Origin of the sequence: Bradyrhizobium sp. CCBAU 45384, from assembly GCF_028128665.1 — a bacterium.
GTDB lineage: Bacteria > Pseudomonadota > Alphaproteobacteria > Rhizobiales > Xanthobacteraceae > Bradyrhizobium > Bradyrhizobium manausense.
Genome location: NZ_LBIZ01000117.1, coordinates 228,671 through 285,884 on the forward strand (window position 1 = coordinate 228,671; position 57,214 = coordinate 285,884).

General features: G+C 64.1%; 52 protein-coding genes (1 of these 52 only partly in view). 10 read left to right on the plus strand and 42 right to left on the minus strand.

Translation table 11 applies throughout. The annotated features are described in order from the left end of the window. Positions 1-2,381: the 3' portion of a hybrid sensor histidine kinase/response regulator gene (locus tag XH80_RS32580; protein ID WP_271602143.1), read on the plus strand. It extends 316 nt beyond the left edge of the window; the window shows 2,381 of its 2,697 coding nt (coding positions 317-2,697); its start codon lies off the left edge, out of view; the stop codon is at positions 2,379-2,381. On the opposite strand, the gene XH80_RS32585 is transcribed toward XH80_RS32580, so the two are convergent. After that, a complete protein-coding gene (locus XH80_RS32585) occupies positions 2,347-3,231 on the minus strand; it encodes a LysR family transcriptional regulator (RefSeq protein ID WP_271602144.1) in 885 nt (294 codons plus the stop codon). The genes XH80_RS32580 and XH80_RS32585 overlap by 35 nt on opposite strands. 123 nt (positions 3,232-3,354) lie before the next feature. Here XH80_RS32585 and XH80_RS32590 point away from each other — a divergent pair, with 123 nt between their 5' ends. Together XH80_RS32590 and XH80_RS32595 are read left to right on the plus strand one after the other, a co-directional pair. Then, positions 3,355-4,293, plus strand: a complete 939-nt coding sequence (locus XH80_RS32590) for a ring-cleaving dioxygenase (RefSeq protein WP_271602145.1) — start codon at positions 3,355-3,357, stop codon at positions 4,291-4,293. Further along, complete coding sequence (locus XH80_RS32595; RefSeq protein ID WP_271602146.1) at positions 4,290-4,910, plus strand: alpha/beta hydrolase; 621 nt, start codon at positions 4,290-4,292, stop codon at positions 4,908-4,910. The genes XH80_RS32590 and XH80_RS32595 overlap by 4 nt, the downstream gene beginning before the upstream one ends. A gap of 60 nt (positions 4,911-4,970) precedes the next feature. Here XH80_RS32595 and XH80_RS32600 read toward each other — a convergent pair whose 3' ends face one another. Continuing rightward, entirely contained in the window at positions 4,971-5,720 is a 750-nt protein-coding gene (locus XH80_RS32600; protein ID WP_271602147.1) for a phytanoyl-CoA dioxygenase family protein, read from the minus strand. 277 nt (positions 5,721-5,997) lie between these two features. Further along, a complete protein-coding gene (locus XH80_RS32605; RefSeq protein WP_271602148.1) occupies positions 5,998-7,455 on the minus strand; it encodes a tetratricopeptide repeat protein in 1,458 nt (485 codons plus the stop codon). Positions 7,456-7,645: 190 nt separating this feature from the next. On the opposite strand from XH80_RS32605, the gene XH80_RS32610 reads away from it, so the two are divergent. After that, positions 7,646-8,851 carry a hypothetical protein gene (locus tag XH80_RS32610; RefSeq protein WP_271602149.1) on the plus strand — a complete coding sequence of 402 codons (1,206 nt, stop codon included), beginning with the start codon at positions 7,646-7,648 and terminating at the stop codon, positions 8,849-8,851. A gap of 108 nt (positions 8,852-8,959) precedes the next feature. On the opposite strand, the gene XH80_RS32615 is transcribed toward XH80_RS32610, so the two are convergent. From XH80_RS32615 to XH80_RS32665, 11 genes are all read right to left on the minus strand, one after another. Further along, positions 8,960-9,586 carry a hypothetical protein gene (locus XH80_RS32615; RefSeq protein ID WP_271602150.1) on the minus strand — a complete coding sequence of 209 codons (627 nt, stop codon included), beginning with the start codon at positions 9,584-9,586 and terminating at the stop codon, positions 8,960-8,962. A 12-nt stretch (positions 9,587-9,598) separates the two neighbouring features. Next, positions 9,599-9,919 (minus strand): hypothetical protein, encoded by a 321-nt coding sequence (locus tag XH80_RS32620; RefSeq protein ID WP_057758909.1) that lies wholly within the window; start codon positions 9,917-9,919, stop codon positions 9,599-9,601. 653 nt (positions 9,920-10,572) lie between these two features. Beyond that, positions 10,573-12,231, minus strand: coding sequence for a methyl-accepting chemotaxis protein (locus XH80_RS32625; protein WP_271602151.1), 1,659 nt, complete (start codon positions 12,229-12,231; stop codon positions 10,573-10,575). Between the two features lie 85 nt (positions 12,232-12,316). Continuing rightward, entirely contained in the window at positions 12,317-12,637 is a 321-nt protein-coding gene (locus XH80_RS32630) for a plastocyanin/azurin family copper-binding protein (protein ID WP_057758913.1), read from the minus strand. Between the two features lie 18 nt (positions 12,638-12,655). Then, complete coding sequence (locus tag XH80_RS32635) at positions 12,656-13,741, minus strand: cytochrome-c peroxidase (protein WP_271602152.1); 1,086 nt, start codon at positions 13,739-13,741, stop codon at positions 12,656-12,658. A 468-nt stretch (positions 13,742-14,209) separates the two neighbouring features. After that, the gene (locus XH80_RS32640; RefSeq protein ID WP_271602153.1) at positions 14,210-15,703 is read right to left on the minus strand and encodes an ABC transporter substrate-binding protein; all 1,494 of its coding nucleotides are present in this window, start codon (positions 15,701-15,703) and stop codon (positions 14,210-14,212) included. Positions 15,704-15,761: 58 nt separating this feature from the next. Continuing rightward, the gene (locus XH80_RS32645) at positions 15,762-16,766 is read right to left on the minus strand and encodes an ABC transporter ATP-binding protein (RefSeq protein WP_271602154.1); all 1,005 of its coding nucleotides are present in this window, start codon (positions 16,764-16,766) and stop codon (positions 15,762-15,764) included. Continuing rightward, positions 16,763-17,770 (minus strand): ABC transporter ATP-binding protein, encoded by a 1,008-nt coding sequence (locus XH80_RS32650; RefSeq protein WP_271602155.1) that lies wholly within the window; start codon positions 17,768-17,770, stop codon positions 16,763-16,765. Before XH80_RS32650 ends, XH80_RS32645 begins: the two co-directional genes overlap by 4 nt. A 2-nt stretch (positions 17,771-17,772) precedes the next feature. Next, complete coding sequence (locus XH80_RS32655) at positions 17,773-18,666, minus strand: ABC transporter permease (protein ID WP_271602156.1); 894 nt, start codon at positions 18,664-18,666, stop codon at positions 17,773-17,775. After that, positions 18,663-19,613: an ABC transporter permease gene (locus tag XH80_RS32660; protein WP_271602157.1), complete on the minus strand. Its 951-nt coding sequence runs from the start codon at positions 19,611-19,613 to the stop codon at positions 18,663-18,665. The genes XH80_RS32655 and XH80_RS32660 overlap by 4 nt, the downstream gene beginning before the upstream one ends. A gap of 84 nt (positions 19,614-19,697) precedes the next feature. After that, complete coding sequence (locus tag XH80_RS32665) at positions 19,698-21,119, minus strand: amidase (protein WP_271602345.1); 1,422 nt, start codon at positions 21,117-21,119, stop codon at positions 19,698-19,700. 123 nt (positions 21,120-21,242) lie between these two features. Between XH80_RS32665 and XH80_RS32670 the strand changes: the two genes are divergently transcribed. Next, positions 21,243-22,130 (plus strand): LysR family transcriptional regulator, encoded by an 888-nt coding sequence (locus XH80_RS32670; protein WP_220002740.1) that lies wholly within the window; start codon positions 21,243-21,245, stop codon positions 22,128-22,130. Positions 22,131-22,136: 6 nt separating this feature from the next. Here XH80_RS32670 and XH80_RS32675 read toward each other — a convergent pair whose 3' ends face one another. From XH80_RS32675 to XH80_RS32805, 27 genes are all read right to left on the minus strand, one after another. Then, entirely contained in the window at positions 22,137-23,072 is a 936-nt protein-coding gene (locus XH80_RS32675; protein WP_271602158.1) for a carbohydrate kinase family protein, read from the minus strand. Between the two features lie 18 nt (positions 23,073-23,090). Beyond that, positions 23,091-24,737 (minus strand): FGGY-family carbohydrate kinase, encoded by a 1,647-nt coding sequence (locus tag XH80_RS32680; RefSeq protein ID WP_271602159.1) that lies wholly within the window; start codon positions 24,735-24,737, stop codon positions 23,091-23,093. 39 nt (positions 24,738-24,776) lie between these two features. Further along, on the minus strand, positions 24,777-25,550 hold the full coding sequence (locus tag XH80_RS32685) for an SDR family NAD(P)-dependent oxidoreductase (protein WP_271602160.1): 774 nt from the start codon (positions 25,548-25,550) through the stop codon (positions 24,777-24,779). A 20-nt stretch (positions 25,551-25,570) separates the two neighbouring features. Then, positions 25,571-26,578: an ABC transporter ATP-binding protein gene (locus XH80_RS32690; protein ID WP_220002736.1), complete on the minus strand. Its 1,008-nt coding sequence runs from the start codon at positions 26,576-26,578 to the stop codon at positions 25,571-25,573. A gap of 15 nt (positions 26,579-26,593) precedes the next feature. Continuing rightward, positions 26,594-27,424 (minus strand): carbohydrate ABC transporter permease, encoded by an 831-nt coding sequence (locus XH80_RS32695; RefSeq protein ID WP_220002735.1) that lies wholly within the window; start codon positions 27,422-27,424, stop codon positions 26,594-26,596. 4 nt (positions 27,425-27,428) lie between these two features. Beyond that, on the minus strand, positions 27,429-28,301 hold the full coding sequence (locus tag XH80_RS32700) for a carbohydrate ABC transporter permease (protein ID WP_220002734.1): 873 nt from the start codon (positions 28,299-28,301) through the stop codon (positions 27,429-27,431). Between the two features lie 145 nt (positions 28,302-28,446). Continuing rightward, a complete protein-coding gene (locus XH80_RS32705; RefSeq protein ID WP_271602161.1) occupies positions 28,447-29,757 on the minus strand; it encodes an ABC transporter substrate-binding protein in 1,311 nt (436 codons plus the stop codon). Positions 29,758-30,023: 266 nt separating this feature from the next. Then, positions 30,024-30,974, minus strand: coding sequence for a sugar-binding transcriptional regulator (locus tag XH80_RS32710; protein ID WP_271602162.1), 951 nt, complete (start codon positions 30,972-30,974; stop codon positions 30,024-30,026). Between the two features lie 6 nt (positions 30,975-30,980). Continuing rightward, positions 30,981-31,643 (minus strand): HAD family hydrolase, encoded by a 663-nt coding sequence (locus XH80_RS32715; protein WP_271602163.1) that lies wholly within the window; start codon positions 31,641-31,643, stop codon positions 30,981-30,983. Positions 31,644-31,682: 39 nt separating this feature from the next. Continuing rightward, on the minus strand, positions 31,683-32,936 hold the full coding sequence (locus tag XH80_RS32720) for a sensor histidine kinase (protein ID WP_271602164.1): 1,254 nt from the start codon (positions 32,934-32,936) through the stop codon (positions 31,683-31,685). A gap of 191 nt (positions 32,937-33,127) precedes the next feature. Then, a complete protein-coding gene (locus XH80_RS32725) occupies positions 33,128-33,268 on the minus strand; it encodes a hypothetical protein (RefSeq protein WP_157083801.1) in 141 nt (46 codons plus the stop codon). Positions 33,269-33,435: 167 nt separating this feature from the next. After that, a complete protein-coding gene (gene mmsB / locus XH80_RS32730) occupies positions 33,436-34,626 on the minus strand; it encodes a multiple monosaccharide ABC transporter permease (RefSeq protein WP_271602165.1) in 1,191 nt (396 codons plus the stop codon). Then, positions 34,623-36,200: a multiple monosaccharide ABC transporter ATP-binding protein gene (gene mmsA, locus XH80_RS32735; RefSeq protein ID WP_271602166.1), complete on the minus strand. Its 1,578-nt coding sequence runs from the start codon at positions 36,198-36,200 to the stop codon at positions 34,623-34,625. The genes mmsB and mmsA overlap by 4 nt, the downstream gene beginning before the upstream one ends. 63 nt (positions 36,201-36,263) lie before the next feature. Continuing rightward, positions 36,264-37,337 carry a multiple monosaccharide ABC transporter substrate-binding protein gene (gene chvE / locus XH80_RS32740; protein WP_057758946.1) on the minus strand — a complete coding sequence of 358 codons (1,074 nt, stop codon included), beginning with the start codon at positions 37,335-37,337 and terminating at the stop codon, positions 36,264-36,266. Between the two features lie 74 nt (positions 37,338-37,411). After that, positions 37,412-38,290 (minus strand): SMP-30/gluconolactonase/LRE family protein, encoded by an 879-nt coding sequence (locus tag XH80_RS32745; protein WP_271602346.1) that lies wholly within the window; start codon positions 38,288-38,290, stop codon positions 37,412-37,414. Continuing rightward, positions 38,290-39,366, minus strand: a complete 1,077-nt coding sequence (locus tag XH80_RS32750; protein ID WP_271602167.1) for an aldose epimerase family protein — start codon at positions 39,364-39,366, stop codon at positions 38,290-38,292. The genes XH80_RS32745 and XH80_RS32750 overlap by 1 nt, the downstream gene beginning before the upstream one ends. 2 nt (positions 39,367-39,368) lie before the next feature. Continuing rightward, the gene (locus XH80_RS32755; protein ID WP_271602168.1) at positions 39,369-40,295 is read right to left on the minus strand and encodes a Gfo/Idh/MocA family protein; all 927 of its coding nucleotides are present in this window, start codon (positions 40,293-40,295) and stop codon (positions 39,369-39,371) included. Next, on the minus strand, positions 40,292-41,059 hold the full coding sequence (locus XH80_RS32760) for a FadR/GntR family transcriptional regulator (RefSeq protein ID WP_271602169.1): 768 nt from the start codon (positions 41,057-41,059) through the stop codon (positions 40,292-40,294). The genes XH80_RS32755 and XH80_RS32760 overlap by 4 nt, the downstream gene beginning before the upstream one ends. After that, on the minus strand, positions 41,056-42,036 hold the full coding sequence (gene yjfF / locus XH80_RS32765; RefSeq protein ID WP_271602170.1) for a galactofuranose ABC transporter, permease protein YjfF: 981 nt from the start codon (positions 42,034-42,036) through the stop codon (positions 41,056-41,058). Before yjfF ends, XH80_RS32760 begins: the two co-directional genes overlap by 4 nt. Beyond that, positions 42,033-43,025: an ABC transporter permease gene (locus tag XH80_RS32770; RefSeq protein ID WP_220006863.1), complete on the minus strand. Its 993-nt coding sequence runs from the start codon at positions 43,023-43,025 to the stop codon at positions 42,033-42,035. The genes yjfF and XH80_RS32770 overlap by 4 nt, the downstream gene beginning before the upstream one ends. Next, the gene (locus tag XH80_RS32775) at positions 43,022-44,563 is read right to left on the minus strand and encodes a sugar ABC transporter ATP-binding protein (RefSeq protein ID WP_271602171.1); all 1,542 of its coding nucleotides are present in this window, start codon (positions 44,561-44,563) and stop codon (positions 43,022-43,024) included. Before XH80_RS32775 ends, XH80_RS32770 begins: the two co-directional genes overlap by 4 nt. Positions 44,564-44,681: 118 nt before the next feature. Beyond that, positions 44,682-45,647, minus strand: coding sequence for a galactofuranose ABC transporter, galactofuranose-binding protein YtfQ (gene ytfQ, locus XH80_RS32780; protein WP_057758962.1), 966 nt, complete (start codon positions 45,645-45,647; stop codon positions 44,682-44,684). Positions 45,648-45,954: 307 nt separating this feature from the next. Beyond that, complete coding sequence (locus tag XH80_RS32785; protein ID WP_271602172.1) at positions 45,955-47,127, minus strand: fumarylacetoacetate hydrolase family protein; 1,173 nt, start codon at positions 47,125-47,127, stop codon at positions 45,955-45,957. A gap of 114 nt (positions 47,128-47,241) precedes the next feature. Beyond that, the gene (locus tag XH80_RS32790; RefSeq protein WP_271602173.1) at positions 47,242-48,219 is read right to left on the minus strand and encodes a HEAT repeat domain-containing protein; all 978 of its coding nucleotides are present in this window, start codon (positions 48,217-48,219) and stop codon (positions 47,242-47,244) included. A 2-nt stretch (positions 48,220-48,221) separates the two neighbouring features. Then, the gene (locus XH80_RS32795) at positions 48,222-48,455 is read right to left on the minus strand and encodes a 4Fe-4S dicluster domain-containing protein (RefSeq protein WP_008141081.1); all 234 of its coding nucleotides are present in this window, start codon (positions 48,453-48,455) and stop codon (positions 48,222-48,224) included. Positions 48,456-48,486: 31 nt separating this feature from the next. After that, the gene (locus tag XH80_RS32800) at positions 48,487-50,229 is read right to left on the minus strand and encodes a fumarate reductase/succinate dehydrogenase flavoprotein subunit (protein WP_271602174.1); all 1,743 of its coding nucleotides are present in this window, start codon (positions 50,227-50,229) and stop codon (positions 48,487-48,489) included. Positions 50,230-50,333: 104 nt separating this feature from the next. Next, positions 50,334-51,107, minus strand: coding sequence for a ferredoxin--NADP reductase (locus tag XH80_RS32805; RefSeq protein WP_271602175.1), 774 nt, complete (start codon positions 51,105-51,107; stop codon positions 50,334-50,336). A 209-nt stretch (positions 51,108-51,316) separates the two neighbouring features. Between XH80_RS32805 and XH80_RS32810 the strand changes: the two genes are divergently transcribed. From XH80_RS32810 to XH80_RS32830, 5 genes are all read left to right on the plus strand, one after another. Beyond that, a complete protein-coding gene (locus XH80_RS32810; protein ID WP_271602347.1) occupies positions 51,317-51,613 on the plus strand; it encodes a DUF971 domain-containing protein in 297 nt (98 codons plus the stop codon). A gap of 206 nt (positions 51,614-51,819) precedes the next feature. Beyond that, on the plus strand, positions 51,820-52,593 hold the full coding sequence (locus tag XH80_RS32815; protein ID WP_271602176.1) for a Crp/Fnr family transcriptional regulator: 774 nt from the start codon (positions 51,820-51,822) through the stop codon (positions 52,591-52,593). Positions 52,594-52,771: 178 nt separating this feature from the next. After that, on the plus strand, positions 52,772-54,193 hold the full coding sequence (locus XH80_RS32820; RefSeq protein WP_271602177.1) for an ABC transporter substrate-binding protein: 1,422 nt from the start codon (positions 52,772-52,774) through the stop codon (positions 54,191-54,193). Next, positions 54,190-55,104, plus strand: a complete 915-nt coding sequence (locus tag XH80_RS32825; RefSeq protein ID WP_271602178.1) for an ABC transporter permease — start codon at positions 54,190-54,192, stop codon at positions 55,102-55,104. The genes XH80_RS32820 and XH80_RS32825 overlap by 4 nt, the downstream gene beginning before the upstream one ends. Further along, positions 55,086-55,973 (plus strand): ABC transporter ATP-binding protein, encoded by an 888-nt coding sequence (locus tag XH80_RS32830; RefSeq protein ID WP_439405033.1) that lies wholly within the window; start codon positions 55,086-55,088, stop codon positions 55,971-55,973. The genes XH80_RS32825 and XH80_RS32830 overlap by 19 nt, the downstream gene beginning before the upstream one ends. A 149-nt stretch (positions 55,974-56,122) precedes the next feature. On the opposite strand, the gene XH80_RS32835 is transcribed toward XH80_RS32830, so the two are convergent. Next, complete coding sequence (locus XH80_RS32835) at positions 56,123-57,181, minus strand: YeiH family protein (RefSeq protein ID WP_271602180.1); 1,059 nt, start codon at positions 57,179-57,181, stop codon at positions 56,123-56,125. Between the last annotated feature and the right edge of the window lie 33 nt (positions 57,182-57,214).

Here is a 57,214-nt window from a genome sequence, read left to right on the forward strand (position 1 = left end):
CCGCGATTGCGGAATTGACCGAGCTCGATTCGAACGGCCGCGAACAGGTACGCGTGTCGCGCCGCGTCGCGGACCGGATCGGCAGCAACATCGACCAGTCCTCCTCTGCCGCCTTCCGCGGCGCCAATGAAGGCCGGGCCTATTACGGGCCGGTCTATTTCTTCGGCGACACCGAGCCCTTCATGACGCTCGCCACGCGCGGCAGCGGCAGCTCACCCAACGTCGTCATCGCCGAGGTCAATCTGCGCTTCATCTGGGACCTCGTCGCCGGGATCAGGGTGGGCAACACCGGCAAGGCCTATGTCGTCGATCGGCTGGGTGTGCTGATCGCGCATCCCGATCTGTGGCCGGCGCTTCGCCGCAGCGATCTCTCCGGCCATCCTGACGTGCGCGCCGGGCTCGACGGCGTGGGGCCACCCTCGGGCGGGCTGATCAAGGAGGATTTTGCCGGTCAGCGCGTGCTCTCGACCTATGCGACGGTCCCCTCGCTCGGCTGGCTCGTGTTCGTCGAGCTCCCGCTCAGCGAAGCCTACGCGCCGATCTACGCCTCGATCGGACGCTCGACGTTCCTGCTGATCGTCCTGCTCGCCTCGGCCACCCTGGTGTCGCTCTGGCTCAGCCGACGCATGGCCGTGCCGATCCAGATGCTGACCCAGGGGGCACGGCGGATCGGCAGCGGCGATCTCGGACAGCGGCTCGCCATCAAGACCGGCGACGAGCTCGAGGCGCTGGGCGACCAGTTCAACCGCATGGCCGCGCATTTGCGCGAATCCTACGCCACGCTCGAGCGCAAGGTGATCGAACGCACCTCCGAGCTCGAGAAGGCGCGCGATCACGCGCTGGCCGAGCACGACGCGGCCGAGCGGGCGCGCAGCGTCGCGGTTGCAGCCAACGAAACCAAATCGCGCTTCCTCGCCGTTGTCAGCCATGAGCTGCGCACGCCGCTCAATGGGGTCATGGGCGTGCTGCAGCTGCTCGACGACGGCCGGCTCAGCGAGGTCCAGCGCCGCCACCTCGCCACCGCGGCCGCGTCGGGCGAAACACTGATCGCGCTGGTGGACGCCATTCTGGAATATGCCCGCCTCGAGGCCAGCACTGAGGCCCTGGAGACGCGCGACTTCCGTCTCGACCAGCTGATCGAGACGGCGGCCGATCTGATGCGTCCGCAGGCGTTTGGCAAGGGTCTCTCCTTCGACCTCGCCTGCGATCCGTCAGTCGGCACGTCAGTCCACGGCGATCCCGTCCGTCTCAACCGAATCCTGCTCAATCTGATCGGCAACGCCATCAAGTTCACCCCGAGTGGCGGAATATCCGTGCATGCGGCGATCGAGCGGCGTGACGACCATGCGCTGCTGCGCGCCGTCGTTCGTGACACCGGCATCGGCATTGCGCCCGACATGCACGAACGGATTTTCGAGGACTTCGTGCAGGCCGACGACAGCATCGCGCGGCGGTTCGGCGGCACCGGCCTCGGGCTTGCGATCGCGCGCAGACTGACGCGGCTGATGCGCGGCGACCTGACGGTGGAGAGCACGCCGGGCAACGGCAGCGTGTTTACGCTTGTCGTCCCGCTCGGCAAGGCCGCCGGCGGCATTGCACAAGGCACGCTGCCGCCGCAATCGCGACCGCTCCGCGTGCTGCTGGTCGACGACGACCCCATCAATTGCGAGGTCGGCGAAGCTATCCTGACCAGGCTCGGCCACCGCGCCGCGATCGCAAGCAATGGTGCGGCCGCTGTCGCGCTCGCCGGAAGCCAGCCGTTCGACGTCGTCCTGATGGACCTGCACATGCCCGACATGGACGGCGTGGAGACGGCCACGCGCATCCGTCAGCTGCCCTTGCGGCCGATGCCGCGGATCATCGTCGTGACCGCCGACGCCTCGCCCAGCACCCGCCAGCGGCTCGCAAGCGCCGGGATCAGCAAGGTCGTCAGCAAGCCGATCCTGATTGGCGCGCTCCGCGAGGCGATCGAGGACGAGCCCGCGCGCGGCGCGACCGAGGCGCCGCTCGCATCAGGCGCGTTGATCGACCGGCATTTTCTCGACGACCAGAAGGCGCTGCTCGGCATCGGCCAGATCACGAAGCTGCAACATCTGCTGAGAGAGACCAGCGAAACGCTGATCGCCGACATTGTCGCGGCGGCCGCGGCCGGCGATGCCAGGCAGCTCGCGCGATCTGCGCACCAGCTCGGCAGCGCCGCAAGCGCGCTCGGCCTGATCAGCCTGTTCGAGCGCTGCCGCGAGATCGAAGAGGCAGCGCCCTCGATGTCACCAGAGGCGTGCCGGGATGCGGCGCGCGAGCTCGCCGCGCTTCGCGACGCGTCGATCAGCGCGCTGGACAATTTGCTCACGCCCCAAACCGCTCCACCAGAAAATCAATGAACAGCCGCACCTTCACCGACAGATGCCGCGTCGGCGGATAGACCGCATAGAGCGCGAGCGGCGGCGCGGAATAGTCGTCGAGCACGGTCCGCAATTCGCCCTTCCGCAGCGCCTCCGCGGCGATGAACTCGGGCAGCAGAGCGAGGCCCCTGCCCTTGATCGCGGCGTCGCGCAGCACCTCGGCGTTGTTGACGCAGAGCGACCAGTCCGGCTGGATCCAGTGATCGCCATCGGCACCTGACAGCTTCCACTGATTGCCGGTGAGCAGGAAGCCGTAGGTGAGCGAGGCATGCGCGCGCAGGTCCTGCGGATGTTTTGGCGTGCCGTGACGGGCGAGATAGTCAGGCGAGGCGCAGATCATGCGCGGCACCGGCATGATCTTTCGCGCGATCAGGCTCGACGATTCCAGGTCGGCGATCCGCAGCGTCACATCGAAGCCGTCCTGGACGGGATCGAGCAGATCGTCGCTGAGCACGATCTGGAGCTGAAGCTCCGGGAACGCTTGCATGAAATCCGCGAGCGCAGGCCCGAGCCGCATCGTTCCGAACGACATCGGCGCGTTGACGCGCAAGAGGCCCCGCGGCGCCGACTGGGCCTGCGTCACCGCCTGGTCGGCCGCTTCGATCTCGGAGAGGATGACGACCGCGCGCTCGAAATAGCGCTGGCCGTTCTCGGTCGGGCTGGCGTGCCGCGTGGTCCGGTTCAGGAGCTGGACGCCGAGGCTCTCCTCGAGGTCGGCGATGTATTTGCTGATCGCCGAGCGCGACAGCCGCAGCTGCCGGCCCGCCTCGGCAAAGCTGCCGCTTTCGACCACCTTCACGAAGGCGCGGAGGCTGGCAACCTTATCCAAGGGCCCGCCATTGTTTCCAAATCGTAGACATAGCCGTCATATTTGCATGGATTGTCTCCAATCCAAAGCGGAACGATATTTCCACCCAGAGCAAGAGTGCTCCCCCTAGAGAGGAGGACGACAATGTCTGGACTGCACCATGTCACCGCGATTGCCGGCGACCCCATCCGCAATTTCGGCTTTTACACCCGGGATCTCGGTCTGCGCTTCGTCAAGAAGACGGTCAATTTCGACGATCCCGGCACCTACCATTTCTACTACGGCGACGAGACCGGCCGCCCCGGCACCATCCTGACCTTCTTCCCCTGGGCCGGCGTGTCGCAGGGCCGCCGCGGCGTCGGCGAGACCCATCAGACCGCCTTCCGCGTGCCGCAGCGCTCGCTCGGTTACTGGACGCAGCGCTTCACCGAGAAGGGCATCGCCTATGAGGCGCTGGAAAAGCGTTTTGGCGAATCCGTGCTGCCGTTCACCGATCCTGACGGCATGGCGCTCGCGTTGGTCGGCGTCCCCGGCGCCGAGAACGAGCCCGGCTGGAGCAATGGCGAGGTGCCTTCAGAGCACGCGATCCGCGGCTTCCACGGCGTGACCCTGCTGCTCGACAGCGCGGCCAAGACGGCTGCGGTGCTCACCGACGTGTTCGGCTTCAAGGAGACGGGACGCGAAGGCTCGGTGATCCGCTTCAAGGCGCCTGGCGATGTTGAAGGCAGCGTCGTCGACATCTACGAGGCCAAGGGCTTTTTGCGCGGCCATCAGGGCGGCGGCTCGGTGCACCACATCGCCTTTCGCGCGGCAGATGACGCCGAGCAGGGCAGGATGGCGCAAATGCTCGTGAGCAATCACGGCCTGCATCCGACCGAGCAGCGCGATCGCAACTACTTCCGCTCGATCTATTTCCGCGAGCCCGGCGGTGTGCTGTTCGAGATCGCAACCGACATCCCCGGCTTCGCCGTGGACGAGCCGGTGGCGAGCCTCGGACGCGACCTGAAGCTGCCGAGCTTCCTCGAACGGCATCGCAAGCAGATCGAGGGCGTGCTGCCGAGCCTGGAAGCGACCGCATCATGACCGAGTTCATCCATCGCTTCGAGCCCGCGACCAGCGCGCACCTCCCACCCCTGCTGCTGCTGCACGGCACCGGCGGCGACGAGAACGACCTGCTCGGGCTCGGCCAGATGATCTCGCCAGGCTCGGCCCTGCTCTCGCCGCGCGGCCGCGTGCTCGAGCACGGCATGCCGCGCTTCTTCCGCCGCCTTGCCGAAGGCGTGTTCGACGAGGACGATGTGCGTCGTCGCGCGCTCGAGCTCGGCGATTTCGTCGCGGACGCTCGCAGGCGCTACGAGATCGCCGCGCCCGTCGCGGTCGGCTTCTCCAACGGCGCCAACATCGCCGCAGCGCTGTTGCTGCTGAAGCCGGACGTGCTGGCAGGCGCAGTGCTGCTGCGCGCAATGGTGCCGCTGTCGGATCCGCCCAAAGCCGAGCTCGGTGGCAAGCCGGTGCTGCTGCTATCGGGTCAGGCTGACCCGATCGTGCCCTCGAGCAATTCGGTCAGGCTTGCGGCGCTGTTGTCGGACGCAGGTGCGCGTGTCGACCACAAGGTTTTGCCGGCGGGCCATCAACTGTCGCAAGCCGACGTGACCCTCGCCCGCAGCTGGATCGGCAGCGTCGAGGCGAAGGCGGCGTAACCAAACAAGCGGCGCATCGCCTTCGGACGCTGCGCCGCTTCGCCTCTCCAGGACCGCGCATCACCGAGGGCGGTTCAGAGCCGTTCGTGCAGGCTCGAATTCCAGCAGCGGATCCCGTACACAGTCTCGCCATCTCGCCCGATGGCCTTCCGCCTGGAGACGGAAATAGACGACCCGCCGGATCACTGCTGAAGTGTTTCCACCCATATTGTGGCCGAGCAAATAGTTTCCAAGAAAGAGATCGCCGGCCCGTCCCAGCACCTGTTCGGGCGCCTCCATTGGGTAGGTCGGGTGCTCGATATCGAACAACGCGTCGGGCCCGTGCTCGCGGAGATAGGACGCAGCAACGTTGTGCGAGCCGGGCCAGACCCAGAGATTGCCCATATCTGACGCGGTCTGATCGGTCAGGAAGATGCCAGCCAGCAGGGTGAACGTTCCGGGGCGTCCGCTCGGCTCTGTGATCCTGATCCCATCGATATGCGGCCCGCCGGGTCGATGCTTCCAGACCGGAATGTTGAGCGAGACCTGAAGTTGCTCCAGCTTGGCCAGGGCCAGTGGCGCGATCAGGCTTTGCACGATTTCCAGGGCCCTGCTCTCTTGCAGCAGAGCGACCAGGGGATCGGTGTCGGCCGGATTCTGCTCCCAATAGAAGTGGAATCCGCGACGGTCAGCCGGAGGCGGATTTTGCTCGACCAAACGGTCGATCCGTTGCATTGCCGCTTCGAGCAGCATCGCTGGAACGACGTCAGGAATAACCACGAAGCCGCGTTCTGCGAATTGACGCAGTTGGTCGTCGTTTAAGGGGGACATGACAGAGCTCTCTCTACGTGCCAGCACCTACGTCCCGTCGTGCGGGACTGCGAGGTGTGGTCGATTCGATCAGGAAGTCGCCGCTCGCAAGCACATGACGCGCGAGGACGATGCGCGCGAGGACGATCTCCAATTCCTGTCCGCAAAGGCGCGGACGAGCCGTTAGCGGCTCAGCAGGAAGAAAACCGAAGCGATGTTGAGAGTGCTGATCATCATGGGCCGAACATTATCAAAGCAGCACACCGACGCAAGCCCTCGACGCCATCTCAGGCGCTCCTCACAGGGCTGCGCTTAAAGGAAAGCGCTCAACCTTGCGGCCCTGGCGCAATTCGATTTCAGCGCCCCGGCAGAGCGGATAGTCCGTCAGAACCGGGCGGATCGCCTCAAAGAGTGCGCGGGCGTTCGGGCCATAAAGGAAAAGCTGCACATTTTCCGGACCGTGCTCGTGACCGTCGAGCTCGCCCGCGTCCGTCTCGTCGAGCCGGCGTTCGAGCCTGCTCTCAAGGGTGTGCAGATCGCATTGCGCGTAGACCTCGGCGGGAAGGCCGATGCCGTCCAGCGTGACGAGCACGGTGCCGCTGGTCTTGCGCTTGACGGATTGCTTGGCGGGCTTCGGAGCCGCGCGCGGCGTCGGCGGCGCCTTGGTCTGGAGCAAGGCGGCGGCGCGTGCGCGCAGCGCGCCGGCCTCGGCAGCGCGGTCCAAGGCCTCGAGCGCGTCGGCCTCGTTGCTCAGCTTTTCGGCAAGCTTCTCTCTGTTGACGTTTGGAAGCGCCTCCATGACGGCGCGGGCGCGGCCGAACCACTCCAGCGCGGCTTCCTTCTCGCCCGAATCGCGGCGGATTTCACCCTGTGTACCAAGGGCGTGTGCGAGAAACTCGCCGCCGACCGGGGTCAGGATGTCGACCGCGCGGTCGGCCTCAGTCCGGGCGCGCACGAAATCGCGTTGGCGACGATAGACATTGGCGATGTTGTTGTGCAGGTTGCCCCGCTGCATCGTCGTCGTTTGCGGGTCGCGCTCGCGCGCCTCGCGCACTTTTTCATACCAAGCGAGCGCCTCGTCGAGCCGGTTCGCCCTGCTCGCCAGCACACCTAAGTTGAGCCATGCGGTCGCGGCCTGGTTGCTGTGATCGTTCGCGGCGAAGATGTCCGCGGCCTCGCGGAACGCCTGCGATGAATCGTCCGGGTGGGACCTGATTGTGGCGTTGCCGAGATCGAGCAAGGCGTGAGCCAGCAGCAGGTCCGGGCCCGAGCCGCGGATCAGGTCGATCGCCTCGCGCAGCACGGCCGCCGCGTCGGCCGAGAAGCCGAGACGCACGAGGCAGCGACCGGCCCGCCAAAGTCGACCGCGCACCGCCACGGGATCGCGGCGGGTCAGAGTGACGGCTTGCTGGCAATAAGGCAGGGCTCGGTGATGTTCGTTACGGTCCATGAGCGCGTCTGCGATCACGTCGACGCTCGCCAGCGTCCGGCTCGGTTCGCCGAGGCTCTTGAGGGCCGCCATGGCCTTGGCGGCGCGCTTTCCCATCGCCCCGGTTTGGCCGCACGCGGCGTGGCATGTTGCCGCCGCGAAATGCGCGGCGGCTTTCATTTCGCGGGCGTCGGCATCGTCGCGCGCCTCGAGCTGGGTCAGGATGGCATCGAAGACGTCGATCATCTGCGGATTGCCGGTGCGCGCTTCGCGGAGACCCAACTCCAGCGCGGCTGCGCAATCGTCGAACATGGCGTCCGAGTCCATTCCGGCGTGCTCCTGTTCCCGGGATGGATAAGTTAGGCAACACGAGTTAGTAATAGTTTAGCGGCTTAGCGCTGACGAGGTTAATGGGCTCCCTGTGGCGTCGGCTCAGGGCCACTTCAAGTCATCGTCCGAGGGGTATAGATAGGACTATTGTCCACCCGGAGAACAGCAAGTGGGCCGAATAGCAAGCTTGGCATGGATCGCCACGACTTTCACAACCATTGCGGTTGCCACCCCACTCCGGGCTCAAGCAACACCGGAAGCGTCAGCGTGCGGATATCTCTCCGGTCTGATCGATAGCGCATCGCCATCAGGGCCGTTGTTCCTGCCGAGCTATCCGACCGTTGAATCGGGGCCTCTCCATGGCGCCGCCTACCTCTATGACAATGCGGTAGCCGCCATCGCATTGGTCGGTTGCGGCGAGCGAGACAAGGCGTCTCGAATTGGCTCGGCGATTCTTTGGGCCATCGACAACGACCGCACCTGGCATGATGGGCGGCTCCGCAACGCATACGCCGCGGGTATGGTGGCCAGTGGCCCCGCCAAACTTCCGGGATGGTGGGACAACACGCAGAACAAGTGGTTGGAAGATCGATATCAGGTCGGCAGCGATGTCGGTAACATGGCATGGGCCATGTTGGCGTTGCTGTCGATCGACGATGTGAACACCGGCTCTCGGTTCCGCGATGGTGCGGCACGGCTCGGCACCTGGGTCGCGCAATGGGCCGACGCGCGAGGCACTGGCGGTTTCACGGGCGGTACGTTCGGGCACGAGCCGACGCCCGAGTTGCGGACATGGAAATCGACCGAACACAATACCGACCTCGCCGCCGCGTTTGGCCTTCTTGCAACCCGCACCGGCGATTTGCGCTGGCGCGATATGGCAACAGCTGCCGAGCACTTTGTCGAAACGATGTGGGATCCGGCATGCGCCTGTTTCGCCGCAGGCACCGCCGAAGACGGCGTCACGCGCAATCCGGTGTTGGCCCTTGATGCTCAGGTCTGGCCGTTAACGGCGCTATCAGGAGCGGCCAGGAAATTTGCATCGGCCATTACGACCGCCGAACGGCGAATGAGTGTCGATAAGGGCTTTTCCTACGGTGAGGACCGAGACGGTGTGTGGACCGAAGGGACCAGCCAAATGGCTCTCTTGCTGAAATTGCTCGGCAGAACCGCGGAGGCGAAATCGTTGGTCGCTGTCATCGAATCGCGGAGGTCGCCGGATGGCGGATTCTATGCCACTGATGTCCGCGCGCTGCCGACCGGGTTCATGCTGGATACCGATCCGGCCAAGCCACGACTCTATTTTCGATTGCCTCATCTTGGCGCAGCTTCGTGGGCGGCCCTGGCGGAACGTGGTTTCAATCCCTTTACGGCGACATCTGGACTTCCGTAGTCAAGACCGCGGCGCTTGTCGTCTCGGCCCTTGATTGGTTTTACGCCATTGCTCCACAAAAAAGGGCCTCGCAGCGCGAGGCCCTTTGTCTTGTCGACTCCGCGGGGCCTATCGCCGTGCACCCGCGCCGTAGAGTTCGCGCTCCCGGCCGATGTCCTCCGGAGACAACGGCGGGCTTGCGGCATCGAAATCGCTCCAGCCGGCTTTCTGCCAAGCGGAACTGCGCTCCTGAAGGTTGACGGACCTCTCATGGAGAAGGGCGTCGAGACGTACGCGGTCGTTGTCGGGCACCTTCGCTGTGACGAGCGTGCCACCGCGGCGAACGCCTTCCGCATAGCGCGAAGCGTCTTCCTTCGAGACGCCGGCTTGGGTGAGTGCGCCGACGATACCGCCCGTGGCCGCGCCAGCGGCCGCACCGGCAGCGGTAGAGGCGAGCCATCCAGCAGCAACGACCGGCCCCAGACCCGGAATGGCCAATAGGCCCAAGCCAGCGAGAAGGCCTGCCGCGCCGCCGATGCCGGCGCCGATACCGGCACCCGTGCCGGCCCCTTCGGCGCGATCGTCGACGCCGTCGCGGTCACGGTCAACCTTGCCGCGCTGTGCACCGAACCAATTATCGGAATTATTGGCGACGATGCTGATGTCGGAGTGTGGCACGCCGGCGCTCTCGAGCCTGGTGACGGCCCGCTCGGCATCGGAATAATTATCGTAGAGGCGAGAGATGGTGGTCGTCATGCGATGTGCTCCTTATTTCGTGGAATTGACGTTGCCCTGGAAGTCGACGCTGACGTCGGTCTTGGTGCCGCCCTTGTCGGCCTTGCCGCGCCAGACGCCTTGGTCGTCCTTCTGCAGGGAGGAGACGTTGGAATATCCCGCGTCCTCGATCCGCGATTTCGCCTGGCCCTCGGTGAAGCTGTTGCGGCCCGCGACCGGCGCATTCGAATTGTTCTTATCGGAGCTGTTGACGGCGTTGTTGCCCGGCCCGCTCTGCGCCGGCTGCGACTGAGCGCCCGCGGGCGCCGACGCGAGCAGCAACAAGGTTGCGGCCAGCAAAGTTATACGTGACATCTTTTTGTCTCCTGCAAGTGATTGTGCCGGCGACAACGAGCGAGATTCGAAATGGTTGCTAGCGCGCGGAGATGCGGAGTACGCGGCACGCTGCCGCGCTGGATCAGCTTGAACGGATCCGGCAGTTATTGGCGAAAGCCATGGAATATTAAGCTGCCTAGCCACGGAGGCGGCGCGGCGGCTATTGTCCTCGACTCTTTCAGCTCGTCTCGCACGAGAGTAAGCGCATCGAAGACGCTCGCGCAGCCGCTCCGTTCCGGGGCTTGGTGCAAAAATATACACAAGCGATAAAACGGCCTCAGCTCCGGGGCTGGCGCCGAGCTGAGGCCTTTTGCGTCGGTCTCGCGTTATCGAGCGTTATTCGAAACGCATCAACTTGGGTGCGGACTATTTGGTTCCTCGCCAGTTTGGCCTCAGTTCATCTTGCGGCGGAAGCTGTCTGCGATTTTTCAATCGTTCCTCGATGTCCTCGCGCGGCCAAACCTAATTTCATCACGATGGCCGTGTGGCCCGCTATGAGTCACAAGGTGGCATTCCTGCGGGGAGGTCCCGTGTCACTTCAGCCGAGCTGACATCCGAGCCTGCACGCCCGCTGTCCGGTGCTGCCCGTCGACAAGCGCGGGTAATCTGGAGCGCCGGTCGCCCCCGGCGGCCTAAGCCGCCACGTTCGACAGGAACCGATCCACCGACGAGCGCAGCTGCGTGGCCTGGCTGGAGAGGTCGTGCGCCGTGGCAAGGACGATGTCGGCGGTGCGATTGGCGTTGTCGGTCGCCTCCGCCGTCCCGGCGATGCTGCGCGCGACCTGCGCGGTGCCGGAGGCGGCCTGTCCGATATTCCGGGAGATCTCGCCGGCCGCCGCATTTTGCTGGCTGACCGCGGCCGCGATCCGCCCGGTGAAGCCGTCGATATCGCCGATGATCGTCGCGATGGCGCCGACATTGTCGACCGCCTCGCGCGTCGCCGATTGCACCTCGGTGATCTGGCTCGAAATCTCCTCGGTCGCCTTGGCCGTTTGCGTCGCCAGCGCCTTCACTTCCGAAGCAACCACTGCAAAACCCCTGCCCGCTTCGCCGGCGCGCGCCGCTTCGATCGTGGCATTGAGCGCGAGCAGGTTGGTCTGGCCGGCAATGGTCCTGATGAAGCCGACCACCTCGTCGATCTGCTGGGCGGCACTGGCGAGCCTGCCGATGGTCTGGTTGGCCGCCTCCGCCATGCCGGATGCGCGCTGCACGATGGCGGTCGCATCGGCCAGTTGCGACGTGATCGCCTGGACGGACTGGCCGAGCTGGCTTGCGGCTGCTGCCACGGTCTGGACGTTCGCCGACGTCTCCTTCGCCGTCGAAGCCGCCTCGTTCGATTGCGAGCCCGCATTGCGTGCGGCGGAGGCGAGGCCCTGTGCCGTGTCCGTCAGCTCGCCGGTCATGCGCGCGGTGTTGCTCATCACCTCGCTGAAGGCGGACCGGAAGGCATCGATCTCGGCTTCCAGGCGCTGGCGATGAACGGCCTGCTCTGCACTGCTCTGGTCCTTGGCCGCGATCAGCGCGTGATCGTCATCGGCGCGGGTCTTCAGGCTCGCCTGCATGAGCGCGAGCGACTTCAGCAGGCGACCGAGCTCATCGCTGCGACGCACCGCGATGTCGTCGGTGAAATTACCGGCGGCGACGCGTTCGGCAACCCGCACCGCAGCGGAGATCGGCCGGCTCATCGAGTACGAGAATGCAAGCGCGATCAGCAGCCCGATCGCGACAGTTCCGACTGCGACCGTCAGCATCGTGGTGCGGGCCGCCTCCACATCCTTCTCTGCCGCCATGCGATATTCATAGCCGTACGCCGCAACGAGCTCGACGAGATCGTCGATCGACGCCATCAGCCGGTCGCCTTGCTGGGCGAGCAGGAAGCTGGTCGGGATCTCCGTCGCGCCACCGGGCGACGGCTTCAGGATCTTGAGCGCGGCGGTCGACCAGTCCTTGAGCTCTTTTTCGGCCTTCTCGCGCGCGGCGGCAACGCTCGGCGTTGCGGCGCGCTCACGCACCACTTTCAGGTCCTCGGCACTGTCGCGGATCAGCGACTCGAACTTTGCGACGATTTCGCTGGAGCTGCCGGCGACAAGGGCGCGCTGGAGCAGCAGTCGTGCCTCGTGCAGCGCCGCGTGAGCGGAGCGCGCGTGATTGATCCCCATCAATGGGCCGTCATAGAGACGAACCACCAGGTCCCCGGAGTTGCCGATGGCGCGAATGCCGTAGAAGGCGATGCCGCAGGCCAACAGAAGCACGACACTGAAAGCACCGAAAATCTTGTAACGTATGGACATCGTCAAATCTCCGGCGCTTCGATTAGAGCGTTTTCGCGCGAAGTGGGTCGCGGTTTGCGAGAAGAAAACGCTTCAAGATGAAATCCTAATCCGTGACCTTGACCATCATCTTCATGCGCGGATGAATGGCGCAGATCACCTGCACATCACCCGGCTCCTTGAACGACACGTCCGTCGAGGTGCCCGGTGCCTGCGATCCCAGATTGAACTCGTTGCCCTTGCTGGCCGACATGATGTTGTGCGGCACCGTGTCGTCGTTCAGGAAGGTGACGGCCGCACCCTTCTTGATCGTGATGCTCTCGGCGGAGAAGGCGCGGCCTTGCTGATGGACGATTTCGGTCGCGGCATAGGCGCCGACCGAAAAGCCGGCAACGATGACGCAGGTGAAGAGAGCGATTGTGCGCATGTGAGGAACCTTCGTGGGTTAGCGTGGGAGAACCGGCACGGCGGTCGGGCCGAGCTCGCTGGTCAAAGTCTTGAGGAATGCGACGAGGTCGGCCTTGTCCTGCGCGGACAGGTCGAGCGGGCGCATGAGATCGGATCGGCTGGGCCGGTCGACGCCGGCATGGTCGTAATGGTCGATGACAGCTTCCAGCGTGGGGAGCGAGCCGTCATGCATATAGGGGCCGCGACGGGTGATCTCGCGCAGGCCCGGCGTCTTGAACGCGTGCTGCATCTTGATGACGCCAGGCAGGTATTCACCGCGACCGATATCCTTGCTCGGCAACCCGATGTCCTGAAAGCCCTCGTTGGTGAAGTTCCAGCCCTCGTGGCAGGCCGCGCATTGCGCCTTGCCGTTGAACACGACGAAGCCGCGCTTGGCCTCCTCGGAGATCGCCTTCTCGTTGCCGTCGATCCAGGCGTCGAACGGAGCCCGTTCTGAAACGACCGTACGCTCATAGGTCGCGATTGCCTGCGCCAGCGTCTTTGGCTTCATGCCCTCGCCCGGAAAGGCTGCCTCGAACATCGGCTTGTATTCGGGAATGGTTGCGAGCCGCGTCATGAGCTGGTCGAGCTTCATGTTCATCTCGCCGGGCGACTGGATCGGGCCGAGCGCCTGGTCTTCAAGCGTCGGCAGACGGCCATCCCACATGTAGATCGCGCTCCAGGCCGCGTTGACAACCGTCGGCGAACGACGGCCGAGCTTGGCCATGCCGTGACCGACACCGACCGCAAGCCCGTCACCCCAGCCGAAACCCGGGCTATGGCAGCTCGCGCAGGACTGCGCTGACGTCACCGAGAGACGCGTGTCGAAATAGAGCTTCTTGCCGAGAGCCGCCTTCTCGGGCGTGAACGGATTGTCCTTGGGAAACGGGATCGTCGCGGGCCGGCGATACAGCGCCTTGAGCGCATCGACACCACCGGGCCCCTTTTGCGTGATCTCGACCTTCCGGCTTTCGCCGACCACGGCGGCGCCAAAACCGATGCTCGCGGAACCGAGAACGGCGAGTGCGGCGGATGCGATCGTCGCAACGAGCAGCCGCGAGCGATAGATGCCCTGCATCGGCATGCGAATGTCCCCCCAGCAAAAGTGTCATTTGCGACGCCGCAAAAAACTTGAAGCAACGCGCGATCAGTATCGTGATTAAAATAGCGGCAATTCGTTAAGCAGATCGTACCGGGCACATTGTTCCGCTATCGATTTTCGAAATTTCAGCAATCGCAAAGTGCGGGAAGAATCGGCAATCAACGACGAGTTGCGCTCCGACCAACAAATGTTAGTGGCGAGGTGATCGCGACCAACATTTGTTTGGTCGATCACGCAGTTCTGAATTTCCGATTATGGCATTATGCCGGTGTTTTGCCCGACGGAGCAAGCGATTTCGTCAAGTCAGAAATTTTGTCAGGCCCTTCCAGCCCATCGCTACGGTGCATGGGGTTGTTTTCAGATTATGTTCGGGGAGGCCAAACGAATGGCCTCTTCCCGGTGGGGAAGAGGCCATTACAGACGCGACAGTTTCGACTGATGACGCGGTCCCTACTCCCAGGACCAGGCCGAGAAGTCGTTCTCGAACTGCGGAACTTCCTTCCAGACGCCTTTCAGCTTCTTGTTGATGACCGTCGGCCATTGCGGCTGGAACAGGAAGCCGGCCACGGCGTCGGTCGCCAGCATCTTCTGGGCATCGCCGAGCAGCTTGGCGCGGCCGGCTTCGTCAGGCGTCGAGACGATCTGCTTGTAGAGCGCGTTGAAGGCTTCGTTGTTGTAGCCGAGATAGTAGTCCGGCTCGGTGAGCTTGACGAGGTCGAACGGCTCGACATGACTGACGATGGTGAGGTCGTAATTGTGCGGACCGTTGGGTGCGAACACCTGCGACAGCCACTGCGCCCATTCGACGTTCTCGATCTTGGCGGTGATGCCGACCTTGGCGAGCTGGGCCGCCAGGATCTCGCCGCCCTGCCGCGCGTAAGGCGGCGGCGGCAGCTTCAGGCTGATCTCGAGCGGCGTGGTGACGCCGGCCTCCGTCAGCAGCTTCTTGGCCTTCTCGGGGTCGTAGGGGTTGATGCCCGTCGTGTCGACGTAGCCGAGCGAACCCGGCGTGTAGAAGCTGCCGATCGGCGTACCGAAACCTTCGACGGCGCCGTCGATCAATGCCTTGCGGTCGATGGCGGCGAGGATGGCCCGGCGCACCCTGACGTCGTCGAGCGGCTTCTTCTTCTCATTGATGGCGACAATGGTCTTGGCCTTGGAGCCGCCGACCAGCACGGTGAAGCGCGGGTCGTTCTTGAACTGCGCGACGCCGCGGGTGGTGACGCGCGGAAACGCATCGACGTCGCCGGACAGCAGCGCCGCGATCTGCGCCGCGGGATCGCCGATGAAGCGGATCGTCACCTTGGACAGCTTGATCGCGGAGGCGTTGCGATAGTCGGGCCATTTGTTCAGCGTGAGCGAGGAGCCCTTGACCCAGGCGCCCAGCTGATACGGCCCGGTGCCGACCGGCTGCGTCACGTTGGTCGGCGCGCTCTTCGGCTCGACGATGGAGCCGCTCGCCTGGCCCAGCAGGAACGGCAGGTTCGGCTCGGGATATTTCAGCGTGAGCACGATCGTGTCGGCGTCGGGCGCATCGACCTTCTCGAACGCCTGGAACAGGCTCTTGTCCTTGTTGGTGCTGTTCGCGGCCGCGTTGCGCTCGTAGGAGAATTTCACCGCGGCGGAATCGAAGGCTTCGCCGTTCTGGAATTTGACGCCCTTGCGCAGCTTGAACGTGTAGGTCTTCAGGTCAGGCGATGCGGTCCAGCTCTCGGCGAGCAGCGGCGAGACCGAGCCGTCCTCGTTGATCTTGGTCAGGGTCTCATAGATGTTGTAGAGCGTGACCTCCGCGATCGCGGCGGCGGCCGCGTTGGTCGGGTCGAGCCCCGGCGGCTCCAGCGTCATGCCCATGACGACGCTGTCCTTCTTGCTCTGCGCCAGCACCGGCAGCGGCGCCGCGGCCAATGCGGCGGCAAAAGCGACGATCGTTAGCTTCTTCAACATGCCCAACTCCCCGGCCTTCTTCTGTCCTTCTGAGACTACGCCAATTCCGCAGCCGACACTAACCTTCCCGGGCGGCCTGCGGCAATGCCATCACGGCCTCCGCCTTGTGGCAGGCGGCGAGATGTCCCTCGCCCACCCTGCGTAGCAAGGGCGGAACCTCGCGGCAATGCTGGTCGGCGAGCGGGCAGCGCGCCACGTAGGGGCATCCGGTCGCCGCCGCCGATTGCGATGCGATCGCCTGGGCCCCGCGCCGGCGCCGTCCGCCCCCGGCCCGCGCCTGCGGCACGGCGTCCAGCAGCGCCCGCGTGTAGGGATGGGCGCAGCGCTCGAACAGATCTTCGGGGCGCCCCTGCTCGACCACCCGGCCGAGATACATCACCGCGACCTCGTCGCAGAGATAATCGACGACCGCGAGGTCGTGGCTGATCAGGATGTAGCTGAGGCCGAACTGCTCCTGCAGATCCTGCATCAGGTTGAGGACCTGCGCCTGCACCGAGACGTCGAGCGCGGAGACCGGCTCGTCCGCAACGATCAGCTTTGGCTGGGTGATCAGCGCACGCGCAATCGCGATGCGCTGGCGCTGACCGCCGGAGAATTCGTGCGGATATTTGTCCATATCCGCTTCGCGCAATCCGACCTGCTTCAGCACCGTCGCGACGCGGGCACGGAAGGCGGTCCGGTCGGCATCGTCAAGCACGGTGAGCGGCTCGGCGACGATGCGGGCAATGGTTTGGCGTGGGTCGAGCGAACCGTACGGGTCCTGAAATACCATCTGGAAATCGCGCCGCGCACGGCGCAGTTCATCAGGAGAGATGCGGTTGAGATCGCGGCCGAGCAGCGTGACCTGCCCTGCCGCCGGCCGCTCCAGCGCCATCACGACGCGCGCAAACGTGGATTTGCCCGAACCGGATTCGCCGACGATGCCGAGGCTTTTGCCGCCCTGAACCTGCAGGCTGACGCCGTTGAGCGCGCGCACCTGGCCGGGCGGACGGAACAGGCTTTCGCGCGGCAGCGTGTAACGCTGCTCGAGATCCTTGACGTCGAGAAGCGGCGCTGCGGTCATGCGGACAGCGCCCCGACATTCGCGGCCATCGAAACGTCGGTTCTGATGCAGCGGACATTGTGGCCGGCCCCGACCTCCACCATCGGCGGCAGCGCAGAGCGACATCGTTCGATCACCAGCGGACATCGATCGGCAAAAGTGCAGCCGGAGGGCAGATCGGCGAGTTCCGGCACCGTGCCCGAGATCGTCGTCAGCCGCGTCCCCTTACGCGCGCCGAGTTTTGGGCGGGCGCGGAACAGGCCCTGCGTATAGGGATGCCCCATCCGGCGGAACACCTCGTCGGTCGGCCCGCTCTCGACGACCGTGCCGCCATACATCACCATCATGCGCTGCACGTTCTCGGCGATGACGCCGAGATCGTGCGAGATCAGGATCATCGACATGCCGCGCTCCTCGACAAGATCGGCGATGAGGTCGAGGATCTGGCCCTGGATGGTGACGTCGAGCGCCGTGGTCGGCTCATCCGCGATCAACAGCTCCGGCTCGCAGGCGAGCGCCATCGCAATGGTGACGCGCTGGCGCTGGCCGCCGGAGAACTGGTGCGGATAGGCATCGATACGCTTGGCGGGATCGGGCAGCCCGACACGGTCGAGCAATGCGATCGCTTCTTTGCGCGCCTGCGCAGCGGAGTATCTCTTGTGGCGCCGCAGGGGTTCTGCGACCTGGTGCCCGATCGTGTGCATCGGGTTCAGCGCCGTCATCGGCTCCTGGAATATCATGCTGATGCGATTGCCGCGCAGCTTGCAGTATTCCGCGTCAGGCAGCCGCGCGAGCTCGGCACCATCAAGCTTGATGCTGCCGGTGACGACGGCACTATCAGGCAGCAACCCCATCAGCGACAGCGCCGTGACCGACTTGCCGCAGCCGGATTCGCCGACGAGCCCGAGCGTCTCGCCGCGCTTCAACGCGAAACTGACGCCGCGCACGGCCTGCGCCGGGCCGCGGCTGGTGTTGAGGCGGACGCCGAGATTGTCGACCTCGATCAGGGTTGCGGAATCGGCCATCGTCATCGCTCCCGCGCCAGACGGGGATCGAGCAGATCGCGCAAGCCGTCACCGAGCAGATTGAGGCCGAGCACCGCGATTGCGATCGCCGCGCCCGGATAGACCGCGAGCATCGGCGACTGGAACAGCATGGTCTGCGCATCGTTCAGCATGCGGCCCCAGGACGGCTGCGGCGGCTGCGTGCCGAGGCCGAGATAGGACAGCGCGGCTTCTGCAAGAATGGCGAGCGCGAACTGGATGGTCGCCTGCACGATCAGGATCGACAGGATGTTCGGCAAGACGTGCTCGATGGTGATACGGAACGCGCCCTTGCCCGAGGCGCGCGCGGCCAACACGAATTCGCGCGCCCAGATCGCATTGGCCGAGCCGCGCGTCAGCCGGGTCAAGGTCGGGATCTGGAAGATGCCGATCGCGATGATCGAAGTCACCATGCCCGGTCCTGCCACCGCGGCGAGCATGATCGCCGACAGCACGGCCGGAAAGGCAAAGGTGAAATCGGAGAAGCGCATGATGATCTCTTCGGTCCAGCCGCGCTTGGCCGAAGCGATCAGGCCGAGGCACACGCCGAAGGAAAGACCGATGCTGACCGCGATAACGCCGACCAGGATGGTCGAGCGCGCGCCCGCGAGCAGCAGCGAGACGATGTCGCGGCCGAAGGAATCGGTGCCGAGCCAGTGCGCCGCCGACGGCGGCCGGAGTTTCGCGGCGATATCGATCTCGTACGGAGACCACGGCGTCCACACCAGCGAGAGCAGCGCCGAGGCGACCACCAGCAGGCTGAGCAGGCCACCCAGCACAAAACTGCGATGGCGCAGCGCGCGGCTCCAGAATGTGCGTGCCGGCAAGGGCCGCGTTGCGATCGGCGCGTCAACCGGGGGGGAAAGCTGCGCGCTCACAGGTCGTGCACCTTGATGCGGGGATCGATGAAGGCATAGAGCACATCGACCACGAAATTGACGATGACCACCATGGCCGCCAGCAGCATCACGCAATTGCGCACCACGATGAGGTCGCGGTTGGCGATCGACTGGAAGATCAGCCGGCCGAGGCCGGGCAGATAGAACACGTTCTCAATCACGATGGTGCCGGCCAGCAGGTTGGCAAATTGCAGGCCCATCACCGTCATCACCGGGATCATGGCATTGCGCAGCACGTGGCTCCACAGCACCTCGCGCTTGCCGAGCCCCTTCGCGCGCGCCGTGCGGACAAAATCTTCGCGCAGCACTTCGAGCACGGCTGACCGTGTCACGCGGGCGAGGATCGCGGCCTGCACGACAGCGAGCGAGATCGATGGCAGCAGCAACGATTTTACACCCAGCCAGATGCCGTCATCCCAGCCGGCGAAGCCGCCTGCGGAAAGCCATTGCAGCCGCACCGCGAACAGCAGAACCAGGAGAATGGCAAACCAGAAGTTCGGCAACGCGATGCCCACTTGCGTCAGCGACATCACGCCGACGTCGCCGAGCTTGTTGTGGTTGGCCGCGGTGTAAATGCCGGCCGAGAGCGCCAGCACCACCGTGATCAGCATCGACATGATCGCGAGCGGGATGGTCAGCACCAGCCGCTCTGCGATCAGGCTCGCAACCGGCGTGCCATAGACATAGGAATTGCCGAGATCCCCGACGACGAGACCCTTGATCCATTGCAGGTAGCGGATCGCCAGCGGCTGGTCGAGCCCGAGCTTGATCGTGAGCGCACGGACCGCGTCAGGCGAGGCGTCAGCCCCCATCAGCATCTGCGCGGCATTGCCAGGCAGCGCGTCCAGCACCAGGAAAATGATCACGGATGCGCCTACCAGCGTCGCCAGCAATGTCAGGACACGTCGGAGGACAAATACGCTCATGCGCGGTCGGGTTCGGGGCTCATCAGCGGCACGATCAACATGTCCGGACGCCGGACGCAAGCCCTTTGCGGCCTATACATGCCGTCATTCCGGCCGGCGGGCGAGAAGATCGGACGAGGCCTCGAACAGCGCACTGACCCGCAGCAATTCCGCGTCAAGCCGGAAGCGGCCGACGAGTTGGAGCCCGATCGGCAGGCCGTCACGGCCGAAGCCGCAGGGCAGACTGATCGCGGGGTGGCCGGTCATGTTGAACGGCATGGTCCAGGGGAACCAGTGCGGCCGGACGCTATCAAACTGCACCCCGTCGATTTCGATCTTGCCGAACAGGTCCTGGTCGATCGGCAGTGCGGTGCGGGTGATGGTCGGCATCGCCAGCAAATGCCCGTGCGCAAGCAGGGATTGCACCCGACGGAACAACGCCGTGCGTGCGAACATCGCTTCCTGATAATAGACGCCGCTGACATTGGTCGCGAGTGCAATCTGCTTGATGAAGGCGTCGCTAAGAACCTCGCGATGCTCGGCCACCAGCTTCGAGAAGCGCGAGCGCCAGACGGTGTGGTTGATGGCGCGCCAGATCGGCTCGACATCGTAGCCCTCGCCGGAGAACTCCTCGAGCTCGGCACCGAGGCTAGCGAGCCGGTCGAGGCTCGCCTTGAAGGCGGCGGCGACATCGGCCGACACGGGCCGGCCGGGCGGCGAAGCACAGAACAGGATTTTTTGCCCGCGCAGATCGCCGCGCGGGGCGGCGGTGCCGATGAAGTCAGGCACGGGCAAACCGATCGACCAAGGATCGCAGGAATCTTCGCCCGCCATCGCCTGCATCATCAGCGCCGTGTCGGCGACCGTGCGCGTGGTCGGCGTGACATAGGTCTGGTTGCCGAACGCATCGAGCGCCTGGCTGTGCGCGATCACGCCGTTGCTCTGCTTCAAGCCAACGACTCCGTTGCAGGCGGCGGGAATTCGCGTCGAGCCGCCGCCATCGGTCGCGATCGCCAGCGGCGCGATGCCGCTCGCCACCGCCACGGCCGCGCCGCCGCTGGAGCCGCCGGAGGAGCGCTCCGCGCTCCAGGCATTGCGGGTGCGGCCGAACAGCGGCGAGTCGGTCAGGCACTTGCTGCCGAATTCGGGCGTCGTCGTCTTGCCAATCAGGATCGCGCCTTCCGCGCGCAGCTTCCCGACCGCGACCGCATCTTCGGTCGGCACATTGTCCTTGTAGGGAACTGCGCCGAAGGTGGTCCTCACGCCCTTGGTATTGACGATGTCCTTGACCGTCATGGGAAGCCCGTGCAGCAGGCCAAGCCGCTCGCCGGCCATCACCTTGCGCTCGGCCTCGCGCGCCGCTGCCATCGCCTCGTCGCCGCAGATCGTGATGAAGCAGTTCAGCTTGGGCTGAAGCGCTTCGGCGCGAGCGAGCGCAGCGCGGGTGATTTCGACGGGGGAAATCTGCTTGTTCGCAATCAGCGGACGCAATTCGGTTGCGGACAGCAGGCAGGGATCGCCGTTCATCGTCAAATCATGCTCCGAAGCGGGCCGCCGTTGGCCTCATGCATTGACATCGAGAATGACAGTTTTGTTAACTCGGCGTCCAATACGATTTTGGTGGTCAACCCATACGGTTTGGGTATGCCTATGGATCTTCGCCGTCTCCGCTATTTCGTCGCCGTGGCCGAGGCCCGCAGCGTCGGCAAGGCCGCCGAACAGTTGCGGATGGCGCAGCCGCCGCTCTCTGTCCAGATCCGCAAGCTCGAGGCAGAGGTCGGCGCGCCGCTATTTCACCGCGGCACGCGCGGCATGGACCTGACGGAGGCGGGCCAAGCCCTGCTGGCCCGCGCCGGCGAGGCCCTGGCGCTGGCGGCCGACGGCATCGAAGCCGCTCGCGCGGTCGCGGCTGGCAGGCGCGGGCGGCTCTCGGTCGGCTACATGTTCGTGCTGGCGAACGCCGTGCTGCCGCGGCTGATTCCGGAGCTGCGGCGATCCATTCCCGGCGTCGATCTCGACTTCGTCGACCTCAGCGCATCAACGCGCGAGGCGCGCCTGCTCGACCGCAGCGTCACGGTTGCGCTGTGCATGCCGGCGATCCACCATCCTGAAATCCAGGTGACGCGGATCGGCGCGCAACCCTTCATGCTGGCGATGGCGAACAGCTCGCCGCTGGCACGTCTCGGCGCCGTACCGATCGCGCGCTTGCAGGGCCGCCCGCTAATCGCACTACCACCGCCGGAGCGGGACCCCGCCTCCTCCGCGGTCGCGGCCCTGCTGCGGCGGCATCAAATCGTGATGCCGATCGCTAGCCGGGTGGAGACGGTGAATTCGGCGATGAGCCTGGTTCTTGCCGGTGAGGGGCTCGCGATCCTGCCGGCCTGTGCCAAGCTCGGTGCGCCGCGCGGCATCGTGTTCCGGCCGCTGGGCGATGTCGCCGATTCCATCGACATCGCGGTGTGCTGGCGGCGAGATTCGCAGAGTCCGCTCATCCCTAAATTTCTGAAATGCGCCGAAAAGGCTGTCGCGCGACTGTGACGCGGCCTACCAGCTCCAGCTGATCTCGTGGCTCCAGGGCGGATCGGCGCCCGGGCGGGTGCAGGTGAGGCCGGCGCAGTTTGCGGCAAAAGACAATGCGCGACGAAGCCCATCGGCGCTGATGTCCTTGAGTTGCTGTCTGGCGAGACGGCCCTGCTTGTGCAGTGCGAACAGCAATGCGGCCTGAAAGCTGTCACCGGCGCCGATGGTATCGGCGACCGCGACCTTCGGCGCCTCGACCTCGATCTGGCCCGTCTTCGCATGCCAGGCGATGGCGCCGTTGTTGCCGCGGGTGATGACGACAAGGCTCGGGCCCTGCCCCAGCATGGCGTCCGCGCGCTGCTGATACGGCTCCTCGCCGAAGAGATAAGCGAAGTCGACGTCCGACATCTTGATGAGATCGGCTTGGGTCGCGAACTGCACCATGCGGGCGAGATAGCCCGGCTTGTCCTTGACCAGATTGGGCCGGCAATTCGGATCGAAGGAGATCGTCGACGTCGCCTTGGCATCTGCAATCAACGCTTTGGTCTCGGCGGCGCCTTGATCGTTGACCAGCGTGGTCGAGCCGACATGAACAGCTTCGACCGTATCGAACGGGAGGGTGCCGCGCCGAAACGTCCAATTCCGGGTCGCGGTCTCGGCGTCATAGAACGCATAATGCGACTCGCCGGCGACGATGCGGACGAAGGCCAGCGTGGTCTGGTGATCGCTGCGCGTGGCGAAACCAAGCTCGACATTAGATGCGGCGGCATGCTCCGCGATCATGCTTCCGAACATGTCGTTCGAGATGCCGCCGACAAAACCGGTGGGGGCGCCGAGCCGCGCGATGCCGATCGCGACGTTGAGACAGGAGCCGCCGACCGCCGGCATCACCGCTTCGCGGCCCTCGGCGTTTTTCGTCGGCACGAAATCAATCAGTGCATCGCCGCAAGAAATCAGCATGTCTCTCAACAGGTCCTTCTAACTCTTGGCGATGTCGCGCATCGCCGCGCGACTGTCGCGATCGACCTCGCGCAGCAGCTTGTACACCTCGCGCTTCCTGGTGTGAAATGCGGCCATGTCGGGCGCGGTCGGTTCGCTCTTGCGCCCGAGCGCCGACATCTTTGCCATGGTCTCGCCGATCGAGGCATAGGCGCCGCCGGCGACCGCACCGAGCATCGCGGCGCCCAAGAGCACCGGCTCCCTGGTCTGCGGCAACGCGACGGTGAGGCCGGTGGTATCGGCCATGATCTGCCGCACCAAGGGGCTGCGGCTGGCGCCGCCGCCCATGATCATGATGCCGGCATGAACGCCATGCGCGGCAAAGGCTTCGATTACCTCGGCGAGTCCATAAGCGAGCCCGCACAGGCCTGCAACGAAGAGCCGCTCCATCGAACCGACATCGGTGTCGAGATCGAGGCCGGCGATCACAGCGCGCGTATCGGGGTCGGCGTAAGGCGAGCGGTTGCCGATGAACTCGGGGAGCACATGGACGTCGCGGGCGAGCAGTGCCGCGCGGCTGGCATCGCCGGCGCGCGCGATGATGCGGCGCTCGAGAAACTCGATGAGGTCGACACCCTCATTCTTCGCCGCCGCACTCGCCTCGGCATGGCCCGGATGCGATCTGAGAAGGTGGTCGATCGCCGCGCCGGCGGCCGATTGGCCGCCTTCGTTGAGCCAGAAGTTCGGCACCATACCGGAATAATAGGGACCCCAGACGCCCGGCACGAAGCACGGATCCTTCGTCGTCGCCATGATGCAGGCCGACGTTCCCATGATGTAGGCCAGGCGATCGGTGACGTCAGTCGTTCCGCCCGACCCGTCGCGTCCGCCGATCGCGCCGATGCCGCCCGCGTGAGCATCGATCAGGGAGGCGCCGACCGGGGTGCCCGCGGACAGGCCGAGATCGACGGCGGCGGCGCGGGTGAGGCCGGCACCGAGCCGCGTGCCAGGGGCAACAATCTCGGTACCGATGCGGGCGTATTTTTCACTCACGAAGTCGGACAGGCCGATGCGCTTGAAGAACGGCGCGCTCCAGCCGCCGCCGTCATGGGCGAGATAGTTCCATTTGCAGGTGACGGTGCAGGTCGAGCGCTGCAGCGATCCGGTCGCGCGCCAGGTCAGATAGTCTGCCAGATCGAAGAAATGCCCGGCGGAATCAAAGCTCGCGCGCAGATGACGCTTGAGCCACAATAGCTTCGGCATCTCCATCTCGGGTGAGATCGAGCCGCCGACGTAGCGCAGCACGTCGTCTGCGGTCTCGTTGATCAGCCGCGCCTCGGCGATGGCGCGATGGTCCATCCAGACAATGACGTTGCGTTGCTTCTCGCCCGAGGCGCTGACCGTGACCGGCTCGCCCTCGCGGTCGAGCACAACCAGGGAACAGGTCGCGTCGAAACCGATGCCGCCGACACTGTCGGGCGCGATGGCCGCCTCCGCCGTCGCCGCCCGCACCGATTTGACACAGGCCTCCCAGATGTCCTCCGAGGACTGCTCGACGATGTCGCCGGCCTCGTGCCAGACCCGGATCGGATGCTTGGCGGTCGCAAGCAGCGTTCCCGCCTCGTCAAACACCCCTGCCCGCGTGCTCGTGGTCCCTACATCGACGCCGATATACGCTCGCGGCATTGTCGCTCCCGGTGGCTTCCGTCAGTTTTGACGGCAAGCCTACCAGCAAGTGTAGCCGCCATCCACCAGCACGATGCTGCCGGTCATCAGGCTCGCGGCCTCAGATGCCAGGAACAGCACGACCGAGGCGATCTCCTCGACCTGCCCCATCCGCCCCATCGGAGTTCCACCGATCCAGGCGTCGTACATTTTCGGGGTGCTCTTCACGAAGGCGTTGAGCGGCGTGTCGATATAGGTCGGCGCCACCGCATTGACGCGGATGCCGCGCGCGCCCCATTCGGCAGCCAGCGACTTGGTCAGATGGTGCACGCCGGCCTTGGAGGCATTGTAGAAGCACTGCTCCTGCGGCTTGTTGACGATGAAGCCGGACATCGAGCCGATATTGACGATCGCGCCGCTTTTGGCCTTGAGCATATGCTTGCCGAACTCGCGGCAGCACCAGAAGGTGCCGTTGAGATTGACATCGATGACGTTGAGCCAGTGCTCATCGGTCACGGTCTCGGCCGGGGTTTCGCTGCGCGCAATGCCGGCGTTGTTGACGAGGATGTCAACCTTGCCGTGCCGGGCGACGAGATCGTTCGCCACCTCCGCCACCCGTTTGGTGTCGGTAACGTCCATGATCGCGGTCTCGATGTCATAACCCTTCGCCTTCAGGCTGGCCTTGGCGTCGCCGGCGACTTTGTTGTCGCGGTCACCAATAGTGACCTTAGCACCGGCTTCGGCCAGCGCTTCGGCGCAGGCGAGCCCAATGCCCTGCCCGCCGCCGGTGATGAACGCAGTCTTGCCGCTCAGCTTGAATTTTTCCAGGTACATGGTCGTAGTCCCGTTTCTTGTTAGTTCCTGATCGCATTGCCGCTCGCGTCGAAGCGGTGGATGCGCGTGGGGTCCGGCAGCAGCGACACGCGGTCGCCGGCATGCAGGCTCAATTCGCCGATGTAGCGCGCGGTCAGCATCCCGAGCGGCCCGGCGTCGACATAAAGAAAGGTGTCGCTGCCGAGGTGCTCGGCGACCGCGATCGTCCCCTGCCAGCCTCCAGCGCCTTCGCGCTCGATCTTGAGATGCTCCGGACGCACGCCGATTGTGGCCGCGCCCTGCTGCGCAGCGCTGTCGCCGGTGACGAAATTCATCTTGGGCGAGCCGATGAAGCCGGCGACAAAGAGATTGGCGGGCCGCTCGTAGAGCTCCAGCGGCGAGCCGTATTGCTCGATCTTGCCGGCGTTCAGCACGACGATCTTGTCGGCCATGGTCATGGCCTCGACCTGGTCGTGGGTGACATAGATCGCGGTGGTGCCGAGCTGCTTCTGGAGCCGCGTCACCTCGATGCGCATCTGCACGCGCAGCGCGGCGTCGAGATTGGACAGCGGTTCGTCGAACAGGAACCCCTTGGGCTCGCGGACGATGGCGCGCCCGATCGCGACGCGCTGGCGCTGGCCGCCGGAGAGCTCTCGCGGCTTGCGGTCAAGATAAGGCGTGAGGTTCAGCGTCGCCGCGGCCGCCTCGACCTTGCGATTGATCTCGTCCTTGGGCAATCCCGCCATCTTCAGGCCAAAGCCGATGTTGCCGCGCACGCTCATATGTGGATAGAGCGCATAGGACTGGAACACCATCGACAGGCCGCGCTTGGCCGGCGGCGTGTCGACGACGTTCTTGCCGTCGATCAGGATGGCGCCGCCGGTAACGTCCTCGAGGCCTGCGATCAGCCGAAGCAGCGTGGTCTTGCCGCAGCCGGAAGGACCGACAAAGACGACGAAGGAGCCGTCAGCGATGTCGAGATCGGCGCCCTTGATGATGTGCACGGGGCCGAAGGATTTCTGCACGCCTTGAAGTGTGATCTGACCCATGATCCGGCAGCCCCTTTATTTCACCGCGCCGAAGGTGAGCCCGCGCACGAGCTGCTTCTGGCTGAACCAACCGAGGACGAGAATAGGCGCGATCGCCAGCGTCGAGGCCGCCGACAGCTTGGCCCAGAACAGTCCTTCGGGACTTGAATATGAGGCAATAAAAACCGTCAGCGGTGCGGCCGCCGAAGTGGACAGGTTGAGCGTCCAGAATGCCTCGTTCCAGGCCAGGATCAAATTAAGCAGCATGGTCGAAGCAAGCCCCGGGATCGCCATCGGCGTCAGCACGTAGATAAGCTCGCGGCCGATGGTGGCGCCGTCCATGCGCGCGGCTTCGAGGATGTCGCGCGGGATCTCCTTGAAATAGGTGAACAGCATCCAGATCACGATCGGCAGATTGCCGAGGCAGAGGATGAAGACCAGGCCAATGCGGGAATCGAGCAGGCCGAAGGACTTGTAGATCAGGTAGATTGGCACCAGCACGCCGACCGGCGGCATCATCTTGGTCGAAAGCATCCAGAGCAGGACGTCCTTGGTACGCTTGGTCGGCGAAAACGCCATCGACCAGGCCGCGGGGACTGCGATCAGGAGCGCAATCAACGTCGAGCCGCCAGCGATGATGATCGAGTTCATCGCATGGTGGAAATAATCGCTGCGTTCCTGCACCGTCGCATAGTTTTCCAGGGTCCAGCGGAAGAACAGGAAGGACGGCGGGATCGCAAAAGCCTCGAGCTCCGTCTTGAAACTCGCCAGCACCATCCACAGGATCGGAAAGAAGATCAGGAAGCCGAAGAACCACGCCCCGATCGTCGAGACCACCACCCGCTGCGTTGTTGACTTGCGCGCCATCTTTCTAGGCTTCCAGGTTACGGCCGACGATGCGGACCAGGAAGAACGCGACGACGTTGGCGATGACCACCGCGACAAGGCCGCCCGCCGAGGCGCTGCCGACGTCGAACTGAATCAGCGCCTGCGAATAGATCAGGAAGGCGATATTGGTGGTTTGCAGGCCCGGCCCGCCGCCGGTGGTGACGAAGATCTCGGCGAACACCGTCAGCAGGAAGATGGTCTCGATCAAGATCACCACGGTGATCGGGCGCGCCAGATGCGGCAGCGTGATGTAGATGAAGGTCGAGATCGCGCTGGCACCATCCATCTCGGCCGCTTCCTTCTGCTCTTCGTCGAGCGATTGCAGCGCGGTCAGCAGGATCAGCGTCGCAAACGGCAGCCATTGCCAGGCCACGATCAGGATCACCGAGAACAGCGGCACGTCGTTGAACCAGTCGACCGGCGTGAGCCCGACCAGCTTGGCGAGCCAGGCGAACAGGCCCGAGACAGGGTGCATCAGCAGGTTCTTCCAGACCAGCGCGCTCACAGTCGGCATCACGAAGAACGGCGCGATCACCATCAGGCGGACGAAGTTGCGACCGACCACGGGCTGGTCGAGCAGCAGCGCCAGCGGAATCCCGAGCACGATCGTCAGCGCCAGCACGGAGCCGACCAGCACCAGCGTGTTCTGGAGCGAGGCGAGAAAGGCCGGATCGGTGAGGAAGTAGCGGAAGTTTTCCAGTCCAACGAAGGATTCCGAACCGGGATCGAGCAGGCTGTAATGCAGGGTCGAGAAATAGATCGTCAGCGCGAGCGGAACGATCATCCAGATGAACAGCAATCCGACGGCTGGCGCCAGGAGCGACCGCGCAAGAAACTGCGTCTGCCGGGTTGCCATCCTCGGGATCTCCCTCAGAGCGTTTTCGAGCGAAGTGGAGGCCTCGCGGGAAGAAAACGCGTCAGAATAAAACCTTGGGAAGAAGGCGGCCATCCATCGCGCAAGGAGTGGACGGCCGCGAGTTGAGCTCAGGGAGAGCTCGGGTTTACTTGATGTAGCCGGCGCGCTTCATCTCGCGCTCGGTGGCAGATTGCGCCGCAGCCAGCGCCGCGTCCACCGTCATCGATCCCGCAAGCGCGGCCGAGAACTGCTGCCCGACTTGCGTGCCGATGCCCTGGAATTCGGGGATCGCGGCATATTGCACGCCGACATAAGGCACCGGCTTCACGGTCGGCTTGTTCGGGTCGGCTGCGTCGATCGATGCCAGCGTCATCTTGGCGAAGGGCGCGGCTTTCACATACTCAGGATTCTGGTAGAGCGAGGTGCGCGTACCCGGCGGCACGTTGGCCCAGCCCTCCTTCGCGGCCACGAGCTTGGTGTAGTCCTTGCTCGTTGCCCAGGCGATGAACTTCTCGGCCGCATCGGCCTTCTTGGAGCCTGCGGGAATCGCCAGACTCCAGGCCCACAGCCAGTTGGCGTTCTTGCCGAGCCCTGTGTTGGGCGCCAGCGCAAAGCCGACCTTGTCCGCAACATTCGAGTCCTTCGGGTTGGTGACGAAGGACGCAGCGACCGTCGCGTCGATCCACATCGCGCATTTGCCGGCATTGAACAGTGCGAGGTTCTCGTTAAATCCGTTCGAGCTCGCGCCGGGAGGGCCGGCGTCCTTCATCAGATTGACGTAGGTCGTGAGCGTCGTCTTCCATTCCGGCGTGTTGAACTGCGGCTCCCACTTCTCGTCGAACCAGCGCGCGCCGTATGAATTGGCCATCGCCGAGAGGAACGCCATGTTCTCGCCCCAGCCGGCCTTGCCGCGCAGGCAGATGCCGTAGACGCCGGCGTTCTTGTCAGTGAGCTTCTTGGCGGCATCGATGACGAAATCCCAGGTCGGCGTTTCCGGCATCTTCAGGCCGGCCTTGTCGAACAGATCGGTGCGGTACATCACCATCGAGCTCTCGCCGTAGAATGGCGCGGCATAAAGCTTGCCGTCGACGGAGACGGCGTCCTTGATCTTCGGCAGAAGGTCGGCAACGTCGTAGTCGGCGCCGAGATTGGCGAGCGGCACCAGCCAGCCCTTCTTGGCCCAGATCGGCACCTCGTAGGTGCCGATGGTCAGCACGTCGAACTGACCGCCCTTGGTGGCAATATCGGTGGTGACGCGCTGGCGCAGCACGTTCTCCTCCAGCGTCACCCATTTTACCGAGATGTCCGGGTTTGCCTTGGTGAATTCGCCGGTCAGCCCCTGCATGCGGATCATGTCGCCATTGTTGACAGTGGCGATCGTCAGAGTCGTTTCGGCGATCGCGGGGACGGCAAGCAGTACGGACGCGCCGCAGACGGCGCCCAGAATGTGTTTCACGGTGTCCTCCCTCAACTCGCGCTTTGAGCATATGCCCACGCGTTGGGCGTATGTTCGGCTGAGGTGCCACAGATGTCAAGCAGGCGCGCGGGCGTTTTGGCAAGTTATGAGTGCTGCGGTGCGGGAGGATGCGAGCTGATCCTCATTGAAGGTCGTCATGCCCGGGCTTGTCCCGGGCATCCACGTTCTCAGTGCTGCAAGAAAGACGTCGATGGCCGGGTCAAGCCCGGCCATGACGACGCAGAGACCTTCGCGGGACCAAACGCCTACCGGTCCAGGATCGCCCTTGCGGTGGCCTCGTCCGTGATCAGGCCGTTGATCAGGCGCCCGTTTAGGGCTGCTGCGATCGCGGACACCTTGGCCGCACCGACCGCGGCGCCGATGGTCGTGGCCTTCGCGGGCACCTCTGGCGGAATGCTGGTGAGGCGCTTGTTGGTGCCGGCCTTGAGCAAACGGCCCTTGGAATCATAGGCCCAGCCGGTGATCTCGCCGATCGCGCCCTGCCGCATCATCTCGAACAATTCATCGCGGGTGACGAAGCCGTCGATATGGACCTGCGCTCTCTGATCCATTTGGCCGATACCGACAAGACGCAGATCGGCCTTGGCGGCGACCGCCTTGACCTTCGCGATCGGCTCGATGCGAACCATCCTGTTGCGCTCGTCCTCAGACGACATCAGGAACGGCAGCGGCATCGGATAATGCCGTGCGCCGGTGCGGTCAGCGAGCCGGCCGACGGTGTCGTAGAAGCTCGCCGAACCGTCCGCGGAGATGTTGCCGACCAGCGATACGATCTGATGGTTGGGCCGGTCGATCGGGGTGACGCGCTCGACCGCGGCGCGCACGGCCCGCCCCGTGCCGAGCGCCACGATCACGGGTGTCTCAGAGCGCAGCGTCGCATCGAGCAGATTGGCGCAACGCTCGGCAATTCCGGCGTTGGACTGCGGCGAGGCTGGATCGGCAGGCACGACCTCGCAATGGCGGAGATCAAAGCGCTCCTTCAGGCGCGCCGCCAGCTCCATGCAGGCTGCGATCGGATGTTCAAGCCGAAACGTGATCAGCCGCTCGGCGAGGCACAGCGACACCAGTCGCTGCGCCGAGGCGCGCGACACCTGGAGCATCTTTGCGATCTCGTCCTGGGTGTGGCCGGCAATGAAATAGAGCCAGCCGGCGCGCGCGGCGTCATCGAGCCTGGATTTTTCGTTCTCGGCGGCCATGCGGCCTCACGCCCCCCAAAAATCGCTCATCTGTGCGAAGACCCGATCGGCCCCGGCGGCGGACAATATAGCGCGGCCGTCGCGGCTCCGATAATGGGCACCGCCGACAAATCCCCAGACCATCATCCCGGCCGCCTTGGCAGCCTGGACGCCGCTGACACTGTCCTCGATCACCAGGGTGCGAGAAGGGCTGGCCTGCATCTTGCCGGCGGCATGGAGAAAGAGATCCGGAGCCGGCTTGCCGTACCTGACCATTTGCGCGGTGTAGAGCCGATCGCCGAAATGCGGGGCGAGACCGGTGACCTCAAGCGACAGCGAGACGCGGTCAAGGTCGCTCGACGATGCGACACAGCATGGCGTCTTCAATCTTGACAGCACGGTGCCGACGCCGGGAATCGGCTGGAGCGAGCCGGCAAACGTCTCGAGCACGCGCGCCTTCAGTCGCGGAAGGAATTCGCTCGGCAGAACCTGGCCGAGCTCGCGGTAATGCTGCTCGATCGCCCCCGTGCTGCGTCCGAGAAAGAGCTCGAGCGCCTGCTCCACACTGAGCTGAAGGCCGAACAGCGCCAGCACCTCGGACAGGCAGCGACAGCTGAGCAGTTCGCTGTCGACGAGCACGCCGTCGCAATCGAAGATGATCAGATCGGGTTTTGGCCGGTCCAGGTCCATCCCGTCATTCGATCATATACCCAGATGATGAGCAATAGTTCAAAGCTCGGTACGCCGCGCCGGGGCAACCCGCGGCAGGACGAGCTGAAATTGCGTTCCGCCGCCCGGCTTGCTTTCAAGCCGGAGCTGCCCGCCCAACCGATCGACGACGATGCTGTGGACGATGTGCAGGCCAAGACCGCTCGCGCCATCGTGCCGGCGCGTCGTAAAGAAAGGATCAAACGCCCGCCGCTCCACGTCCGGCGCCATGCCGCAGCCGTCATCCGCAAACGAGAGCGCGATATGCTCCTGGCCGGAGGGGCCGATCGATACGTTGATGGCCCCACGCTGGCCGCCGGGGAATGCGTGGGTCATCGCATTGACGGTGAGATTGGTCAGAGCCTGGCCAAACGGCCCGGGATAGCTGTCCATCGCAAGATCCGGCATGCAGTTGACGCTGAGCGCGATGCCACGCTGTCGAAGCTGCCGCGCGAATTGCGAGAGCACCTGGCCGGTCAGTTCTCCCGCGTCAAAGCTTCGTCGATGGGACTCGGTCTGGTCGGCCGCAACCTGCTTGAACGATTGGACGCGCTCGGCGGCTCGTCCGAGATTGGTGACAAGTTGCGCCGACGCATCGTTCACCAATTCCAGAAACCCGATCAATGTCGAACGCCTGAGGTTACCGCGCGCGACTTCCGCCGCGAACTGTTCGGCCTTGCGCTGGAGCGTAGATGCCACCGTCAGGCTGCTGCCGAGTGGAGTATTGATCTCGTGCGCGACGCCTGCGACCATACGTCCGAGCGCGGCGAGCTTTTCCGCCTCGATCAGGGAGTCCTGGATATCGCGCAAGTGCCGAAGCGCCGTTTCGGCAGCATCTCTGGCACCGCGGATTTCGCGTTCGGCCCGCTTTCGTTCGGTGATCTCCTCAGCCGCCACATTGACCGCAACGATCTCGCCATTTGGCATCCGCAGCGGATGCCAATAGGTGACCCAGGAGCGCTCATCGAGCTGATCAGCCCGCTGCCCCGCCACTTCGATGCCGATCACTGGCTCGCCCGTTACCATGATCGAACGCACGATCTGTTCGACTGACTCCGCCAACGCGGGCACGCAATCCCGCACAGTATGCCCGAGATGTCCCTCGACGGAGATACCGCAGATTTCGGTCAGGCGCTGGTTGATCAGCAGATACCGGCAGTCCGGCGACAGACAGGCGAGCCCGATCGGGGCGGTATCGTAGATCAGCTGCAACGCCGGCAATGTCGAGACCAGCATCAGCTCCGATGCCGGCGATGACCTCGCTGTGCTCGTCACTCAAATTCCCCGTGATCCCTTGCGCCAACTGCATGAAATTCGCGCGGGATTGGTCGTCGGTTGATCTAGATCAACAGACCAGGCGGCGTCACAGCCATCGGCCTTCGGACGCGGCGCGGCCTTCACCGGGATTTTGAAGAAGCGACCGGCCGCGGTCGAGAGATCGCGGCCCGGTGGCGTGATCACTCCGGTCAAAACAGAACAAAGGCGCCGATCAGCAAACCCGCCGCGAAGGACATCAGTCCCAGGGTGCAGACGGAAACGATGCGCACGAGGATGCGAAGCCGCACCTCATACTCGTCGTCCGTCATTTCGTTGATACGAGCCGCCACTGGTGCTGCCCTGCCCGTGCGCTGTTCGGCAACCTTTGGATCTTAGCCCAAATCATGGTCAAGGCGAGGCATCGGTCTCGGTCGCGATGCCAATGCCGTGATGGGATTGAGGAAAATTGGACCGTATGAGGGCGGAGCCGGAGCCCCGCCCCGCGGGCAATCTATTCCTATCGTCGCTGGTTATAGACGTCGATGCACACAGCTCCGAGCAGCACCAGGCCCTTGATGACCTGCTGGTAGTCGATGCCGATGCCGAGGATAGACATGCCGTTGTTCATCACGCCCATGATCATGGCGCCGACCACGGCACCGCCGACGCGGCCGACGCCGCCATAGGCCGAAGCGCCACCAATGAAGCAAGCGGCGATGACGTCGAGCTCGAAGCCGAGACCGGCTTTCGGCGTCGCGGTGTTGAGGCGCGCGGCGAAGACGAGACCGGCGAGCGCGGCGAGCACGCCCATGTTGACGAAGGTGAAGAAAGTCAGCCGTTCGGTCTTGATGCCCGACAGGCCAGCCGCCTTGGCGTTGCCACCAACGGCATAGATCTGGCGGCCGATCACGGTGCGGCGGGTGACGAAACCATAGAGCGCGATCAGGACGCTCATGATCACGAGCACGTTAGGCAGGCCGCGATAAGTCGCGATCAAATAGGTGAAATAGAGCACGGCAAAGGCGAGCACGACACTCTTGCCGAGGAAGAACGCGTAGGGTTCAACCTCGATGCCGTGCGACACCTCGCGCGCGCGGCTCTTGGCGCTGGCGTAGACCAGACCGAGCGCCAGCACCGCTCCGATCAGCATCGAAGTGGGATGCAGCGTGCCGGCCTCTGGCAGCAGCTCCGGAATGAAGCCCGACGACAGCTTCTGGAAGGTCGACGGGAACGGCCCGAGCGACTGGCCCTGCAACACGGCAAGCGCAAGGCCCTTGAACACCAGCATGCCCGCCAGCGTCACGATGAACGACGGGATCTTGAAATAAGCGACCCAATAGCCCTGCGCCGCGCCGATAGCCGCCCCGACCGCAAGACAGATCAGGAAGGCGAGCGTGTAGTCGACCTTGTATGTCACCATCAGAAGCGCGGCGACCGCACCGACGAAGCCCGCGACCGATCCGACCGACAGGTCGATATGGCCGGTGACGATTACCAGCAGCATGCCCAGCGCCATGATGACGATGTAGCTGTTCTGGAGCACCAGGTTCGTCAGGTTCAACGGCTGCAACAGCGTGCCGCTGGTCATGACCTGGAAGAACAGCATGATCGCAATCAGCGACATCAGCATGCCGTAGTTGCGCAAATTGTTCTTGATGAAGCTGCCGTGCCGGCGCTCCTCGGGCAGCGACACCGTCTTGTCGGTCATGGCTGCGATCCTCCCATCTCCGCGGCCCTGGCCGCGCCGTTTCCATTGCTTCGTTCGTTGCGCATGATAGCGCGCATGATGTTTTCCTGTGTCGCCTCAGCGCCCGGGAACTCGCCGACGAAGGCCCCGTCGTTCATGACACAGATGCGGTCGCAGATGCCGAGCAGCTCGGGCATCTCCGAAGAGATCACCACAACGCCGCGGCCGGCCTCCGCCAGTTCGTTGATAATACAGTAAATCTCGTATTTGGCACCGACGTCGATGCCCCTTGTCGGCTCATCCAGGATCAGCACCTTGGGGTCGGTCATCAGCCATTTCGACAACACGACCTTCTGCTGGTTCCCGCCGGACAGCTGGCCGGTCTCCTGGTAGACGTCGGAGCAGCGAATCCGCATCCGGTTGCGGTAATCGCTGGCGACCTTCAGCTCAGCGATGTCGTCGATCACCCGCCCCGGCGCGACCTGGTCGAGGCTTGCCAGTGTAATGTTCTTGCGCACGTCGTCGGCCAGGATCAGGCCGAGCTGCTTGCGGTCCTCGGTGACATAGGCAAGGCCGGCGTCGATGGCGGCCGCGACGGTCGGCAGCACGATCTCGTGACCCTCGAGGGCAATGCGGCCGCTGATATTGGTCCCCCAGGAGCGGCCGAACAGGCTCATGGCGAACTCGGTGCGACCGGCCCCCATCAGCCCGGCAATGCCGACGACCTCGCCGCGCTTGACGCCGAAATTGACATTCTTGATCACCTGCCGATCGGAATGGATGGGGTGATAGACCGACCAGTTCGAAACCTCGAGCACCGGTTCGCCGATCTTGGCGCTGCGCTCGGGAAAACGATGGGCAAGGTCGCGGTTGACCATGCTGCGGATGATGCGGTCTTCCTGGATCGGCTCGGCGCGGCAGTCGATACCGTCGACGGTGCGTCCGTCGCGCAGCACGGTGATGTGGTCGGCGACGCGGGCGACCTCGTTGAGCTTGTGCGAGATCAGGATCGAGCCGATGCCCTGCTCGCGGAACTTCATCAGGCGTTCGAGCAGTGCAGCGCTATCGGCCTCGTTCAGGCTCGCGGTCGGCTCATCCAGGATCAGCATCCGGACGCGTTTGGACAGCGCCTTGGCAATTTCGACCAGCTGCTGCTTGCCGACGCCGAGATCGGTGATCAGCGTATCCGGCGATTCCTTCAGACCGACCTGCGCGAGCAGCTCGCGCGTGCGCCGGTACACCTGGTCGCGATCGATCACGCCGAATTTTGACGGTGGATGCGAGAGAAAAATATTCTCCGCAATCGACATCAGCGGAATCAGCGCCAACTCCTGATGGATGATGATGATGCCGAGCGCCTCGGAATCGTTGATGTCGCGGAACCGGCGCTCCTGGCCCTCGAAGATAATGGTGCCTTCATAGCTGCCCGCCGGGTAGACCCCGCTCAGCACCTTCATCAAGGTTGATTTTCCGGCGCCGTTCTCGCCGACGAGGGCGTGGATCTGCCCGGCTTCAACCGAGAAATTGACGTCACGCAGCGCCTGCACACCGGCAAAGCTCTTGCTGACGTTGCGCATCTCCAGCATGGCGGTCATTGCGTTACGTCCCCTCCGTTACGTCCCTCTCCCCGCGAACGGGGAGAGGGAAACTTGAGTGTCTTACTGGAACTGCGACTTCTTGTAGTAGCCGCTGTCAACCAGAACCTTCTCCCAATTGTCCTTGTACACCACGACGGGCTTCAGGAGATAGGATGGCACGGTCTTGACGCCGTTCTCGTAGGTCTTGGTGTCGTTGACGGTCACCTGCTTGCCGGCGAGCGCGGCGTCGACCATGTCGGCGGTCACCTTGGCGAGATCGCGGGTGTCCTTGAAGATGGTCGAATACTGATCGCCCCGCAGCATCGCCTTGATCGACGGCACTTCGGCGTCCTGTCCCGAGATGATCGGCATCGGCTGGTCGGCACTACCATAGCCTACGCCTTTCAGCGAGGAGATGATGCCGATCGAGAGGCCGTCATAGGGCGACAGCACGGCATGGACCTTCTTGTTGCCGTAGTAGGCGCTGAGCAGATTGTCCATGCGGGCCTGCGCAGTGGCACCGTCCCAGCGCAGGGTCGCGACCTTGTCCATGCCCATCTGGCCCGAGGCGACCACGAGCTTGCCGCTGTCGATATACGGCTTCAACACGCTCATCGCGCCGTTGTAGAAGAAGTAGGCATTGTTGTCGTCGGGCGAACCGCCGAACAGCTCGATGTTGAACGGACCCTTGCCCTCCTTGAGGCCAAGCCCCTTCTCGATCGATTCCGCCTGCAGCACTCCGACCTGGAAATTGTCGAAGGTCGCGTAATAGTCGACGTTCGGCGTGCCGCGGATCAGGCGGTCATAGGCGATCACGGTGATGCCTTTCGCTTTCGCCTGCTTGAGCACGTCGGACAGCGTGGTGCCGTCGATCGCGGCGATCACGAGCGCCTTGGCGCCCTTGGTCACCATGTTCTCGACCTGCGAGAGCTGGTTCGGGATGTCATCCTCGGCATATTGCAGGTCGGTGTTGTAGCCGCGCTCCTTCAGCACCTTCACCATGTTGTTGCCATCGTCGATCCAGCGCGCCGAGGACTTGGTCGGCATGGAGATGCCGACGGTTGCCTTGTCCTGCGCGGAGGCGGTGAGACCTGTAGCCATCGTTGCGGCGCCCGCCAGCGCCATCGCCAGAAATGTCGTCTTCAATTTCAACATGCTTCACTCCCTTTGGGTGTCAGACTGTTTGTTAGTGTCGTGCAGTACATCGGTAAAGGTCGGTTTCGGGTCTCCTATGCGAGCTTGACGTCGGGCTCCGCGCGACCGCGCGCGGAGGCTTGTAACACAAAAGTGCAGCCGGCCTGTGGGTCGGCGGCGCGCGCCTCTGCGTCCATGTCCTGCCAGGCCGAAGTGACCAGCAGGCGCGATAGATCAGGACCGACGAAAGCAGGGCAGCTCGCCTGCTTGGCCGGCACATGCAGCGAGCGCAGGCACTCGCCTTGCGGAGAATAGACATCGACGCGGCTGGCGCCCCAACAGGCATTCCAGATCTGGCCATCGGCATCGCACACCGAGCCGTCAAGCCCGCCGACGCCGGTGTGACGCAGCAACACCTCAGGCTCGCCGCGCGGCAGGCCCGTGTCAGGATCGAGCGGCACGGCATAGAGCGCGCCGCGTGCAGTGTCGGTGAAATAGCCTGTGGCGCCGTCCGGCGAGAAGCAGATCGAGTTTGGGATGCTGATGCCCGGAAACAGCATCGAGATCTTGCCGCGGTGGAGCGCGTAGATCGCCCCCAGATCTCGCTCGGCCTTGCGTCCCATCGTTCCGATCCAGAACGTTCCGGATTGATGCACCCGGCAATCATTGGAGCGTGTCGCGGGATTGTCCGCTTCCAGCGGGCAGAACAACGTCATTGCGCCATCGGCGAGTGTGCGGACGTAACAGCCATCCTCGGCGACCACGAGCTGGCGCTCGGCATCGATCCGCCCCAGCGCGCTCGCCATCCGGCCCAGCGCGTGGATTCGGATCGCGCCGCTGCCAAGATGCGCCTGGAACAACTTCCCCTCGCGAATGTCAAACCACCAGGCGGTGTCGGTGGCCACGTCATAGGTCGGGCCTTCACCGAGATGACATCGCTCGGTGGAGAGAATGGTCGTCGGCACCTGCTCCATCATGGCGCCCTCGCTGCGAAGCGATAGACGGTGTGATGTCGGTAGACACTGCCGGGGTCGAGGCGCGGGCTCGGAAAATCCGGCCGGTTCGGCGAGTCTGGCCACATATGCGGCTCCAGGCACAAAGCGTCCGATTGACGGATCAGCTTGCCGCCCTTGCCCGCGATCGTGCCGTCGAGATAGTTGCCGGAATAGACTTGCAGGCCGGGCTGGTCGGTGAACAGCTCCATGATCCGTCCTGAAAGCGGTGCTTCCAGCCGGGCCGCAAGCGCGAGCTTGCCATCGCGCGCGAGGCAATAAGTGTGATCATAGCCCCTGCCGTTTCGTAATTGCAGATCGCCCTCGCGGATGCGCGCACCGACGGGGTGAGCCTCGCGAAAGTCGAACGGCGTGCCGGTTACGCTGCGCGGCGGTTCCGGCAGCGGGATGGCGGTGGGATCGATAGCGAGGAAGTGGTCGGCCTTGACCGTCAGCCTGTGATCGAGGGTGGACGCGCCCGAGGTCGCGCCCTCCAGATTGAAGAAGCTGTGATTGGTGAGGTTCACGATGGTCGGCCGGTCGGTCCGTGCCTCCATGATCAGCGACAGCTCGGTCGGGCCTGTGACGCGATAGGTCAGGCGCACATCGAGCTTGCCTGGATAATTCTCCTCGCCATGCGGGCTCGTATAGGTCAACGTGACCGCAGGGCTGGCGCCGTCATCGATCTCGGCAATGTCCCAGATCTTGCGGTCGAAACCGTCGAGGCCGCCATGCAGCGCGTTGGGGCCGTTGTTGACGGCAAGCTGGAAGGTCTCGCCGTCCAGCGAAAACCGGCCGTTGGCGATGCGGTTGGCGTAGCGGCCAACGGTGGCGCCAAAGAACTTCCGTTCAGCGAGATAGCCGGCAAAGGTGTCATGGCCGAGCACGACGTCGTCGGTGCCGCCTTTGGCATCCGGCGCGATCAGCGCCTGGATCACGGCGCCATGGGTGATGATGCGGGCCTCGAACCCGCCCTCCCCACGCAGCACGACACGCTCGACACTGCGTCCATCCGGCAGTGTTCCGAACACGTCCTTTGCTATTTTCGCACCAGCCATGTCTAGTCCACAAACGGTTCGACGATAGTACGCTTGCCGAGCAGGAAAGAGTCGGCGACGAGGCGAAGTGGTGCCAGGTCGACATCGCTCACGCCTGATGCCGCGAGCTTGACGAAGTGACGGTAGAGTTCTCGATATTCCTCGTCAGGCGCGTCGGCAACAACCTTGCCGTCGACCTCCATGATCCTGCCACCACGAGACAATGTCATCCGGCCCTGATCGGTTTCCGCCACGATATCCCAGCTCTGCGGCCCGGTCTGACGAAAGTCGAACTCGGCTGTAACAGGCAGGCCGCCGATGTCGGTCAGCGTCAGGTTGGCGGCAATCGGCGACTGGCAATTGGCCGGAAAGGCAAGTTCGGCCGCGGTGACGAACACCGGCTTTGGCAATATGCGGGTCAGGATCGAGAGCGCATTGATGCCGGGATCGAACACGCCGAGCCCGCCCGGCTCCCAGATCCAGGTCTGGCCGGGATGCCAGACGCGGACATCTTCCTTCCAGATGATGTGAACCGACTTGATCCGACGCGTTGCCAGCCATTCGCGGGCCGGCTCGACCGCCGGGGCGTGGCGCGAATGCCAGGTCGCAAACAACGTGCGCTTTGCGTCGACCGCCATTGAGATCAACGGATCGAGCTCTGCAACGCCGATGCCTGGCGGCTTCTCCAGCATGACATGCTTGCCGGCGGCGAGCGCTGCGGCAGCCTGGGCGCGGCGCACCTGCGGCGGTGTGCAGAGCGACACCGCATCGATCTCTGGACCCTTCTCCAGCAGTTCCTCGATGGTCGCAAAATGGGGCAGGCCGGGCAGCGACGCGTTGCGGCTCGCGACGGCGGCAAGTACCGCGCCAGGCGTCGCGGCGATCGCGCCGACATGCTGGTCGCGCGCGATCTTGCCGAAGCCGACGATGGCGATACGAAGAGCTGTCACGGATGTTCTCCAGGTTCTGCAGGCGCGGCCGGTGCCGTCTCGGCCGCCGTGTCCTTATGCCGGCGCATGCCGTTGTGAATGACGAAGGCCATGGCCTCGGCCGCCGCGTCGGCGTCACCTTCTGCGATCGAATCGACGATCTTCTGGTGCCAGAGTAAGGTAATCTCGCGGTCTTCCGATCCCGCAGGTGCACTGAGCATGAATGCCGTGCGCAAGGCAGCCTCGATCACATGACCGATGGAGCGCATGAACGGATTGCCGGACGCTCGGGCCACCGCAAGGTGCAAGGCGAGGTCGGCTTCGGCAAAGTCGACGGACTCGGACGTCTCCTGCCGCATGCGGTCCATGCTGCGCCGAAGCTCGGCGATGTCTTCTTCCGAACGGCGCCTGGCCGCTAGTGCCGCCGCGCGCGGCTCGACCGCAAGACGTATCTCCGCGAGATCGTTGAGAAAGCGCCTGTCGATGCCGGCGTCGAGATGCCAGGCCAGCACATCGGCGTCGAACATATTCCAGGCGGCGCGCCCGCGTACAACGGTGCCAACCCGCGCCTTGGTGGTGAGCAGGCCCTTGGCGACCAGCGTTTTCACGCTCTCGCGCAACACCGGACGCGACACGCCGAACATCGCCGTCAGCTCGGCATCGCCCGGAAGCCGCACGCCTTCCGCGTACCGGCCAGCGATGATGTCAACGCCGATCGAGCGGGACACTTCCGCGTGGTTGGAATGGGCCCGTCGTGTCGGGATGACGACGATGCGCGAAGTCATGAGGCTGCTCCCGCGCGCGTTGCCACTGGCCGGCGCGCCAGCGCGACCAGGCCCTGCTGAAGTGCGATGAAGGCGAACAGCAAGATGCCGGTCGCGATCTTGGTCCACCAGCTCGACAGCGTGCCGTCGAAATTGATGTAGGTCTGGATCATGCCCTGGATCAGCACGCCGAGGAAGGTGCCGATCACCGAGCCCTGCCCGCCCGTGAGCAGTGTGCCGCCGATCACCACGGCAGCGATGCTGTCGAGCTCGACACCGACAGCTGAAAGCGAATAGCCGGCGCTGGTGTAGAAGGAGAACACGATCCCGGCAGTCCCTGCCAGCAGGCTCGACAGCATGTAGATCTTTATCGTCATCTTGCCGACTGCAACGCCCATCAGGCTCGCGGTCGCCCGGCCACCCCCGAGTGCATAGACATTGGCACCGAACCGGGTGAGACGCAGCAACAGGATGCCGCCGATCAAGATCACGAGCATGATGATCGCGATCGCGCTGAGCCGCCCGCCCCCGGGCATCCGCAACGCAAAGTCGGACACGGTCGAATAAACAGGCGCCGTGATCGGCACCGATTCCGTCGAGAGCAGGAAGCTGGCGCCGCGCGCCAGGAACATGCCGGCCAACGTCACGATGAAGGGCGGCAGGTCGAAAACGTGGATGACCGCTCCCATCGCCGCACCAAAGGCCGCCGAGAGCACGAGGATGGCGACGAAGGCAACCAGCGGCGGCACGCCCCAACGTTCGATCGCCAGCGCAACGAACACAGTGGTGAAGCCGATCACCGAGCCGACCGAGAGATCGATCCCTCCGGAGATAATGACGAAGGTCATGCCGGTCGCGACGATGCCGAGGAAGGCATTGTCGGTGAGCAGATTGCCGACCACGCGGGTCGAGGCAATGTTGGGGAACTGCATCGCGCAGAGCGCAAAGCCCACGACGAGCACAATGGCCGTGATCAGGACGGGCGGGAGGCCTTTCATGGTTTCGCCCTCCGCAGCCGCGCCATGATGCCGGCAAAGCCGGACAGATTTGGCGATTGCAGCAGCAGCACCGCGAGCACCACCACGGCCTTGACCAGCAAATTGAACTCCGGCGGATAGCCCGATAGCAGAATGCCGGTGTTCATGGTCTGGATGATCAGCGCACCCAACACGGCCAGAACGAGGCTGAAGCGGCCGCCGAACAGCGAGGTGCCGCCGATCACGACCGCGAGAATCGCGTCGAGCTCGAGCCAGAGGCCAGCATTGTTTGCATCTGCCCCCATGATGTCGGCCGCGGCGATCACGCCCGCGAGCGAGGCGCAGACGCCGCACCAGACATAGACCGCCAAGATCATCGCGCGGGTACCGACGCCGGCAAGCTCGCTCGCGCGTGCATTGCCGCCCGTCGCCTCGATCAGGAGTCCGAGTGCCGAGCCGCGGACCACCGCGCCCGTGAGGATCAGCATGCCGAGCGCAATCGCGATCGGGACCGGAACGCCGAGAATGGCACCGTTGCCGAGCCAGACCAGGTCCGGCGAGCTGAAGGTCACAATGCGCCCCTCGGTGATGAGCTGGGCAATGCCGCGCCCTGCCACCATCAGGATCAGCGTCGCCACGATCGGCTGCATGCCGAGCACGGCGACAAGAAAACCGTTCCACAATCCGCAGACGAGGCCGGCGCCGAGCGCGGCCGCCAGCACCACCGGCAGGCCGTGACTATCGGCGAGGCTTGCGGCGATCGCGCCGCAGATGGCCATCACCGCACCGACCGAGAGATCGATGCCGCGCGTTGCGATCACAAGCACCATGCCGAGCGAGAGCAACGCCACCGGCGTGCCGCGATTGAGCACGTCGATCAGGCTGCCGAACAGGCGGCCGTCCTGAAGACGCAGGTCGAAAAATTGCGGCGATACCACGCGGTCGACCGCGAGGATGACGATCAGCGCCAGGATCTGGGCAAGGCCGCGGCGCGGCAGCAGCATCGTCATGCCCGGGCCTCTTGCATCGCTGCGCCATCGGCGGCGATGGCCGCGAGGATATTGGTGACGTCGATGGCCTCGCCCGCGAGCTCCTCGACATGGGCGCGATCGCGCAGCACGACTACGCGATCGGAATAGGTCACGATCTCGTCGAGCTCGGAGGAGATCACCAGGAGCGCCAGCCCGTCGTCGCAGAGCTCGCGGATCAGGCGGATGATCTCGGCGTGCGCGCCGACATCGATGCCTCGCGTAGGTTCATCCAGCACGAGGAGCCGCGGCGACGTCGCGAGCCAGCGCGCCAGCAGCGCCTTTTGCTGATTGCCGCCGGAGAGCAGGCCCACCGGGCGCTCGGGATCGGGCGGACGGATGTCGAGCATCTTGACGTAGCCGCGGGCAATCTCGTCCTGCTCGCGGCGTGACAGCGGCCGATGCAGGCCGCGCTTGGCCTGCAGCGCGAGCACGATGTTCTCGCGCACGGTGAGCTCGGCGACGATGCCGTCGGTCTTGCGCTCCTCCGGGCAATAGCCAAAGCCCTGGCGGACGCCGTCGCGCGGCGACTGCAGTCGCACGGGGGCACCCTCCACCCTCGCCTGCCCGCCATCGGGGCGCTCGGCGCCGAACACCAGCCGCGCCGTCTCGGTACGGCCCGAGCCGAGCAGTCCGGCAAGGCCGACGACCTCGCCATGGCGCAGCTCGAGATTGAACGGCGCGACATAGCCGGCCTTGCCGTAATTCTCGAAACTCGCACAGACCTCGCGCGGCGGACGGTCGCCTGCCGCCGCCCGCGCGCTGGTGGTCTCGGCGAGCTCGCGCCCGAGCATCATCCGGATCAGCTCGAGCCGGGGCAGCGAGGCCGTCTCGCGCTCGCCGACCAGTCGGCCGTTGCGCAGCACCGTGATCCGATCGGAGATCTCGTAGACCTGATCGAGGAAATGGCTGACGAAAACAATGCCGATGCCGCGCCTGGCAAGCTGACGCATGATGCCGAAGAGGATCTCGACCTCGTGACGGTCGAGGCTCGCAGTCGGCTCGTCCAGAATCAGCACGCGTGCGGAAAGATCGACGGCGCGCGCGATCGCGGTGACATGCTGGATGGCGACCGAATAATTGCCGAGCGGCGCTGCGACATCGATGTCGAGGCCGAACTCGGTCAGCAGCGCCTTGGCGCGGCGGCGCATCTCGCCTTCGCGCACGATGCCGAATCGCATCGGCTGGCGGTCGAGAAAAAGGTTCTGTGCGACCGACAGGTTCGGCAGCAGATTGACTTCCTGGTAGACGGTGGCAATGCCGGCCTCGAGCGCAGCCTTGGCCGAACGCGGCGCGACCTCCTCGCCGCCCAGCCGGACAACACCGGCATCGCGCGGGAACACGCCGGTGACGACCTTGATCAGCGTGGATTTGCCGGCGCCGTTCTCGCCGAGCAGCGCATGGATCTCGCCGGCGCGAAGCGTGAAGTCGACCTCCTGCAAAGCGCGCACCGCACCAAAGCTCTTGCTGATCCCGCGCACCTCCAGGAGCGGCGGAGCAGGACCAAGGCTGTTCTCCATAACGACGTCACTCCCACCGGTGCCCGCTTATGCTGCGGATACCCAGCCTATTCGTTCGCGCGACGGTTGCGAAGGGGCTTTGCCGGACCACGGAGCGTGGTCCGGCAAGACGCCTGCCTCAGTAACCAAGGCCCTTCTTGCTGTCGTATTCCTTCTGCGGATTGTCAGTGGCCGTGAGCAGCCTTGATTCGGTCTGGATCCACTTCGGTGGAACCGTGCCCTTCTCCTTGAAGGCCGCGACGGCGTCGAAGGCGGGGCCGGCCATGTTCGGCGTCAGCTCGACTGTGGCATTGGCCTCCCCGGCGACCATCGCCTTGAAGATATCAGGCACTGCGTCAATCGACACCGTGAGGATGTCCTTGCCCGGCTTGAGACCGGCTTCCTTCATGGCCTGGATCGCGCCGACCATCATGTCGTCGTTGTGGGCGTAGACTGCGCAGATGTTCTTGCCGCCGCCCTCGGCCTTGATGAAGCTCTCCATGACTTCCTTGCCCTTGGCGCGGGTGAAGTCACCGGTCTGGCTGCGCACGATCTTCAGATTGGCGTGCTTGGCGATCGCGGTGTCAAAGCCCTTCTTGCGGTTGGCGGCAACGCTGGCGCCGACCGTGCCCTGCAATTCGACGATGTTGCAGGCCTTGTCGCCGACGGTCTTGGCCAGCCAGTCGCCGGCGACCTCGCCTTCGTGGACGCTGTCCGAGGTGACGGCGGTGAGATAGAGGTCCTTGCCCGAGGGATCGATGTCGCGGTCAAGCAGCACGACCGGAATCTTGGCTTCCTTGGCTTCCTTCAGCACCGCATCCCAGCCAGTCGAAACGACGGGGGCGAGGAAGATCGCATCGACGTTCTGCGCGATGAAGGAGCGGATCGCCTTGATCTGGTTTTCCTGCTTCTGCTGCGCGTCGGCGATCTTGAGATTGACCTTGCGCTTGGCGGCCTCCTGCTTGGAGACCGAGGTCTCGGCTGCGCGCCAGCCGGACTCCGATCCGATCTGCGAGAAGCCGACGGTGAGCTCTGCGGCATTGGCCGGCAGTGCAAGCAACAACGCGGCGGTGGCGCTGGCCGCAAAAAGGGCTTTGAGGGTCATGAGGCGTGTGTCTCCCAAGTGTTATCCGGGGCGCCCACGGTATCATGACACCCTCAGGCCGGCCTTCAGGGCGGCGGAAGGGACTATTCCACGGAAGCCGGCGTCCGTATAGTCATATTATTTGACTATTTGGTCGAATAATCTGGAGAGCGAAATCTACACGCAAAGAGTTAATATTATACAGTATACAACTTAAAGATCAACTTGTTTCGACGAGACAGCACCGTCATGGCCGGGCTCGTCCGGGCATGACGATCTCATGGCAATTCGCGTGTGTTCTGCGATCAGCAGCAGGCAAGCGAAAAAGCTAGATCAGCTTGCGCTGCGCAAGGTTCTTCATCAGTGCGCCGATGCCGAACGTCCACGGCTCGCACTCGTCGCTGGTCCGCATGCGGTTGACGAGCTTGCCGAGTTGCGGGGCGGCAATAGTGACGATGTCGTCGCGCTTGTGGGTGAACCCCTGCCCCGGCGCATCGCGATCCTTGACCGGTGCGAACATCGTGCCGAGGAACAGCACGAAACCGTCGGGATATTGATGCACCTTGCCGATGGTCTGCGCGACGAGATCGGTCGGATCGCGGCTGATCTTGCTGATCGAGGAATGCCCCTCGAGAACAAAGCCGTCAGTCCCCGTTACGTTCAGGCTGATGTCGAGCTTGCGCGCGTCATCGAGCGTGAAGGTCTCGTCGAACAGCCTCAGCAGCGGGCCGATCGCGCAAGAGGCGTTGTTGTCCTTGGCCTTCGACAGCAGAAGCGCCGAGCGGCCCTCAAAGTCGCGCAAATTGACGTCGTTGCCGAGCGCACCGCCGACGATCTTGCCGCGGCTGGAGACGAACAGCACGAGCTCCGGCTCGGGATTGTTCCAGGTCGATTTCGGATGCAGCCCGGCATCCATGCCGGTGCCGACCGAGGAAAGCGTCGGCGCCTTGGTGAAGACCTCGGCATCGGGGCCGATGCCGACCTCGAGATATTGGCTCCAGGCGTTCTGATCGATCAGCACCTGCTTCAAATGCATCGCCTGGTCAGAACCCGGCTTGAGCTTGGACAGATCGTCGCCGATCAGCCGCGTGACTTCCTTGCGAATGGCTTCGGCCGAGGCCGGGTTGCCCTTGGCGCGCTCCTCGATCACGCGTTCCAGCATCGAGATCGCGAAAGTGACACCCGCGGCCTTCAGGGTCTGGAGATCGACCGGCGCGAGCAGCCAGGGCTTTTTCGGATCGCGCCCATCAGGTGCCGTGTTGGCGACGATGGCTTCGAGATCGCCGATGCGTTCGCCCTTGATCGCGGCAAGCGCCTTGGCCGGATTGTCCTCCTCGCAGAGGGCGCTGACGGTCGGAAATTTCGCGGTGACGTCGAAGACGCCGTCAGCGCGCACCGCGACCACGGCCGGACCGTTCGCCTGCGGCAGCCAGATGCGGCCGACCAGCGTTCCCTTCGTTCCGTCCTCGGGGAGAAGGTCTTGAACCGTCAAATTCGTCATGGCCGGCGTCCTCGCTGTTTTTCGGACCAGCCCATTTCGCAAGCGGCCGATCCCATTGGCGAAGACAAATAAACGTCTGGCGGGGGAAGTCCAGAGTGGCAGGATGCCTCGCCGCTATGCCCCTGCCCGCGCCTTCCGCGCCGCGACCTGCTGCAGCGCCCAGCGCGCATTCTTGCGGACATCGGGATCGGAATCGTCGGCGATAACGGCCAGGAACGCTTCGCCGTCCGCGTGGGCGATTTCGCCAAGTGCGGCGGCCGCCTCTTTGCGCAAATTCGCCTGGTCGTGATTGACGCAATTGCCGATCGGACGCACCGCACGCTCGATCTTCATCCTGCCGAGGCTGCGGATTGCCTTCAACCGCACCTGCCAGAATTCGTCACCGAGCGCGCTGACGAGCTGGTCGGCTGCGAGCGAACCATTGGCGTTGAGACCCAAAGTCTCGGCCGCCATCTCGCGCACCATCCAATCCGAATCCTTCAGTGCGCGGGTGATCGTCTCCGCTGCCGGCTTCATCTGCGAGAACGCCAGCGCGCTGACGGCGGCACGCCGAACATGCGCATCGGGGTCGTTGATCAGTGCCGTCAACGCGGGGATCGATTCTTCCAACTTGAGGAATCCGATCACGCCGATCGCCTGCACGCGGACGGCAGCATCGGTGTCCTGCAGCGCTTCGAGTGCTGGCTTGAGCGTGTCCTTGCAGCGCAATTCCTTCAGCGCGCGCAGCGCGCCCATACGAACGAAGGCGTGGGCATGCTTGACGAGCGGCAGGATGACATCGGCGCAGGCGGGATCCTTGAATTCCGCCATGCTGTCGGCCGCGGCCGCCGCGACGATCCTTTCCGGATCGACCAGCAGCTTCACCAGCGCACTTGCCGCCTCCGGCCCATCGAACTCGCCGAGTGCCATCGCCACCTGTTGGCGCACGCCGGCGTCGGGATCGGCCACCATATTGGCGAGGTGCGCGACGGCCGCGGGATCGCCGGAATGGCCGAGCGCGATGATCGCGACGCGGCGCTCGGCAGGATCGGCGGCCTGGAGCCGCTCGTCGGCATCTTCGAGATCGTCGTAAGATTCGAACGGGCTCGACATGATCACCTCAACAGGTAGGGAATGTTGACAGTAACGGCGCCGGTCGGGCAATCGGCCTCGCAGGGCATGCAGTACCAGCACTCATCATAGGCCATGTAGGCCTTGCCGGTCATGTCGCTGATGCGCAGCACGTCGAGCGGGCAGACGTCGACACAGACGGTGCAGCCCTTGTCGGCGATGCATTTGGCGTCGTCGACGACCACCGGAACCGATGTCTGATAGGACGCGAGAGGCATGTGATGTCTCCTGTTGCTCTGTTGCGGTGGATCAGGCAGTGGCGCGGATGCGCTGCTTGTCGTAGAGATCCTTCTCGTCGTCGGCGATCGGGACGACGTAAGGCTCGACGGCGCGCTTCTCGCTGGTCATCTTGCCGTTCTGCTTGCTCAGCAGCGTGTGGCAGAACCAGTTCTCATTGTCCTTCTCCGGGAAATCGGTGCGCCAGTGGTAGAGGCCCCAGCGGCTCTCCTCGCGATAGAGCGAGGCATGCACGGCCATGTCGGCGCAATCCATGATCGACTGCACTTCCAGCGCGCGGAGCAGCTCATGCGCATTGCGTGCGATCATGTGCTCCTGCATGTCCTGCCGCGTCTCGGCGAGGCGGCGCATGCCGAGCTCGTATTTGCGCGTGACCTTCGGCGGCTGGAGGTAATCATTCACCAGGCGGCGGGTCTTGTATTCGACCTGGTTCGGCGGAATGCCGTCCTCGCGTTTGGTCGGTGCGAGCACGCGATCGCGCTCCTTGGCGATATCGGCCGCATCGAACTCGGCAAAGTCGTGATTGTCGGCGAATTCCATCGCGTCGATGCCGGCGACCGAGCCATTGGTGAAGGCGCCGAGCATGTAATTGTGCGGCACGCTCGCCATGTCGCCGGCGGCGTACAGGCCCGGCACGGTCGTGCGCGCGTTGTCGTCGACGAACACGCCGGAGGCGCTGTGGCCGGAGCAGAAGCCGATCTCCGAGATGTGCATCTCGATCGACTCGTTGCGGTAGTCGACGCCGCGCCCCTGCTGGAACAGACCGCGCGTGGGCCGCTCGACCTTGTGCAGCGTGGATTCGATCTCCGAGATGGTGTCGGGATGGAGATGCTTGAGCTGGAGGAAAACCGGCCCCTTGCCGGACAGGAGTTCGTTGTAGAACTCCAGCATCATCTGGCCGGACCAGTAATCGCATTCGATGAAGCGCGAGCCTTCGTTGTTCGCCGTGAAGGCGCCGAACGGACCGGCGACATAGGCGCAGGCCGGGCCGTTATAGTCCTTGATCAGCGGATTGATCTGGTAGCATTCGAGGTTCGCGAGCGCGGCACCAGCGTGATAAGCCATGGAATAGCCGTCACCGGAATTGGCGGCGTTCTCGTAGGTGCCGAACATGTAGCCGGAGGTCGGCAGGCCAAGCCGGCCGGCGGCGCCCATGCAGAGGATCACGGCCTTGGCCTTGATCACCAGGATCTCGGCGGTGCGGGTGTTGACGGAGATCGCGCCGGCAATGCGGCCGTCGGACGATTTCAGCAGCCGCGTCGCCATGTAGCGGTTGGAGATCAGGATACGCGCGCGGCGGAGCTGACGGTACAGCGCCTTCTTCACGGTCTCGCCGTTCGGCATCGGCAGCACATAGGTGCCGATGTGGTGCACCTTCTTGACGGCGTAGTCACCGTTCTCGTTCTTCAGGAAGCGGATGCCGAAACTGTCGAGCTCCTCGATGATCTTGTAGCAATTCTGGGCATATTTATAGACCGCCTTCTGGTCGACAATGCCGTCATTGGCGATGGTAATTTCCTTGGTGTACTGCTCCGGCGTCGCGTAGCCGGGGATGACGGCGTTGTTCAGTCCGTCCATACCCATCGAGATCGCGCCTGAGCGCTTGACGTTGGCCTTCTCGAGCAGGACGACGTTGGCCTTCGGGTTCTTCAGCTTCGCCTTCAGCGCCGCCATCGGGCCTGCGGTGCCGCCGCCGATCACGAGCACATCGCAGGAAACCTCCGAAAGTCCGTCGACGATCTGATCTAGTGCCATCGCTTGCTCCTGGTCCGCCGGCATCTCCGGCGCCTTTGCATCAGATTTGTTCAGGTGGTCGTCCGGCGATAGCAATTAGTTGTCGCCGGGACGCGATTTGCGCCTCAGCGCTCGACGAAGGCCTTTTCGATGACGAAATGACCGGGCTGGCTGTGATTGCCCTCGACAAAGCCGCGCGCGGAGAACATCGCGTGCAGTTCCTCGAGCATCGCCGGACTCCCGCACAGCATGATGCGGTCGGTCTCGATATCGAGGTCGGATTGGCCGATATCCTCGAACAGCTGGTTGGAGGCGATAAGGTCGGTGATACGGCCGCGATTGCGGAACGGCTCGCGGGTGACGGTCGGATAATAGACCAGCTTGTCGCGGATCAGGGGGCCGAAGAATTCGTGATTGCGCAGGCCATCGACGACGTGCTCGCCATAAGCGAGCTCGGAGACCTGGCGGCAGCCATGGGCAAGCACGATGGTCTCGTAGTTCTCGTAGACGTCGGGGTCCTTGATCAGGCTGGCGAAGGGCGCAAGGCCTGTGCCGGTCGAGAGCAGCAGCAGGCGTTTTCCCGGGATGAGATTGCCGGTGATCAGCGTACCCGTCGCCTTGCGGCCGACCAGGATGATGTCGCCTTCCCGGATCTTTTGGAGGCGCGAGGTCAGCGGGCCGTCCTGCACCTTGATCGAGAAGAATTCGAGCGCTTCCTCGTGATTGGCGCTGGCCATGCTGTAGGCGCGCATCAACGGCTTGCCCTCGACTTCCAGCCCGATCATCGCGAACTGGCCGTTCTGGAAGCGGAAGCCGGGATCGCGCGTCGCGGTGAAGCTGAACAGGGATTCGGTCCAGTGCCGGACCGACAAAACCGTTTCCTTCTGAAATGCGCTCATGGTCTCTCCTTTGATTGCGCGCAGGTTCTCGGAGAGAGCGGAGTCCGGCAATTCGGAAGTGGAATTCCCGGTCGATTAGTTTCACATTTCGCGAGCGGTGATTGCAGAGCAGGCGGCAAACCGTCCGATCGCATGCTCTCGCTGGCAATTAGTTGCTATCCGCGCGCGCCGGCGGCGACGTAGACAGTATGAGGAGGTTCGTCTTGACCATGACCCTGATGGCGCCAACCGTGGCCGACTACGAAGCAAGCGCCGATCTCGCGACGCTCCTCGTCCGCACCACCGAGGGTGATGACCTCAGCGTTCCCGCCGAGAAACTCCGCCTTTCCTGCAAATGCGCTCACTGCACCCGTGCCCGCTTCGACGAACGTTTCCCTGAACGGTTTCCGGGAATCGCCATCACCGAGATCGGCGACCTCGGCTATGGGCTGAACATCTCGTTTTCCGACGGACACAACAGGGGGATTTACCCGAAGCCTTATCTGCTGAGTCTGGCGGGGCGGTAGGGTCTTCACAAACCTCGCTGTCGTTCCCCGCGAAGGCGGGGAATCCAGTACGCTGCGGCTCCTCCGTTTCCCATCGACGCCTCTGGGATACTGGATCGCCCGCCTTCGCGGGGAATGACAGCGGAGTGAATGGCGTGCACCAAGCTCCCCATCTGGCACGGACATTGCTCATCTGTAGAACGATTTGAACGTTCCGGAGGCAGACAATGTTGCAGGCGGCAAGTGCAGTGCGCGGGGCGGTTCCCCCGCCAGTCCGACCTGCAGCTAGTTCCTCGCTGCTGCTGACCGAGAACCAGCAATGGATCGGCGGGCCGCCGGCGCTGATGGACAAGCTCAGCCCACGAGAGCGGGAACTGGTGCTGAAGCAGGGCCGGCGAAAGGTGCTTAACCGCGGCCAGACGCTGTTCAGCCAGGGCGGTAAGCATGACGGCATCTGGCTGATCGAAAGCGGCCGCATCCGTGTGTTCTATACCTCGCCGCAGGGGCGCGAGATCACACTCGCCTATTGGCATGTCGGCAACTTCGTCGGCGGGCCCGAAGTGTTCGAGGGCACGGTGCATCAATGGTCCGGCGTCGCGTCGAGCAATTGCAGCGTCGTGCACCTGCCCGGAAGGGAACTGCGGTCCCTTGCCGCGGAGATCCCGAACCTCGCGATCGGTCTTATTGAAGGCCTGACTTTCAAGGGCAAATGCTATTCGGCGCTGGCGCAGATGCTGGGAACTCGCTCGATCACGCAGCGCCTCGCACATCTGCTCCTGCACCTCGTCGAGCTCTACGGCGTCGAGGATGCCGAGGGCCGCGTGATCGCGGCCGCCTTCACCCATGCCGACATCGCCCACATGGTCGGCGCCACCAGGCAATGGGTCACGATCAGCCTGAAGCGGATGCAGGAGAAGGGAATCGTCATCACCAAGCGCTCGCAGATCGTGGTCTGCCGAACCGACGTGCTGGAGGAGATGCGCGGCCAAGCCTCCGACTGAAAAAGCCGACCAGGAAGGTGCACAGGCAAGCGGCTTTATAGTGCAGGATTGCCCAAGGACTATGCAATCAGCTTTTCCCGGCAACTAATCGACTACCGCGGTCATTCCGGATTTGCCCTGCCCGCGCCCTCCCCCAATCATGGCAACCGCAGCACATCCAAACCGAATGAGGATGAGAATGGTCCGCCATCTTCCCACGCTCTCGATCGCGATGTCGGTGACGTCGCTGGCGCTAATCCTCGCCCAGCCGGCCTCGGCGGAAACCGTCACGCTCGGCATCGGAACGCAGGACACCACGACCAACACGGTGACCGCGGGCGTCGTCATCCGGCAGCTGCATCTTCTCGAAAAATATCTGCCCACGTCAGGTAAATACGCCAACATCAAGTTCGAGCTGGAGTGGCAAAATTTCACGTCCGGTCCGCCCGTCACCAACGCGATGATGGCGAACAAACTGCAGATCGGCATGATGGGCGACTATCCGCTGATCGTGAACGGCTTCACCTTCGAGAGCAACCCTGAAAGCAAGAGCCGGCTGATCGGCATCGCCGCATACAGCCTGTCCGGCTCCGGCAACGGCATCGTCGTCCACAAGGACTCGCCCTACTACGATCTCGCCGATCTCAAGGGCAAGCTGGTCAGCGTGCCGTTCGGCTCCGCTGCGCACGGCATGGTGCTGAAGGCGATGCAAGACCGCGGCTATTCATCCGATTTCTTCCAGCTCGTCAGCCAGAGCCCGGAGGTCGGCTCGACCAATCTCCAGGAGAAGAAGATCGACGCCCATGCCGACTTCGTTCCCTTCGCTGAGCTGCTTCCCTTCCGCGGCTTCGCGCGAAAAATCTTCGACGGCGTCGAGACGAACTTGCCGACCTTTCACGGCATCGTCGTGCGCACGGACTTCGCCGAGAAATATCCTGAAGTCGTCGTTGCCTATTTCAAGGCGCTGATCGCCGCCAACCAGTGGCTGCGCGACGATCCCAAGCTTGCTTCCGAGAAGATCCAGGAATGGACCGGCATCAACAAGGAAGTCGTCTACATCTTCCTGGGACCGAGCGGCAACATGACCACCGATCCGACGATCAAGCCGGCGCTGATCGAAGCAGCCAGCGCCGACGTCAAGGTGCTGCAAAACCTCGGCCGCATGAAGGAGTTCGATCCAAAGAAATGGGTCGACGACAGCTACATCCGCAAGGCCTACGCCGCGATGAAGCTCGACTATGACGCGCAGCTGGGCAGCACAAAGAACTATGAGGTCAGGGGCGAAGACGCCTTCTGCAAGAAGCCGATCACCGATCCACGCAAGGCCGGCGAGGTCTGGGTCGATGAGGCCGGCATCATGCCGTTCTCGTCCGCCGCCTGCACGCTCGGAGCTTATGCCGACTTCAAGGCCAAGGGCAAGAAGATCAACGTCGCTTACGTCTTCGACACCACGCGCGGCATCAAGCTATTCGCCGACCAGGCCTTCTTTGCGGTCGGCAATGGTGACGTCGCCCCGTTCCTGCTCAAGAAGGACGCCGAGGCCTATGCCGCCAAGATCAGCGGCAAGGTGCTCGGCTTCGACGACGCGGTGAAGGCAGCCGTCAGCGGAGACAAGACGTGAGCAGTCCCGCCCTCGTCAGACATCCCGAGGACAGTATGCCGGCAACAGCAGCACTTGCACAGGCGGGCCTCGCGCCAGCCGCCATCCCACCCGCGCCACCGCCATCCTTCGGCACGCTCGCGCTGCGCTGGTACCGGCTGAACCAGGGTCGGCTTCGCGCCACCGCGATCGGCATCATCTCGCTGATCGCCTTCCTGCTGGTCTGGCACCTGCTCACGACCTATCGCGTCGTGTTCTTCGTGCGTTTCACCAACGTACCCTCCCCGCTCGCGGTCTATGCGAGCTTCGTCAAGGCCATCCACGATCCCAAATTCCTGATGCACATCTTGCTGAGCTGCCGGCGCATCTTCATCGGCTTCTCGCTGGCCGCTGTTGTCGGCGTGCCGCTCGGCCTGATCATGGGCCGCTTCAAGCTGGTGCATGAGATCATCTTTCCCGTGGCCGAGGTGCTGCGCCCGATCCCGGCGATCGCCTGGGTGCCGATGGCGATCATGCTGTGGCCGACCAACGAGCAGAGCATCGTCTTCATCACTTTCCTCGGCTCGTTCTTCCCGATCCTGGTCAACACGCTGCACGGCATGTCGCTGGTCGACCCCGTGCTGGTGCGCGCCGCACAATGTCTCGGCGCGCGCGAACGGTCGATCTTCCGCGAGGTGTATTTTCCGGCCTCGCTGCCGCACATCTTCACCGGCCTTACCGTCGGCATGGGCGTCGCATGGGTGTCGCTGATCGCGGCCGAGATGATCTCGGGCCAGTACGGCATCGGCTATTTCACCTGGGAGGCCTATTCGCTGGTGCAATATGCCGACATCGCGCTCGGCATGATCGCGATCGGCGTGCTTGGCCTCGGATCGAGCCTGCTGATCAGGGGTGCGGGACATCTGGTGATGCCATGGAGATCGACGAGATGAGCGAGATGCTTGCGAGCGAACCGAAGGGCCATATCGACGTCAAGAACTTCTCCCTCAGCTATGACAGCATCGAGGGGCCGGTTCAGGCCGTCACCGATACGCAGATCCATGTGAAGCCGGGCGAATTCGTCTCGATCGTCGGGCCTTCCGGCTGCGGAAAGTCGACGTTGCTCAACGCGGTCGCCGGCTTCCTCAAACCCACCACCGGCATCGTCACCGTCGACGGCGAGCGTGTGAACGGCCCCAGCGCCGAACGCGGCATGGTGTTCCAGCAATATTCGCTGTTTCCCTGGAAGACGGTGCGGGAGAATGTCGAGTTCGGCCTCAAGATGCGCGGCATGCCGCGCTCGCAGCGCGAACGGGCCGCGCGCACATTGCTCGGACTCGCCGGCCTGGAAGCCTTCGAAAAGCATTACCCGGAGAAACTGTCCGGCGGCATGAAGCAGCGCGTCGGCATCGTCCGTGCGCTCGCCACGGGACCGAAGGTGCTGCTGCTCGACGAGCCGTTCGGCGCGCTCGACGCGCAGACGCGCGTCATCATGCAACAAATCCTCACCAACATGTGGCAGCGCCTGAAAATCTCGGTGCTGTTCGTGACCCACGACATCGACGAGGCGATCTTCCTGTCCGACCGCGTCTACTGCATGACCGCGCGCCCCGGCTCGATCAAGGCGGAGATACCGATTCCATTGGAGCGGCCGCGGCAGCAATCGATGATGATGTCGTCGGAATTTTTGGCACTGCGCCGCGGTCTGATGTCGCTGATCCGCGAGGAGAGCCTGAAGGCGATGGGCGGCGAGATCAACGACATGGGCATGCAGGGGCTCAACATCGAACTGCACGGGCATTCGCTGGCGGACGTGATTTGATGTAGCGATTCTGCATGCGGCGATGACAGTCTCGTAGGGTGGGCAAAGCGGAGCGTGCCCACCGAAATTCGCCTACGGAGACAGGTGGTGGGCACGGCGCTTACGCGCCTTTGCCCACCCTACGGCGGCCTACGGCAGTCTTGCCTTGATCACTTGAACCAGTGCACCAGCGCGATGCTGATCCCCAGCAGCAGCATCAGCGACAGTGTCACAGCCGCTGTGACCCTGCCCCCGACATTGGCGAGCACGCGCACATCAACGCCGAGGCCGAGGGCCGCCATCGAAACCACAGTAAGGAACGTCGTGATCTTCGTCACCGGCGCGACCACTGTGCCCGGCACGATCTCCAGCGAGCGCAAGGTCGCGAGCGCAAGGAAGCCGAGGATGAACCACGGGACCAGGCGGAAGAAGCCGACATTGGTCTTCTTGGCGCCGGCCTGCCAGCGCGAGGCGACCAGCGAGAGGCCGACGACCACGGGGCCCAGCATCAGCACGCGCATCAGCTTCACCAGCGTGCCGATCTGCGTGGAGATCAGACCGGCCGGCACCGTCGCCGCGAGTACTTGCGGCACGGCATAGACGGTTAGCCCAGCGAGAATGCCGTACTGCGTGGCGGTGAGCTGGAGCAGCGGGATCAACAGCGGCAGGCCGAGCACCATCATCACGCCGAGGATGGCGGTAAAGGAAATGGAGGACGCGATCTCGTCGCTGCTGGCGCCGATGATCGGCGCGACCGCCGCGATCGCCGAATTGCCGCAGATCGAATTGCCGCAGGCAATCAGGATCGACAGCCGCGTCGATAGCCCGAGCATGCGGCTCAGGCCGAAGGAGACGCAGAGCGCGATCACCACGACTGCAGCGATCGAGGCGAGCAGCGCGATGCCGGAGGCCGCGATGGCGGCAAAGCTGATGGAGGCGCCGAGCAGCATGACCGCGACTTCAAGCAGCTGCTTGGCACTGAAGGCGATTCCGGCCTGCCAGCGCGGCGCCGGCTTCCAGAAGCTGCGCAGGGCCATCCCCAGCAGGATCGCCATCACCAGCGCCTCGATATAAGGGTGCTCGAACACGCCGAGCTCCGCCCGCTCCAGCAGGGCCGAAACACCTGCGACAAGGATGCAAAGGAGAATGCCGGGAATCAGCGCGACGATACGGCTAAAGGCCGTGGTCGGCTTGGCGTCGGCCTGGCTGGATGCTTGATTCTGCGACACAAATCTCTCCCAGAGGAGAAAGATTTATACGCA

Excerpts from the sequence above, each read along its gene's own strand:
- XH80_RS32590 (WP_271602145.1), top strand. The coding sequence starts at position 3,355 with ATGTCTGGACTGCACCATGTCACCGCGATTGCCGGCGACCCCATCCGC.
- XH80_RS32595 (WP_271602146.1), top strand. The coding sequence starts at position 4,290 with ATGACCGAGTTCATCCATCGCTTCGAGCCCGCGACCAGCGCGCACCTC.
- XH80_RS32600 (WP_271602147.1), bottom strand. The coding sequence starts at position 5,720 with ATGTCCCCCTTAAACGACGACCAACTGCGTCAATTCGCAGAACGCGGC.
- XH80_RS32605 (WP_271602148.1), bottom strand. The coding sequence starts at position 7,455 with ATGGACTCGGACGCCATGTTCGACGATTGCGCAGCCGCGCTGGAGTTG.
- XH80_RS32615 (WP_271602150.1), bottom strand. The coding sequence starts at position 9,586 with ATGACGACCACCATCTCTCGCCTCTACGATAATTATTCCGATGCCGAG.
- XH80_RS32620 (WP_057758909.1), bottom strand. The coding sequence starts at position 9,919 with ATGTCACGTATAACTTTGCTGGCCGCAACCTTGTTGCTGCTCGCGTCG.
- XH80_RS32625 (WP_271602151.1), bottom strand. The coding sequence starts at position 12,231 with ATGTCCATACGTTACAAGATTTTCGGTGCTTTCAGTGTCGTGCTTCTG.
- XH80_RS32630 (WP_057758913.1), bottom strand. The coding sequence starts at position 12,637 with ATGCGCACAATCGCTCTCTTCACCTGCGTCATCGTTGCCGGCTTTTCG.
- XH80_RS32635 (WP_271602152.1), bottom strand. The coding sequence starts at position 13,741 with ATGCCGATGCAGGGCATCTATCGCTCGCGGCTGCTCGTTGCGACGATC.
- XH80_RS32640 (WP_271602153.1), bottom strand. The coding sequence starts at position 15,703 with ATGTTGAAGAAGCTAACGATCGTCGCTTTTGCCGCCGCATTGGCCGCG.
- XH80_RS32645 (WP_271602154.1), bottom strand. The coding sequence starts at position 16,766 with ATGACCGCAGCGCCGCTTCTCGACGTCAAGGATCTCGAGCAGCGTTAC.
- XH80_RS32650 (WP_271602155.1), bottom strand. The coding sequence starts at position 17,770 with ATGGCCGATTCCGCAACCCTGATCGAGGTCGACAATCTCGGCGTCCGC.
- XH80_RS32660 (WP_271602157.1), bottom strand. The coding sequence starts at position 19,613 with ATGAGCGTATTTGTCCTCCGACGTGTCCTGACATTGCTGGCGACGCTG.
- XH80_RS32665 (WP_271602345.1), bottom strand. The coding sequence starts at position 21,119 with ATGAACGGCGATCCCTGCCTGCTGTCCGCAACCGAATTGCGTCCGCTG.
- XH80_RS32670 (WP_220002740.1), top strand. The coding sequence starts at position 21,243 with ATGGATCTTCGCCGTCTCCGCTATTTCGTCGCCGTGGCCGAGGCCCGC.
- XH80_RS32675 (WP_271602158.1), bottom strand. The coding sequence starts at position 23,072 with ATGCTGATTTCTTGCGGCGATGCACTGATTGATTTCGTGCCGACGAAA.
- XH80_RS32680 (WP_271602159.1), bottom strand. The coding sequence starts at position 24,737 with ATGCCGCGAGCGTATATCGGCGTCGATGTAGGGACCACGAGCACGCGG.
- XH80_RS32685 (WP_271602160.1), bottom strand. The coding sequence starts at position 25,550 with ATGTACCTGGAAAAATTCAAGCTGAGCGGCAAGACTGCGTTCATCACC.
- XH80_RS32690 (WP_220002736.1), bottom strand. The coding sequence starts at position 26,578 with ATGGGTCAGATCACACTTCAAGGCGTGCAGAAATCCTTCGGCCCCGTG.
- XH80_RS32695 (WP_220002735.1), bottom strand. The coding sequence starts at position 27,424 with ATGGCGCGCAAGTCAACAACGCAGCGGGTGGTGGTCTCGACGATCGGG.
- XH80_RS32700 (WP_220002734.1), bottom strand. The coding sequence starts at position 28,301 with ATGGCAACCCGGCAGACGCAGTTTCTTGCGCGGTCGCTCCTGGCGCCA.
- XH80_RS32710 (WP_271602162.1), bottom strand. The coding sequence starts at position 30,974 with ATGGCCGCCGAGAACGAAAAATCCAGGCTCGATGACGCCGCGCGCGCC.
- XH80_RS32715 (WP_271602163.1), bottom strand. The coding sequence starts at position 31,643 with ATGGACCTGGACCGGCCAAAACCCGATCTGATCATCTTCGATTGCGAC.
- mmsB (WP_271602165.1), bottom strand. The coding sequence starts at position 34,626 with ATGACCGACAAGACGGTGTCGCTGCCCGAGGAGCGCCGGCACGGCAGC.
- mmsA (WP_271602166.1), bottom strand. The coding sequence starts at position 36,200 with ATGACCGCCATGCTGGAGATGCGCAACGTCAGCAAGAGCTTTGCCGGT.
- chvE (WP_057758946.1), bottom strand. The coding sequence starts at position 37,337 with ATGTTGAAATTGAAGACGACATTTCTGGCGATGGCGCTGGCGGGCGCC.
- XH80_RS32745 (WP_271602346.1), bottom strand. The coding sequence starts at position 38,290 with ATGGAGCAGGTGCCGACGACCATTCTCTCCACCGAGCGATGTCATCTC.
- XH80_RS32750 (WP_271602167.1), bottom strand. The coding sequence starts at position 39,366 with ATGGCTGGTGCGAAAATAGCAAAGGACGTGTTCGGAACACTGCCGGAT.
- XH80_RS32760 (WP_271602169.1), bottom strand. The coding sequence starts at position 41,059 with ATGACTTCGCGCATCGTCGTCATCCCGACACGACGGGCCCATTCCAAC.
- yjfF (WP_271602170.1), bottom strand. The coding sequence starts at position 42,036 with ATGAAAGGCCTCCCGCCCGTCCTGATCACGGCCATTGTGCTCGTCGTG.
- XH80_RS32770 (WP_220006863.1), bottom strand. The coding sequence starts at position 43,025 with ATGACGATGCTGCTGCCGCGCCGCGGCCTTGCCCAGATCCTGGCGCTG.
- XH80_RS32775 (WP_271602171.1), bottom strand. The coding sequence starts at position 44,563 with ATGGAGAACAGCCTTGGTCCTGCTCCGCCGCTCCTGGAGGTGCGCGGG.
- ytfQ (WP_057758962.1), bottom strand. The coding sequence starts at position 45,647 with ATGACCCTCAAAGCCCTTTTTGCGGCCAGCGCCACCGCCGCGTTGTTG.
- XH80_RS32785 (WP_271602172.1), bottom strand. The coding sequence starts at position 47,127 with ATGACGAATTTGACGGTTCAAGACCTTCTCCCCGAGGACGGAACGAAG.
- XH80_RS32790 (WP_271602173.1), bottom strand. The coding sequence starts at position 48,219 with ATGTCGAGCCCGTTCGAATCTTACGACGATCTCGAAGATGCCGACGAG.
- XH80_RS32795 (WP_008141081.1), bottom strand. The coding sequence starts at position 48,455 with ATGCCTCTCGCGTCCTATCAGACATCGGTTCCGGTGGTCGTCGACGAC.
- XH80_RS32800 (WP_271602174.1), bottom strand. The coding sequence starts at position 50,229 with ATGGCACTAGATCAGATCGTCGACGGACTTTCGGAGGTTTCCTGCGAT.
- XH80_RS32805 (WP_271602175.1), bottom strand. The coding sequence starts at position 51,107 with ATGAGCGCATTTCAGAAGGAAACGGTTTTGTCGGTCCGGCACTGGACC.
- XH80_RS32810 (WP_271602347.1), top strand. The coding sequence starts at position 51,317 with ATGACCCTGATGGCGCCAACCGTGGCCGACTACGAAGCAAGCGCCGAT.
- XH80_RS32815 (WP_271602176.1), top strand. The coding sequence starts at position 51,820 with ATGTTGCAGGCGGCAAGTGCAGTGCGCGGGGCGGTTCCCCCGCCAGTC.
- XH80_RS32820 (WP_271602177.1), top strand. The coding sequence starts at position 52,772 with ATGGTCCGCCATCTTCCCACGCTCTCGATCGCGATGTCGGTGACGTCG.
- XH80_RS32830 (WP_439405033.1), top strand. The coding sequence starts at position 55,086 with ATGGAGATCGACGAGATGAGCGAGATGCTTGCGAGCGAACCGAAGGGC.